Below are 55429 nucleotides of genomic sequence, written 5' to 3'. Positions count from 1 at the left end.
TGGTGCCGGTGGTCGACCCGACCGCCTATGTGCACCCGACAGCGGTGCTGATCGGTGACGTCCACGTCGGCCCCGGCTGCTACGTGGGACCCTTCGCCAGCCTTCGGGGAGACTTCGGCCGCATCGTCATGGCCGCCGGCGCCAACCTCCAGGATCACTGTACGTTCCACACCTTCCCCGGCACCGAAGCCGTCCTGGAGCGGGACGGGCACGTCGGGCACGGGGCGGTGCTGCACGGCTGCCGCGTCGGCGCCGGTGCGCTGATCGGGATGAACGCGGTGGTCATGGACGGTGCGGTCATCGGCGAGGCGGCCTTCGTCGGTGCGCACAGCTTCGTCCGGGCAGGCTTCGTCGTGCCGCCGCGTACCCTCGCCACCGGCAGCCCGGCCACGGTCCGCCGGGAACTGACCGCCGACGAGTTGGCGTGGAAGGCGAACGGCACCCGGACCTACCAGCGCCTGACCGAGCGCTGCCGCACCACCCTGCGGCCGGTCACGCCGCTGCCGGTGGCCGAGCCGAACCGGCCGAGCCTCACCACCGACGCCCGCGTGGCGGTCCCGCTCGACGAGTACCGGCGGGCCCACCGGGGAGCGCCGGAGTGAGCCGGTACGACGGTCGGGGCCGGAACGTGCGGGCGGTCGCCAACGGCCGTCCTGGTCGGGCGGCGGCGTGCTTCGCCGCCCGCGTCAACATGCGAATGGACGGGGCAGGTGTCTGAGTTCTCCGAAACCACGATCAGTCGCTACTACGCCGACGGTGACTGGGACGCCGACACGATCGCCGACCTGGTCGCCCGGAACGCCGCCGAGGCGCCGGACGCGGTCGCGTTCCACGCCACCGACGCGACCCTGACCTGGCGCGAGTACGACCGGCTCGCCACCCGGCTGGCCGGGGCGTACGCCCTCGCCGGCCGGCAACCGGGCGAGCTGCTCGCGGTCCTGCTCACCGGCGGGGCGCTCACCCACGTGGCCTACCTCGCGGCGCAGAAGGCCGGCCTGGTGACCGTGGGGCTGCCGCCCCGGGCCGGGGACGCCGAGGTCGCGTACCTGCTGGGGCACACCGGCGCGGGCGCGCTGGCGACCCGTGCGGCGCACCGTGGCCGGCCGGGCCGGGAGGTCGCCCGGGCGGCCGGCGCCCGCCGGCACCTGGTGTTGGACCTGGTCGGTCCGAAGCTGACCGTGGCATGCGACGGCGAGCCGGTGCCGGTGCCGTCCTGGGAGGACGCCGCCGCGGCCGTGAAGGGGCGCGGGCTCGGACCCGACGACCTCTTCTTCCTCAACTCGACGTCGGGCACCACCGGCCGGCCCAAGTGCGTGCGGCAGACCATGAACACCCGCAAGTACTTCGGTCCGCTCGCCGCGGCGGCGGCCGGGTTCGGTCCCGATGAGGTCGTCCTCAGCGCGCTGCCCGCACCGTACGGCTTCGGGCTGTGGAGCGCCCATGTCGTTCCCGCCCGGTACCGCTTCCCGACCGTGCTGACCGCCGAATTCGACCCGGCCGAGACGCTGCGGCTGATCGAGCAGCACCGGGTCACCGTGCTCGCAGCCGTGACCAGCCAGTTCATCATGATGTTGAACGCGCCCGAATTCGCCGAGCACGACCTGAGTTCGCTGCGGGTGCTCTTCACCGGGGGAGAACGGGTGCCGTACCACCGGGCGGTGGAGTTCGAGGAGCGCACCGGGTGCACGGTGCTGCAGTTCTACGGCTCGAACGAGGCGGGCCCGATCTCGGTGACCCGGGTCGACGACGACCGCGAGAAGCGGCTGCGCACGGCGGGGCGGCCCATCCCGGCGATGCGGGTGCGTTTCTTCGACCGGAACGGGAGCCCGGTCGAGGACGGGCCGGGCCAGGTGGCCGTGCACGGGCCGGGCTGCGCCCCGGGCTACTTCCGCGACGAGGCGGCCGACCGGATCCTGTTGCGCCCGGACGGCTGGCTGCTCACCGGGGACATCGGCGAGGTCGACGCTGACGGCTACCTGTCGGTGACCGGGCGGACGGCCGACTTCATCATCCGGGGCGGGCACAACATCAGCGCGCCCGTGGTCGAGGAGGCGGTCGGCGGCCACCCGCGGGTGGCCCAGGTGGCGGTGGTCGGTTACCCGGACGAGGTGCTGGGGGAGCGGGTCTGCGCGTTCGTGGTCACCCGCGACGGCGCCGAACTGGACCTCGATGACCTGCGGACGCACCTGGCCGCGGGCGGCGTCTCCAAGCTCAACTGGCCGGAGCGGGTGGTGCGGTTGCCGTCCCTGCCGTTGGGGGCCGGCGGCAAGGTGGACAAGGTGGCGCTGCGCGCGCGGGAGTGAATGCGGCACCCGACCGGCTCAGCCGCGCTGCGCGCGGGTGGGGACCGCGGCACCCCCCCCGGCCGGGCTCAGCCACGGACGCTGCGGATCAGCGTCTGGCTGACCTGCCCGTCGCCGATCGTCCGGCCGGCGACCTGCGCGGAGACGTCGAAGGTGACGTGCCGGCCCTGCACGGCGGCCACCGTCGCGCGCACGTCGACGCGCTGCCCGGCGAGGGCCGGCGCGCGGTGCCGCACCCCGATCCAGGTGCCGACCGAGGCGGCGCCCGGCGCGAGCCGCCGACGCAGGATGTCGGCGGCGGTGTCCTCCAGGAGCGCGATCAGCGCCGGGGTGGAGAGCACCGACGGGGCGCCGGGCACGTGCCCGGTGAGCATCTCAGCCGTCACCTCGAACGAGCGCTCCGACCGTTCGCCCTCGCGTACCGGGCTGGTCACCAGCTCGTCCCCGGCCGACGTCTCCCAGATCCGCATCCCGCCTCCTTGACAGGCTCACTGTGCCGGAAACAGAATGCCACAACCAAGCGCTTGTTAGGTAGGGGTGGAATTGTCGTACAGCGAGGTGACCGCGCTCTTCCCGACCGGCACAGCCCCGGTCCCCGGCAGCGCGCACGAGCGATACGTGGCGGACCGACTGGCCGAGGTCGGCCGGTGGGGCACGGAGACGCTCGCGGAACGGGTGCGCCGACACGCGGCGGAGATCCCGCAGCGGCCCGCCTTCATCGCCGGTGACGACCGGATCGGCTGGCGCGCGTACGACGAGGTGTCCGACCGGCTCGCGGCGCTGATGGTGCGCTCCGGACTCGCCCGCGGCGAGCGGGTCGGCGTGCTGCTCCCGGACGGCGTCGCGGTGCACGTCGCCTACCTGGCCGCGCTGAAGGCCGGTGTCGTGGTGGTCGGCATCGGCCCGCGCGCCGGCCGCCTCGAACTCCGGCACCTGCTCACCGTCGCCGGCGCCACGGCGCTCATCAGCCACGCGGAGCACCGGGACACCCCGATCGCCGAACTGGTCGACGGGCTGCCGCTGCGGCTACGGCTGGAGCTGCCGCACCGGCTCGCCGAAGTGGACTGGCCGGAGCCGACCCCGGAGGAACGGGCCCTGCTCGCCGAGCGCGTCCTCGGCCTCGGCGAGATCCACCTGCTCAACGGCACCTCGGGCACCACCGGCATGCCGAAGTGCGTGGTGCACAACCAGAACCGGTGGCTGTACTACCACCAGCTCGCGCTGGAGTCGGGGGCGTTCACCCCCGACGATGTCTTCCTCACCCTCATCCCGGCCCCGTACGGCTTCGCCCAGTGGACCGCGAACTTCACGCCCACGCTGCTCGGCTCGCCCACCGTGGTGATGCCACGGTTCAGCGCCGCCGGCGCGCTGGAGCTGATCGAGCGGGAACGGGTGACCGTGGTGTGCTGTGTGAGCACGCAGTTCATCATGATGCTCAACGCGGAGCCCGACCGCTACGACCTGAGCTCGCTGCGCTGCATGTTCACCGGTGGTGAGGCGGTGCCGTACGAGCGCGCCGCCGAGTTCGAGCGCCGCACCGGGGCACAGGTGCTGCAGTTCTTCGGCTCCAACGAGACCGGCGCGCTGTCGCGCACCGGGACCACGGACACCGTGGCGCGACGGCTGCGCACCGCCGGCCGGATCATCGACGAGATGCACGTACGGCTCTTCGGCGACGACGGCGCGGACGTCACCGCCACCGGCGGGCCGGGGCAGGCCGCCTGCGCCGGGCCCGCCACCTGCCTCGGCTACTTCGACGACCCGGAGGCGAACGAGCGGCTCTTCACCCGGGACGGCTGGATGCTCACCGGCGACATCTGCACCCTCGACGAGGACGGCTACCTGCGGGTGGTGGACCGCAAGTCGGACTTCATCATCCGCGGCGGCAAGAACGTAAGCGCCGCCGCGGTCGAGGAGCAGGTCGGCACCCACCCCGCCGTCGCCATGGTGGCCGCGGTCGCGGTCCCCGACCCGACGTACGGCGAGCGGGTCTGCGCCGTGGTGGTGCTCCGGCCCGGCGCCGCTCTCGACCTGGACGACCTGCGCGCGCACCTCGCCGCGCGCGGCGTCTCACCCGAGAACTGGCCCGAGCGAATCGAGATCGTCGACGAGTTGCCCCGCGGCTCCGGCGGCAAGGTGGCCAAGGCGGAACTTCGTGCCCGGCTGCGCGCCGGCTAGCGTGCCGCTTCGAGTAGGGCGGCCCTGATCCGGGAGCGCTGGATCTGACCGGTTGCCGGGGTGCGCGGGATCTCCGACACCACCGCGACCCGGCGCGGCTGCTTGAAGGCGGCCAACTGGTTGGCGACGTGCCCGCGGAGGGTGGCAACCTCCGGTGCCGCCGCCCCCGGCGCCAGCACCAGCACCGCACACACCACCTCGCCCCACCGTTCGTCCGGCAGGCCGACCACCGCCACATCGTGGATCCCGGGCAGGTCGCGCAGGGCCTGCTCCACCTCGAACGGCGACACCGACTCCCCGCCGGTGCGGATGACCTCGCGCTGACGGCCGGTGAGGTGGAGATACCCCTCGCCGTCGAGGTAGCCCAGGTCCCCCGAGCGGTAGACGCCGTCGCGCAGCGCCGCCCCGGTCTCCTCGGGAAGGTCGTGGTAGCCGGACATCAGCCCTGGCCCGCTGACGCAGACCTCGCCCACCTCGCCGGCCGGCGCGTCCACCCACAGCGCGTTCGGAAAGGCCGGGAGCCCGACGCTGCCGGACTTGTCGAAGACGTCGGCGTCCGGCAGCGCCGCCATCCGGCCCGCCTCGGTCGACCCGTACAGGACGGTGGTGGTGGTCCCCGGCAGCCGCTCCTTGATCCGCCGGAGCAGCTCGACGGAGATCCCCGAGGTGCCGGTGTCCGCGTGCCGCAGCGATGACAGGTCGGCGTGCCGGTGCTCGGGGTCGAGCAGCCGCTCCCACACGGCGGGGATGCAGTAGATCGCCGATGGACGCTCTTGCCGCACCGAGTCGATCATCTGCGCGGCGTCGGCCCGACGTACGAGGTGCACCGCGGTCCGGTTCTGCCACGCCTCCAGCACGTAGTGCCAGCCGCCGTAGTGGTACAGCGGAAAGCTGCACAGGACGCCGCCCCGGCCGCGTAGCCCGGAGGTGAAGGTGCCGCCGCCGGGCGCCGCGCGCAGCCAGCTCGCGCGGTGGCTGACCAGCGCCCCCTTCGGCCGGCCGGTGCTGCCGCTGGTCAGGTAGACGATGTGCGGGTCGGTGTCGGCGAGGCGGTCGTGCCCGTCGGGCAGCGCGGCGCAGGCGGCGGCGGCGAGGGCGTCGAGGTCCGCGCCGGGGCCTGGCGCGGAGCCCACGCGGGCGAGCGGCACGTCCTGGGGCGCGTCGGGACGATCGGTGACCAGGAGCCGCGGGTCCAGATAGGACAGGACCGCCGCCAGTTCGCCGGGGGAGAGCGTCGGGTTGATCGGGGCGAACGCCGCGCCGAGCCGGGCGCAGCCCAGGAAGCCGTCCAGGGTGCCCAGCGTCGGCGCGGCCCACCAGGCCACCCGGTCGCCGCGCCGCACGCCCAGGCCGGCCAGCGCGTTGGCGGCGCGATTCGCCCGCTCGTCGAGGTCGCGGAAGGTGACCCGCTCCCCGGCCAGGGTGGCCGCGGTCGCCGCCGGCGCCATCCGGGCCGCCTGGCGGACGATGTCGCCGATCAGCAGTTCCACGCGCGCTCCTCTCCGGCGGTCAGGACGACCTGCGCCGGGTTGATCGCGCCGTGCGCGGTCTTGTCCCGGGTGATCTCCAACGCCTTCGGCACCTCCGTCACCCCGGAGAGCCGATGGGTGACCAGCGATTCGACGTCGACGTCGCCGCGGGCCACCAGCCGCAGCGCGTGGTCGAAGACCCCGCCGCCGGGGGAGTAGCCGCCGGCGCCGGAGCGGGGGTGCAGCAGCGCTATGCTGCGCTCCCGCAGCAGGCCGAGCGGTGCCGGCGCCCGGTCGGGCAGCACCGAGACCACCACCACGCGACCGCCCCGGCGGGCGCAGCGCGCGGCCAACTCGAGGGTCTCCGTGCCGGCGAGCCCGACCTCGGGGGCGCCGCCGGCGGTCTCGATCACGACGTCGACGCCGATCCCGCCGGTCGCCTCCCGTGTTGCCGCGAGCACCGTTTCCGGTCCGCCGCTCGCGTCGATCACCAGGTCGGCGCCGAACCGGTTGGCGAGGGCGAGCTTCGCCGGGCTCCGTCCGCTGATCGCGATCAGGCCGGCGTTGCCGTGCCGGGCCACCTGCAGGGCGAGCAGCCCCATCACGCCGGCGCCGATGACCAGCACGGTCTCGCCGGGCTGCACGGCGGCGAGTGCGTGCGCGTGCAGGGCGCCGGCCAGTGGCTGGACAGCCGCCGCCGCGGAGGCCGTCACACCGGGCGGCACCGGCACCACGCATGTGGCGGGGACCAGCACCTGCTCGGCGAGGGCGCCGGGGCGGGTGAACCCGATGAACTCGGGTGCGAGGCAGGCGTCCGACCGGCCGCGCCGGCAGGCGGGACACTGTCCACACACGACGGTCTCGACGGCGGTCACCCGGGCGCCGACCGCGATGCCCCGCACCGCCGGCCCGACCGAGCGGACCACGCCGCAGAACTCGTGCCCGCCGAAGCGGACCGGGCCGGCGGCCAGGGCGTCGGCGAGGTGGGTGTGCAGCGCCACCGGCTCTCCGGCGATCAGCATGCACTCGGTGACGCTCGGCTGTACGCAGGCTACGTCGAGGACGACGTCACCGGGGCCGGGCCGGGGGTCGGGAACCTCCTCGATCCGCAGATCGCCGAAGCCGTGCAGCACCGCCGCGCGCATCGCGCCCCCCACCTCGTGGTCCCCGATGACTTGACCGTGGATTTAGATTTTGTATTCAATATCTAAGTCGAGTCAACCCTGGATCAGGAGGCCGGATGGAACGGGAACTCGTGGTCACCGGCGTCGGAGGTCAGGGCATCCAACTGCTCGCCAAGACCCTCGCCCTCGCGGCCACCAGAGAGGGGCGACACGCCATGCTCAGCGCCGACTACGGCGGCGAGATGCGGGGTGGTCCATCCAAGGCGAGCGTGGTCATCGGCGACCGTCCGTTGCGGGCCCTCCCAGTGCTCGCCTCGGCCTGGTCGGCGATCGTCGTCCACCACCGGTTCAGCGAGCCGGCACTCGCGCGGCTGCGCCCCGGCGGGCCGGCGATCCTCAATCTGCCGCTGGTCGACCCCGCGTCGCTGCCGGCGATGACCACGTACGGCGTGGACGCGGGCACCGTCGCCAAGTCGGTCGAGGCACCCCAGGCGATCGGCTTCGTACTGCTCGGCGCCTACAACGCGGTGACCCGGCTCGTCGACCCGGCGGCCCTGGTGGCCGCCATGCAGGAGTTGCTCCCGCCGTACCGGAAGCAGCACGCCGCGGCCAACGCGCGGGCGCTCACGGCCGGCGCGACCGCGCTGGACGGACCGGGCGCCGATCTGACGGAGGTTTCCCCATGACCCTCGAACTGCTCGAAGGCAGCGAGGCGATCGCCACCTCGGCGATCGCCGCCGGCTGCCGCTTCTTCGCCGGCTACCCGATGTCGCCGTTCACCGGCCTGCTGGAGAACATGTCGCGCCAGCTTCCCGCGGCCGGTGGCGTGTGCCTCAACGCGGAGAGCGAGATCGAGGGCGTCAACATGACCCTCGGCGCCGCCGCGGCCGGCGCCCGCGCGGCCACCGGTTCCTGCGGGCAGGGCATCGCGTTGATGCAGGAGGCGATCGCCGAAGCGGCGCTGAACGAGACGCCGTTCGTGGTCTTCAACATGGCCCGCAACCAGCAGGACTACTTCCAAGCCACCAGGGGCGGCGGCTGGGGCGACTACCGAACCATCACGCTGGCGCCGAAGGACGTCCCCGAGGCGGTCGAGCACGCCCAACTGGCGTTCTACCTCGCCGACAAGCACCGGGCACCGGTGATCTTCTACGGGGACCCGCTGCTGGCACAGACCCGGATCGGCGTATCGGTCCGGCCGCTCGACTTCGGCCCGCTGCCGCCGAAGGACTGGGCGCTCGACGGGACCGGCGGCGGCACCGGCAGATCCCGGCAGGTCTGGACCTGGGCGATGGGCAAGGCCACCGACCCCGGCCCCGGCCCCGACCGGCACTGGCGTGCCATCGCGGAGAAGTTCGCCGCCATCGACGCGATCGAGACGCGGTTCGAGCAGGCCCACGTCGAAGACGCGGAGACGTTGGTGGTGGCCTTCGGGTCCGCCGCCAAGTTCGTCGAGTACGTGGTCGAGGAGCTGCGGGCAGACGGACACCGGATCGGGTGGTTCCGACCGGTGACACTCTGGCCGTTCCCCGGCGAAGCGCTCGCCGCGGCCACCGCCGGCATGCGGCGCGTGCTGGTCTTCGAACTCAACGCCGGGCAGATGCTCGACGACGTACGCATCCACACCGCCGATCGCTCCGCGGTGCGCTTCATCGGTGGGGTGAGCATCGCGGAGTCCGGCCTCGCGTACGGCGACCTGATGGACGCCCCGGTCATCCGGGACCGGATCCTCACCGCTTGTTCGGAAGGTGGACCCTCATGACCGTCATCGACACCTCCCAGCCGCCCTCGGAGCCGGCCCGCAAGGTGGCCGACTTCCGCCCGTCGCTGCTGCTCGGCGAACACTCGCTCTGCCCCGGCTGCGGCGAGCCGGTGGCGCTGCGGGTGCTGCTGGAGGTGTTGCAGGAGCTCGACATCGTCCAGCGCACCATCGGGGTCGTCGGCCACGGCTGCTACGGCAGCTTTGTCCGGATCATGGACGTGGACGTGCTGCAATGCCTGCACGGCCGGGCACCGGCCTGTGCCACCGGCATCAAGCGGGTACGCCCCGACTGCGCGGTCTTCACCATGCAGGGCGACGGTGACATGGCCAACGAGGGGCTGCAGGAGGTGCTGCACGCCGCGGCCCGGGGCGAGAAGATCACCTGCGTGCTGCTGAACAACGGCGTGTTCGGCGACACCGGCGGGCAGTTGACCGCGGCCACGGTGCTCGGGCAGCGCACGAAGACCAGCCTCGAGGGGCGCGACGCGGAGACGCACGGCTACCCGATCCCGGTCGCCGACCTGGTCGCCGGGCTGCACGGCACCGCGTACGTCGCGCGGGGAGCGGTCTCCACCGCCGGCGCCGTGGCGCAGACGAAGCGCATGCTGCGGCGCGCCTTCGAGACCCAGCTCGCCGGCGCCGGCTTCAGCCTGGTGGAGATCCTCACCATGTGCCCAACCGGCTGGTTCGTGCCGGCACCCGAGGGCCCGGGTTACCTTGGCGACTCGATGGAGCAGGCCTATCCACTCGGGGAGCTGACGACATGGCGGCACTGACGCGGGCGAAGACGGGCGTGGCGGTGGCCGAGTACATCCTCGGCCTGCTCTTCGACGGCACGCTGCGCAGCGGCGACCGGCTCGACCTCGACGGCATCGCCGCGACGCTCGGGGTCAGCCGGGCCCCGGTACGCGAGGCGCTGCTCCAGCTGGAGCGCGACGGTCTGGTGGAGATGCCGCACTACCGTGGCGCGTTCGTCGCCGCCTTCGACGCGGGGACGATCCGCGAGGCGTTCGAGCTGTACGGCATGTTGAGCGCGTTGACCAGCAGCCGGGCGGCGACTAACGGGGACGGGGACCTGCGGGAGACGCTCGGCAAGCTCGTCGAGGCGCTGGCCGGCTGCGACCGGGTCGACGAGTTCGAACGGATCGCCCGCGAGTTCCGCAAGGTGGTCAACCTGGCGACCGCCGGCCCGCACCTGCGGGCCCTGCTGCGCAGCTTCAACGGGCTGGTGCCGGCCGCCGCCCGGTTCTCCATCGAGGACGCGATGGACGAGGAGCGGGCCGCACTGCACCGAGAATACGAGGCCCTGGCGGCCGGGGACGCGGAGGCGGCCTCCGCGGCGGCGCTCGACCACGTCCTGATGACGGCCGAGAACGCTGTTCGGGCACTGGGGCGGCGAGGGATCTTCCCGACCGACGCGTCGCCGGCGGATCCCGCCGACCGGCCGCAGCGGACGGACCGCTCTCAGGTGCTGGGAATCGTCCGCACGACGGCCGGAGGCGACAAATGAGCGAGCACGAAGGCGGCGCGCGGCGCAGCAGCCGGGGGACGCTGGTCATCGCCGAGGATCGGTGCAAGGGCTGCGAGCTCTGCATCGACGCCTGCCCACCCCGGGTACTGGTGATGTCGAGCGAGCTGAACGAGATGGGCTACCGGTATCCGGAACTCACCCCGGGCTGCACCGGCTGCACCGCCTGCCAGATGGTCTGCCCCGACTTCGTCTTCTCGGTCTACCAGCTCACCGCCGCGACCGCGCCGGGGGACCGGCGTGGGTGAGGCGAGAGTGTCGGTGGTCACCGGCGCCGCAGCCGGGATCGGCCGCGCCACCGTGCACAAACTCGCCGGCCGTGGGGACTTCGTGCTGGGCGTGGACCGCGACGCCGCCGGACTCGACGCGCTGCGCGAGGAGGTCGGTGCGGACGAGCGAATCGCGACGCTCCCAGCCGACCTGGCGGAGCCGGAGGCGGCCGAGGCCGTGGTGCTGCACTGCGTACAGCGCTGGGGCCGAATGGACCTGCTCGCCCTGGTCGCCGGGATCGGGCAGTTCGGTGCCACGGCCGAGGTGAGCCTCGCCGAGTGGGACCGGGTGCTGAACGTGAACCTGCGCGCCCCGTTCCTGCTCGCGCAGGCCGCGATGCCGTACCTGATCCGCAGTCGCGGGTGCGTCGTCGCGGTGTCGTCGATCGCCGGCCTCCAAGGCTGGCCGTACAGCGCGGTGTACTCGGCGTCCAAGGGTGGGCTGGTGACGCTCATGCGCTCCCTGGCTATCGAGTACGGGCCCGCGGGCGTGCGGGTCAACGTGGTGTGCCCGGGCGGGGTGGAGACCGCGCTCTCGGCGGACTTCCACAGCGGCGGGGTGGCCTACGACGAGAGCTTGCGCAAACGATCCACCGGCCTGCAGGGGCGCAAGGCCGACCCGGCGGAAGTCGCGGCGACGATCGCCTTTCTCGGTGCTCCCGAGGCGTCCTTCGTCTCGGGAGCCGTGCTGCGCGTCGACGGTGGCGCATTCGCGTAGTGCGGTGTCCACTAATGTTCACCGGGTTTCCGGTGGTTGTTGTGGATTCTCGCCTTCCGGGCGAGCGACTCCCCACCGGGTGGTGGTGGGGCGGGCCTCCGCGGGCCAACTGATCCTCGCGCCGCTGTGGTTGGGCGGCGGGGGTCACGCCGGGACTGGCCGGCACCGGGGAGGTGTCGGCCGGCTCGACGGTGCGTGACCACCTTGGGCAGCACAACGGCTGCTGTGGGGGTGGTGGGTCCGCCGCCCGGGGTGCGGGTGGCGATGATGGCGGCCGCGATCAGGTCGCGGTGCCCAGAAAATGCGCAGTGCGGGCAGGTCAGGGTCCGGCCACGGGGTTTCGGTACCCGCCGGAGGCAGGCGGGGCAGGTGGAGGAGGTGCCGCGTTCGTTGACGGGGTGGACGGTGATGCCGGCCTGGGTGGCTTTGTCTTCCAGGACCTGCATGAGGCGGCCGATCTGCCATTGCCGTAGCCGCAGGTTGTGCCGCCGCCCCGCATCGATGTCCAACACACCGCGGGGGTCGCCGACGTGCAGCACCCCGACCCGCTGCTGCACGGCCCAGGAGACGACCTGGCGGGCGGCTTCGTGTTGGGCTTGGCGGACCCGCCGCTTGTGCCGGCTCTCCACCAACCGTGCCCGGCGCCGGTATTTCCGCCACCGCCGTGACCCTTTCTGGCCCGGCTTCGGCGCCCGCTGCGAAACGGAGCGGCGGCGGGTTTTCGTGTCGGCCAGGTGCATGCGGTGCTCGGCGCGGATCGCCCGCCCCGACACCAACAAGCCCTCCCCGTCACGGCTGGCCACCGCGTACGGGTGGATGATGCCCAGATCGACTCCGGCCACCTTGGCCGGGTCCGGTCCCTCACCCGGCGGATACGTCGCCACCGGCACTTCGGCGGTCACGTCCAGGAACAGGCGGCCGCCCTCGCACAGCAGGGTGACCGACCGGACCTGCTCGACCGGGTACGGCACCTCCCGCGCCAACCGGACCGACAACGGCGCAGCACCCTGGGCCGTTGGGATCCGCACCCGCCGCCCGTCCAGGGTGAAGGTGCCGTGATGCCAGCGCACCGGCATCAGCGCCCGCCGACGGCGCGGGAACCGCGCCGACACGTCCCCATCCTTACGGGCTTTCGCCGCCGCGAACCAGGCATCCGAAACCGGCGCAACACCGAGCGGGCACCCACCGAGTCCAGCTCACCGAACGTGCCCGGACCGGAAGAAGCCAGTTCCCGGCACAACGCCTGATAACCGGTCAACGGCACGTCCCGGCGGCGGCGCCGCCATCCGTTGATCTCCAACACACACGCCCACACGTCACCGGCTGAACGCAGCAGGCTGAAACACCGCCGCCGCTGCCCAGCAGTCACCCGCAGAGCAACGCGAGCGGTCCGATAGACCACCCGCGGCGCGGCAGGATCCCGACGGCGAGGCACAACCACACCCAACCCGACGGGTACGACAATCTCTCGGGGTGGCCTACCCGGCGAACGTTAGTGGTCAGCGCACTAGCAGGCGCTGGGTGCACGCAACGACGGGGTGGAGACACCGGATCGAGGGCTTTCGCGTCGGGTCCGACATCGCCTATGCTCCAAGCAAGCGCTTGGTCAATCAGCGCCGGTGCTGACCCGCTCCGGACGCGACGAGACACCGGAGGCTGCGTGAAGTACGCGATACAGGCACCCGTAGCGGCCGGCACCACGGCGGATCCCGCCTGGATCGGCGAGTTCGCCGTGCACGCCGAGGCGTGCGGGTTCGAATCGATCGCCGTCGTGGAGCACGCGATCGTGGCGAGCGGCTATTCCAGCAGGTACCCGTACGACGCGTCGGGCCGGATGGGACTGGCCGACGACTGCCCCATCCCCGACCCGTTGGATCTGCTGGCCTTCCTCGCCGGGCGGACCACGCGGATCGGCCTGGCCACCGCCGTCCTGGTCCTGCCGAACCACCACCCGGTCGTGCTGGCCAAGCGGGCCGCCACCGTTGACGCGCTCTCCGGCGGCCGGTTGCGTCTGTGCGTCGGCACGGGGTGGATGCGCGAGGAGGTCGAGGCCTGCGGCGCGGACTTCGCCAGCCGTGGCCGCCGCGCGGACGAGTCCATCGACGTGCTCCGCGCCCTGTGGGCCGACACCGGGCCCCAGGGCGCGACGCACCACGGGGAGTTCTTCCGGTTCGAGGGGGCGATGAGCTACCCGAAGCCGGTCAATCCGCTGGGGGTGCCGATCCATGTCGGCGGCCACAGCGTGGCCGCCGCACGCCGGGCCGGGCGGCGCGGCGACGGGCTGCAACCGCTCGGCGTCGTCGGTGACGAACTGCGCAAGCTTGTGGACATCATGCGTGCCGAGGCCGAGCGCTCGGGCCGCGATCCGGACCGGTTGGAGTTGAGCCTGGGGCACTCGGTGGCCAAGGTGACCCCGGAACGGGTCGAGCGGTTGGCCGCGCTGGGCGCCGATCGTCTCGTCCTCGCCGTGACCCCGACCGCCGACCTCGCGGCGGCCAAGGACGAGCTGTCCGCCTGCGCCGAGCGACTCGGGCTCGTCGGGTCGTGATCACCGCGGCCGACCGCGCGGAGATCGGCGAGCTGGTCCACCGGTACGCGCACCTCGTGGACAACCGGGAGATCCAGGCGGTCGCCGAGCTGTTCCTGGACGCCGCGGTTCTCGTGCTCCCCGACCCGCCCACCGAGCTGGGCCCGGTCCGGCGGCACGCGGGCCGGGCGCAGATCGTCCGGGCGCTGCGGTCGCTGAGCGAGATCCCGGTGACCCTGCACGCGGTCCTCGGCCTGGTCGTGGATCCGGACGGCGCGGGTGGGGCGGTCGGCTCGGTGACCGGCGTCGCCCATCACGTCAGCGATCGTCCGGACGGCACGACGGCTGACCTGGTGTGGTACCTGCGCTACGCCGACACCTACCAACGTGACGGCGGCCGGTGGCGCATCGCCCGTCGGGCGCTTCAGATCGAATGGATGGAAACCCGGCGGGTGCGCCAGCGGCGCGGGTCGGTGGGGGGAGTGCCATGACGCAGCGGTTGGCCGGCAGGATCGCCGTGGTGACCGGCGGGGCGCTGGGCATCGGCGGCGGCATCTCCCGGCGTCTCGCCGCCGCCGGTGCCACGGTGGTGTTGAACGACATCGACGAGGCGGCGGCCGCGGCGGCGGCGGGCGAGATCACGGCCCTGGGTGGCAGGTGCGGCACCCTCGTCGGTGACATCCGGGATCCGGCGGTGGTCGAGGCGCTGCGCGACCGCGCCCTGGCGGTCGGCGGGGGCCGGGTCGACATCCTGGTCAACAACGTCGGCGACTTCCGCCCGGCCGCGCGGACGTTCCTGCACGGCACTGAGGCGCAGTGGCAGGCGCTGTACGAGTTGAACCTGCTGCACGTGTTGCGGGTGACCCACGCGCTGCTACCGGTAATGGTCGAGCAGCGGTCCGGCGCGGTGATCAACAACTCGACGGTGGAGGCCTTCCGGGGCATTCCCGGGCATGCCGTCTACTCCGCCTACAACGCCGGGGTCTCCGCGTTCACCAGGAGCCTCGCGGTGGAGGTCGGACAGTACGGGGTACGCGTGAACGCCATCGCACCCGATCTGGCCGACACGCCGCAGACCCCGGCCGCCGCGATGCTCCGCGGGCGCGACCCGGCCCTGCTGCGCACCTGGCTGCCGCTCGGGCGCTTCGGAGCGCCCGACGACTACGCCGCCGTCGTCGAGTTCCTCGCCTCCGACGACTCCCGATTCGTCACCGGCCACACCATCCCGGTTGACGGCGGCACGCTGGCCGCCTCGGGCTGGTACGGCCGGGCGGACCGCAAGGGATGGACCAACCTGCCCAACGAGGCGTGAGCCGGGCCCGGCCGGGGTCATCATCGCCGGTTCGGCGCCGGTGCAGACGGCTTCAGTCGGACGGTTCGTCCACCGCGGCCCGGAGCAGTTCCCGTGCCTCGACGCTGCCGTCGAGTTGCCGGTTGATCCGGTGGGTGACCTGCCAGCCGTGCGCGGTGCGGATGAACTCCCAGCGGTTGACGCCGGTGCGCCAGATCCGGTAGCTGTCGTTCGCCTCGTCGCGCAGGACCAGCTGCGAGTAGGCGGTGGCGACCGCGCGGTCGCCGTGTACCTCGATGTGCGGGAGGCCCTGCAGATGGGCGGCGCCGGAGTGGATCAGCTGCTGGTGCAGCTCGCCGGTCACCATGCTGGCGATGGCCGCCCGGCCGTGCAGGACCGCCGGGTAGGTGTCGTAGAGCCCGTCGTCGGTCCACAACCGGGCGGTGGGCGCGGGCGATCCGCTGTCCACGGCCGGACCGTAGGTGGCGAGGATCTGCAGCAGCGCCAGCCGGTCCTCCAGCTCCCGTACCCGGCGCTGCAGCTCGGCGATCAGCTGATCGTGGTCTGGCACCGGCGCTCCTCGTCGCAGATCATGTGGTGGGTGGCATCAACACCCGAGTCACTCTAGCAAGCGCTTGGTTGGCCCGCTAGGATCGTGCCGACGACCCGGCCCCGAGGCATGGAGGCGTGCGTGGCGACCGCGGATCAAGCTGACCTGACGACGATTCCCGCGTGTCTGCGGGCGGCGGCGGCCGACGCCGCCTCCGTCGAGGCCGTCGTCGACGGCGACGTACGGCTGACCTACGCCCAGCTCGACGCCGAGGCCACCCGCTTCGCGCGGGCCGCGGTGGCGCACGGCCTGCAACCGGGCGACCGGGCCGTCGTCTGGGCGCCGAACTCCAGCCGCTGGATCATCGCCGCCCTGGGCATCCTGGCGGCCGGCGGGATCCTGGTGCCGGTGAACACCCGGTTCAAGGGCGAGGAGGCCCGGTACGCGATCGGCCGGGTCCGGGCCGACCTGCTGATCCTCGACGACGACTTCCTCGGCAACAACTACCTCGCCGCGGTGCGCGGCGACGACCCGCGCCCGCCGGCCGACGGGCTACCCGTCCCGGCGCTGCCGCACCTGCGTACCGTCGTCACGATGGCCGCCACCGACGACGCGGTGGCCGTCTCCTTCGACGACTTTCTGGCCAGCGCCGAGGAGACTCCGGCAGCCGAGATCGACCGGCGGATCGCCGAGCTGCGCGCGGACGACGTCGCGGACATCCTCTTCACCTCGGGCACCACCGGCTACCCCAAGGGCGCCATGGTCACGCACGGCTCCAACCTGCGGGTGGACGAGGCCTGGTCGGACATGGTCGGCCTGCGGCGCGAGGACCGGTACCTGCTCGTCAATCCGTTCTTCCACAGCTTCGGCTACCGGGCCGGGCTGCTCGCCTGCCTGATCCGCCGGGCGACGATGGTGCCGATGGCCGTGTTCGACGTGGACCACGCCCTGGACCTCATCCAGCGCGAGCGGATCACCGTCTTCCCGGGCGCACCGACCGTCTACACCTCGATCCTGGAGTCGCCCCGGTTCGGCGAGTACGACCTGAGCTCGGTGCGGCTGGCGGTCACGGGCGCCACCGTGGTGCCGGTGCCGCTGCTCGAGCGGATGCGCCGGGACCTCGGCTTCGAGACCGTGATCACCGCGTACGGGCTGACCGAGTGCTGCGGCACGGCGACCGTCTGCCCGCCGGACACCGACCAGCATCGCCTCTCGACCAGCTGCGGGAAGGCGATCCCCGGCACCGAGGTCGCCGTCATGGACCCGCTCGGCCGGCTGCTGGCCCCCGGTGAGTCCGGCGAGGTCGTGGTGCGCGGCTACAACGTGATGATCGGCTACTTCGAGGACCCGGCCGCGACCGCGGAGGCGATCGACCGCGACGGCTGGCTGCACACCGGCGACGTCGGCTGGCTCGACGAGGACGGCTATCTGCGGGTGACCGACCGGATCAAGGACATGTTCGTGGTCGGCGGTTTCAACGTCTACCCGGCGGAGGTGGAGCGGCTGATCGCCGAGCATCCGGCGGTCGCGGACGTGGCCGTGGTCGGCATGCCGGACGCCCGGATGGGCGAGGTGGGCCACGCGTACGTGCTGCCCAAGCGGGGCAGCACCCTCACGCAGGCGGAGTTGATCGCGTTCTGCCGGAACAAGATGGCCAACTACAAGGTGCCGCGCCGGGTGTCGATCGTCGACGAGTTCCCCAGGACGCCGAGCGGGAAGATCCAGAAGTTCCGGCTGGCCGCACCGGCCTGACCTGAGGCACTGCGGGCTGATCCGGGACCGCCCGCCCGGGGTGGTCTTCGGGGGCGCGGGCAAGCCTGGCCTGCCCGCGCGGCCCGGGTGCGGGTTCAGACGGTGTAGCCGCCGTCGACGTCGAGCTGCTGGCCGGTGATGAAGCCGGCCCGGTCGCTGGCCAGGAAGCAGACCGCCTCGGCGATGTCGTCGGCGGTGCCGAAGCGGCGCAGCGGGATGTTGCCGCGGGTGACCGCCAGCGCCCGCTCGTCGAGGTCGCCTGAGGCGATCAGCCGGGCGGCCATGCCGTCGGTCAGCATCCCGGGGCCCACGCAGTTGGCGCGGACGCCGTACCTCCCCTCCTCCGCGGCCACGCCCCGGACCAGCGCCTCGACCGCGCCCTTCGGGCCCGCGGAGAGGCCGTCGCGGATGGGGTAGCGCCGGGTGGCGGCGGTGGTGACGGCGATCAGGCTGCCACGGCTGTCCCGCAGGTGCGGCAGCGCGGCGTGCATCAGGTGGAAGAAGCCGACGGTGTCCTGTTCCAGTTGGGCGCGGAAGGTCGCCGGGTCGACCCGGCTGAGGTGGACCATGGGTACGTGCGGCCCAGCGGCGTAGACCACCGTGTGCAGTCCCCCGAAGTGCCCGGCGGCCTCGGCGAGCACCGCCGCGCAGGCGTGCGCGTCGGTGAGGTCGAGCGGCCAGACGCCGGCGCGTGCGAGTTCGTCGGCGAGTTCGCCCGCCGCGGTGGCGTTCCGGCGGTACGTGAGGGCGACCGCGCTGCCGCGCGCGGCGAGCATCCGGGCGACGGCGCGTCCGATGCCGCCGGTCGCGCCGACCACCAGGGCGGCGCCGGGACGTTTCGAGAAGTCATCGATCACCGGGCTAGGCTACCAAGCAAGCACTTGGTAGGCTAGCGCGGCGGAATCGAGCCGCCCCGGTTCACGGAAGACAACGACCCCGTGGTACGCCGTCGACGGCGGACGGGCGGCCCGGGCAGTGCAGGGGCCGGCGGGATCTCACAGGAGGGTGGCGATGAGCGGATCGGGACGGGTGGTCGTGGTGACCGGCGCCGGGCAGGGGCTCGGGCGGGCGCACGCCCTGGCGTTCGCTGCCGAGGGCGCCCGCGTAGTGGTCAACGACGTCGGCCCGGCGGCCGCCGACGTGGTCCGCGAGATCAGGGCCGCGGGCGGAACCGCCGTGGCGAGCACCGGCGACGTCGCCGACTGGGACTACGCCCGGTCGCTGATCGCGCTCGCCGTGGAGACCTACGGCCGACTGGACGCGCTGGTCAACAACGCCGGCCTGGTGCGCGACCGGATGCTGGTCAACCTCTCCGAGGCGGAGTGGGACGAGGTGCTGCGGGTCGATCTCAAGGGGCATTTCGCGCCGTTGCGGCACGCCGCGGCGTACTGGCGGGACCGCGCCAAGGCTGGCCAGCCGGTCGCCGCGCGGGTGGTCAACACAAGCTCCGGCGCCGGCCTGATGGGCAGCGTCGGGCAGAGCAACTACGCGGCGGCCAAGGCCGGCGTCGCGGCGCTCACCGTCGTCGCGGCGGCGGAGCTGGCGCGTTACGGCATCACCGTCAACGCGATCGCCCCGTCCGCCCGGACCGCGATGACCGAGGCCGTCTTCGCCGACGCCATGCGCACGCCGGGCGAGGGCTTCGACGCGATGGCGGCGGAGAACGTCTCGCCGCTCGTGGTCTGGCTGGCCGGCGAGGAGTCCGGGGACGTCAGCGGCCGGGTCTTCGAGGTCGCGGGCGGGGCGGTCAGCGTCGCCGACGGCTGGCAGCACGGCGAGGCGATCGATGCCGGCCGGCGGTGGCGCCCCGACGAGCTGGGTCCGCTCATCCGCGACCTGATCCGCAAGGCCCCGGTCCCGGCCCCGGTCTACGGAGCCTGAGATGCCGGCGGTCGACGACATCCCCAACCTGCCGGACGCCGAGTTCCGCCGGCGCGTCCGGGAGTGGCTCGCCGCAAACCTGGCCGGGGAGTTCGCCGCGCTGGTCGGCTCCGGCGGTCCTGGTCGGGAGCACGAGAACATCGAGCTGCGTACGCGCTGGGAGCACGAGCTCGGCGCGGCCGGCTGGATCGGGCTGGGCTGGCCCGAGGCCCACGGTGGGCGCGGCGCGACGATCGCCCAGCAGGTGATCTTCTTCGAGGAGTACGCCCGGGCCGGTGGCCCCGGGCGGTTGAGCCACATGGGCGAGTACCTGCTCGCCCCCACGCTGATCGCGTTCGGCACCGAGGAACAGCAGCGGCGGTTCCTGCCGTCGATCGCCGCTGCCACCGAGTTCTGGTGCCAGGGCTACTCGGAACCGAACGCCGGCTCCGACCTGGCCTCGGTGCAGACCCGGGCGGTCCGCGACGGCGACGTCTGGCGGGTCACCGGACAGAAGGTGTGGACGTCGCTGGCGCACGTCGCCGACTGGTGCTTCGTGCTGGCCCGCACCGACCCGGACGCGCCCAAGCGCCGCGGGCTGTCGTACCTGCTGGTGCCGATGGACCAGCCGGGCATCGAGGTCCGGCCGATCACGCAGATCACCGGAACGTCGGAGTTCAACGAGGTCTTCTTCGACGGCGCGGTGACCGCGGCGGAGAACATCGTCGGCGCGCCGGGCGACGGTTGGCGCGTGGCTACCGGGACGCTCGCGTTCGAACGGGGCGTGGCCACGCTCGGTCAGCAGCTCGGTTTCGCCCGCGAGTTGGACGAGGTGTTCGCCGCTGCCCGGGCCAGTGGGGCGTACGACGACCCGGTGTGGCGGGACGCGGCCGTGGACGCGTGGGTGGGCCTGCAGACCCTGCGCCACCAGGCGCTGCGCACCCTCGGTACGCCGGCGGGGGACCTGCCCGGGGTGGAGCCGTCGGTCTCCAAGCTGCTCTGGGCGCCGTGGCACCAGCGCCTCGGCGAACTGGCGATGACCGCGGTCGGGCCGACGGCCACGCTCGCCGATGGCGGCCTCAGCGACGCCCAGCGGCTGTTCCTCTACACCCGGGCCGACACCATCTACGGCGGATCCAACGAGATCCAGCGCAACATCATCGCCGACCGGCTGCTCGGCCGGGTGCCGCGGAGCTAGGGGGAGCGGGTGGAATTCGGATTCACCGCCGAGCAGACGGACCTGCGCGACACGGTGCGGGCCTTCCTGACCCGGCACGCCACCTCCGCGCGGGTGCGGGCCGCGGACGGCTTCGACGCCGAGCTCTGGCGGCGCCTCGCCGGCGAGCTGGGGGTCACCGCGCTGGCGATCGACGAGAAACACGGCGGGTTCGGCGCCTCCGAGGTGGAGCTCGGCATCGTCCTCGAGGAGGCCGGACGGGTGTTGCTGCCCGCGCCGTACCTCTCCACGGTCACGGCCGCGGCAGCCGTCGACCCGGCGCTGGCCGCCGATCTGCTGCCCAGGCTGGCTGACGGCAGCGTCATCGCCACGCTGGCGCTGGCCGAACCCGGCGCGGGCTGGACGCCGGATCGCTGGGCCTGCACCGCCCGGCGCAGCGGCGACGGCTACGTCCTCGACGGGGTCAAGGAGCACGTCCTCGACGGCGCGATCGCCGACGTGGTCGTCGTCGCCGCGGTCTGCGACGGCGAGCCGGGCCTGTACGCCGTCCGCGCCGCGGACCTCCGGCGCACGCCGCACGACACGCTGGACCCGACGCGGCGGCAGGCCCGGCTGGAGTTCGAGGCGGTCCCGGCGTCGCTGGTCGGGCGCGACGTGCGGCGGGCCGTGGAGCTGCTGTGGGCGGCGCTCGCCGTCGAGTCGGTCGGCGTCGCCCGGGCCAGCCTGGAGCTGACGGTCGACTATCTGAAGACGCGGCAGCAGTTCGGTGTGCCGCTGGCGCACTTCCAGGCGCTGCGGCACCGGGTCGCCGAGCTGGCCGTGGCCGTGGAGGCGGCGACCTCCAGCGCCTGGTACGCGCTGCGGGTGGCCGGCACCGAGGAGTTCGCGATCGCCGCGCCGCTGGCGAAGCTGGTTGCCACCCGGGCCGCCTACGCGGTGACTGCGGAGAGCATCCAGCTGCACGGTGCCATCGGCTTCACCTGGGAGCACGACGCCCACCTGTATTTCAAGCGGGCGACCGCGAACCGGCTGCTGCTCGGGGACGAGGTGGCGCTGCGACGGGTGATCGCCGCGCGGGCCGGGCTGTGACGCCGGACGCGTTGACTCCCAAACCAAGCGCTTGTTAGGTTAAGGACAGGAGCCGATCCGCCCGACCGGAGGCCGCCCGATCCCCGCCCACTTCGGCGACGGGCGCCACCACGGCGACTGATCGGCCGACGAGTAGGGGGCATCTGTGCCAGAAGCCGTGATCGTGGCCGCGGCCCGTTCGCCGATCGGGCGGGCGTACAAGGGGTCATTGACCGAGATGCGGGCCGATGATCTCGCCGCCGCCATGATGCGGGCGGCGTTGTCGCAGGTGCCCGCGTTGGATCCGCACGACCTCGATGACGTGGTGGTCGGCTGCGCGCAGCCGGCCGGCGAGCAGGGGTACAACCTCGGCCGGATGGTCGCGCTCCAGCTCGGACTCGACGACGTGCCCGGGACCGTGGTGCAGCGCTACTGCGCCTCCTCCCTGCAGGCCACCCGGATGGCCTTCCACGCGATCAGGGCGGGCGAGGGACACGCCTTCGTGGTGGCCGGGGTGGAGGTCGTCTCCCGCTACGACCGGGGCAAGTCCGACGGCGCGCCGGGGACCCACAACAGCCGGTACGCCGCCGCCGAGGAGCGAACCGCCCGACGCGCCCGCGGCGGCGCCGAGGTTTGGCGCGACCCGCGCGAGACCGGCGAGGAGCCCGACGTCTACATCGCCATGGGGCAGACCGCGGAGAACGTCGCCCAGCGGTACGACGTCAGCCGCCGCGAGCAGGACGAGTTCGGCGTGCGCAGCCAGAACCTGGCCGAGCAGGCGGCGGCCGCCGGCTTCTGGGAGATCGACATCACGCCGGTGGCGCTGCCCGACGGCACCGTGGTGAGCCGGGACGACTCGCCACGCGCCGGGGTGACGCTGGAGAAGGTGAGCGCCCTGCAGCCGGCGTTCCGTCCCGACGGGACGGTCACCGCGGCCAACTGCTGCCCGCTCAACGACGGTGCCGCCGCGCTGGTGGTGATGAGCGACGTCTGGGCGCGCCAGCTCGGGATCACCCCGCTGGCGCGGATCGTGGCCACCGGCGTCTCCGCGGTCAGCCCGGAGATCATGGGCCTGGGGCCGGTGGAGGCGAGCCGGCGAGCGTTGGCGAACGCGGGGATGTCCATCCGGGACATCGACCTCGTCGAGATCAACGAGGCGTTCGCGGCGCAGGTCATCCCGTCCTGCCGGATGCTCGGCGTCGACCTGGAGCGGGTCAACGTGCACGGCGGAGCGATCGCGCTCGGTCACCCGTTCGGCATGACCGGAGCCCGGATCGCCACCACTCTGATCAACGGGCTGCGCTTCCGTGACAAGCAGTTCGGCCTGGAGACCATGTGCACCGCGGGCGGCCAGGGGATGGCGATGGTGCTGGAGCGGCTCTCCTGAACGGGGCGGGCGGCCCCGGTGCTCCCGGCGCCGCCCGCGCTCATTCGCCCTTTGCGGTGAGGCCGTCCAGGAAGAGCGAGGTGGCGTCCTCGGCCAGCTTGGCGATCGGGTACCCCTTGCTCGGCTTGAACCAGCGCACCGACAGCCACACCGCGTCCCGCATCAGCCGGTAGAGGATCTTCGCGTCCAGGTCGCCGCGGAACACGCCTTCGGCGACGCCGGCCTCGATCACCTTGAGCCAGGTGTCCTGCACCTGTCGGCCGGCGTTGCGCAGGTAGCTGAAGCGTTCGATCCCCAGCAGGTAGTTGACGTCGTTCTGGTAGATCTCGGCGGCGTGCGGGTGCGCCTCGACCACCTCCAACGACGCCACGATCAGGTCGTGCAGCCGGACGCGCGCGTCGGCCTCCTGGGCCAGCACCTTCGCGTACCGATCCTTGAGGTCCCGCAGGAACGACGAGATGATCTCGTCGACCATGGCCTCCTTCGAATCGAAGTGGTGGTAAAGGCTGCCGGAGAGGATGCCGACCTCGTCGGCGATCTGGCGGACGGTGGTCGCCGCCACCCCCTTGCGGGCGAACAGGGCGGCAGCGGTGTCGAGGATCGCCTCGCGCCGGTCCCCAGGCTCTCGCACCAATGTTTCCTCGCAGACAACTAGACGGGATGGATCGTGTTCGGCCCGAGGCATGCGGCCACTGCCGCCGGCGGCGTTCGGGGCACCTAGCCTACCAAGCGCTTGTTACGATGGTGTGCCCGGCGCGCCGTTCCGCCGGGCCGACCGTCTTCGACCGGCGCCCCACCCGGCCGTCACGTGCGGTGCCCCGTGTCGTGCGCGGCCCCGGGCGGGTGGGCGAGGGTCGATCCCCGGCGGAATCGGCGTCGATTGCTCCCGCAGGATGCCACGACACGGCGCGAGGTCGCTAGGTCTCGGCTCTGCTTCGACGGCGGAGGTCGGACCGACGGACGTCACCGCGGCGCGACCAGTCGCGCCGCTGCTCGGCGAGCCTGCGCGGCCAGCGCCGCGGCCTGCTCGGCGAAGGACTCGGGGGAGCGGTCGGTGACGCCCATGGCGCCCCGGCGCATCCGGGCGTAGACGTCCTCGACGATGCAGGCCGTCTTCCACCAGCTGAAGGCGAGGTGGTAATCCAGCGCGGCCGGGTCCTCGCCCGTCGCGGCGCAGTACCGCTCGGCCAGCTCGGCACGGGTGGAGAAGCCGGGGACCACGGTCGGCGGCGCGTACAGCGCGGTGCGACGGTCGGCCGGCTCCGCCCAGTAGACGAGGAACTGCCCCAGGTCGACCAGCGGGTCGCCGACCGTGGTCAGCTCCCAGTCGAGGATGCCCCGTACGGCCATCGACGGGTCCAGGATGCAGTTGTCCAGCCGGTAGTCGCCATGGACGATGCCGGTGCGGCGCTGCTCGGGCACGAGCTCGGCCAGGCGCGCGTGCGCCGCCTCGAGATCGGGCAGCTCGCGGGTGCCGCCGCGCCGCCAGTTCCCGTACCACCGGCGCAGTTGCCGTGCCACGTGGTCGCGGCGCGCCGTCAGGGCGCCGAGCCCGACCCGCGCCGGGTCCACCCGGTGCAGCCGCACCATCGCGTCGATCAGCGCCGGGCCCACCAACCGCCGCTGCGCCACGCTGAGCGATGCCTCGACGCCGGCCGGGTCGCGCAGCACCAGGCCGTCCAGGTGCTCCATCACCACGAAGGGTGCGTCGGTGACCGAATCGTCCGCGCAGACGGCGAGGACGGCGGGCACCGGCACCTCGCCCGCGAGGCCGTCCAGTAGGCGCGCCTCGCGGAGCACGTCGTGCGCCGTCGCCGCGTGCGAGCCGAGCGGTGGCCGGCGGAGCACCCGGTGTACGCCTGCGGCGTCGGTGACCAGGTACGTGAGGTTCGAGCGCCCGCCAGGCAAGCGGGTGAACCCGAGCGGCGGTCGCAGCCCCGGAACGTGCTTGGCCAGCCAATCGGGGACCGCGGGGGAGATCCCGAGCGGCAGGGGTGGCGCGGCGCTCATCGGCGACTCCCCGGAATCGGCTGCGGCGACTTCCCGACGACAGTAGCAAGCGCTTGGTTGGCTCGCTATAGTTCCTCAATCGGCGTGACCGCCGCCACGGCGACCGAGAGGAGGTGCGGTGACACCGATCTGGTCCGGCCTGTCGATCGGGGCCGTCTACGCCCTGATCGCGATCGGCTACAACGTCGTCTTCATCGCATACACGACGTTCAACTTCGCACACGCGCAACTCATGATGTTCGCGATCTTCGTGACGTACTGGGGCCTGGTCGTCGCCAAGCTCCCGGTCGTGCTGATCTTCGCCATCGCGGCGGTCGGCATCGGGCTCATCGCTCTGCTCGAGGAGTTCGTGGCCATCCGACCGGTCAAGGGGGCGCACGCCCACCTGGTGACCACCCTGGGCATGGCCACCCTCCTCGACGGCACCACCCGGCTGATCTGGGGCGACCAGGTGCTGAAGGTGCCGGCCGTCGGCTCGGACGCCACCTTCACGCTGCTCGGCGGCCGGATCAGCGTCCCCGAGGTGGTGCTGATCGTCAGCGTCGTCGCGATTGCGGTGGCGATGATCGTCTACAGCCGTCGGTCGCTGACCGGGCTGGCCCTGCTGGCCATGGCCGAGGACCGGGACGCGGCGCTGCTGCGGGGAGTCAACGTCAAGCGGCTCGCCCTGGGGGCGTTCGTCTTCACCGGGGTGCTGGCCGGCCTGACCGGCCCGCTGGTCGGCCCGAAGACGTTCGCGGTCTCCACACTGGCCGCGGCACTGGCGCTCAAGGGCTTCGTGGCATTGGCCATCGGTGGCTTCGGCAGCCTGCCCGGGGCGCTGCTCGGCGGCTTTCTCGTGGGGCTCGTCGAATCGCTGACCGGGCGCTGGCTGGGCAGCCAGTTGCCCACGATCATGGTGTTCGTCGTCCTGCTGCTGATCCTGATGCTCAAACCCACCGGGCTGTTCGGCACGACGCGGGAACGGATGGTGTGACCATGGCCCTGCCGCGTCAGCTCCGTGCCCTGCCGTCCTGGACGATCCCCCTGGTGCTGGCGGTGCTGCTGGTCGCGGCGCCCTGGCTCGGCATCAGCTCCGGCACTCGGCGGCTGCTGCTGCTCACCTGCATCCTGGCCCTGCTCTCCAGCGGGCTGAACCTGAGCTTCGGGTACACCGGCGAGTTGGCCCTCGGGCAGGCCGCCATGTACGCCACCGGCGCGTACCTGACCGGCTACCTCGCCATGCACTGGATCAACGACCTGGCGCTGCTCGTGCTCGTCGCGGCCGCTGCGGCGCTGCTGGTCGGGCTGGTCTCCGGGGTGCCCGGGCTGCGTCTCGGTGGCTGGTCGCTGGCCATGACGTCGTTCTTCCTGGTGTTGCTGGTCCCGCAGTTACTCGACCTGCTCGAGCACTACACCGGCGGGGCGGTGGGCATGGTCGGCATCCCCCGGCCCCGGCTCTTCGGCGCGGAGCTGAGCAGCCTCGACATGTACGTCGTGGTCGCAGTGATCACCGTGTGCTGGTTCGCGGTGATGCGCAACCTGATCACGTCCCGGCACGGGGTCGCCTTCCAGGTTCTGCGGGAGAGCCCGATTCTGGCCTCGTCGCTCGGCATCTCGGTCTACCGGATGAAGCTGACCGCGTACGCGATCGGCGCGATCCCGGCCGGTATCGCCGGGGCCCTCTTCGCCTATGTGGACAAGTACCTCGCGCCGCACTCGTTCGGCTTCACGCTCGCCGTGACCGTGCTGGCCGCCTCGATCCTGGGCGGCGCCAAGAGCATCTACGGACCCTTCGTCGGCGCCCTGGTGATGCAGTACGGTCCGCTGCGCTCCACCGAGTTCGAGCAGTACACCCAGATCGTCTACGGAATCTTCCTCATCCTCGCCGGCACGCTGGTGGCCAACGGCCTGGCCGGGCTCGCCAACCGGGCCGTCGCCCGGCTGGCGACGCGCTGGCGACCCACGCCGGATGCGGCCGCCACCGGCGAGGCGGCGCCGGGCGGCCCGACACCCGACGGTCCCGCGCTGCCGCCGCTGACCGGTGCCAGGCTTGCGGTGACCGACGTACGTAAGCGCTTCGGCGGCCTGCAGGCGTTGGGCGGGGTCACGCTGACCGCCGTGCCCGGGCAGATCACCGCCCTGATCGGTCCGAACGGTTCCGGCAAGACCACGCTGCTCAACGTCATCTGCGGCTACTACCGGATCGACTCCGGGTCGATCCACCTCGGGGACGCGGAGATCACCGGCCGTAGCACCCACGACGTCGCTCGGGCGGGGGTCGCCCGGACCTTCCAGACGCCGCTGTTCCCCGAGCACATCACCGTACGCGAGGCGGTCGCCGCCGGGGCGTACTCGCCGCGCCACGTCGGGATGCCGGCCGCGATCCTCCGGCTGCCTCATTACCGGCGGGCGGCGGCCGCCGATCGGGCCGAGGTCGACGACGTGCTGCGCCTGGTCGGCGCCGCGAGGTTGGCAGACGTGGAGGCCGCGTCCCTGCCGCTGGGCACCCGGCGGCTGCTCGAGGTGGCGCGGGCGCTGGTGGCCCGGCCCAAGGTGCTCCTGCTCGACGAGGTCGCCTCCGGCCTCGACGAGGACGAGATCGAACGGCTCGCCGGGCTGATCCGCGCGATTCGTGCCGCGGGCACCACGGTGATCCTGGTCGAGCACAACTTCCGGCTGGTGCTCGACCTGGCCGACGCCATCCATGTGCTGGCGCAGGGCGAGCTGATCGCCTCCGGTACGCCCAACGAGATCGAGAACCACCCCCGGGTGCTCTCCGAGTACCTCGGCGTGCGGCAGGAGGTCCATCCGTGAGCAGTTCGGCCACTGTGGAGAACCCGCTGCTGGAGGTCCGCGGCCTGGCCAGCGGGTACGGCGACATCCGCGCGGTCTGGGACGCCTCGTTGCAGGTCCGCGCCGGTGAGATCACCGTGCTGCTCGGGCGCAACGGCGCCGGCAAGACCACCACACTCCGGGCGGTCGCCGGACTGAACCGGGCGGACGCCGGCTCAGTCGTGCTGCGCGGCCGGGACATCACCGGCGCGCCGCCGCACCAGCGGGTGCGGGCCGGCATCGGACTCGTGCAGGAGGGCAAGCGGATCTTCCGCCGCCGGACCATCGAGGAGAACCTGCTGCTCGGTGGCTACACGCGCGGTCTGAACAAGCGGAAGCTGCTGGTCGAGCTGGACCCGATCTACGAGATGTTCCCGGCCTTGGCGCAGCGTCGGCACGTCACCTCGGGTCAGTTGTCCGGCGGGCAGCAGCAGATGCTCGCCATCGGGCAGGCCCTGATGGCCCAGCCGTCGCTGCTCATGCTCGACGAACCGTCGGGTGGCCTGGCGCCGTCGGTGGTCGCCGAGGTGATGGCCACGGTCGCCGCACTCAAGGCCACCGGGATCGGCATCCTGCTGGTCGAGCAGGCCGTGACGGCCGCGCTCGAGGTCGCCGACCGGGTCACCGTGCTCGACGTGGGCCGGGTGATCCTGGACCGGCCGGCGGCGGACGTCGCCGGATCCGACGCACTCGCCGACGCGTACTTCGGCCGGCTCCAGTAGAAGCGGCGCCCGGCCTGCCCGCGCCCTCGCCCGAGGTCGTCGGGGCCACCCGACTGCCGGCAGCAGCCGGACCTTCGGTTGGCGCCCGACGACCCGTCGGCGGGGGAGAACCGTGCGTGGCGGGCCGGTGCCGGGACGGGCGGATCACGCGATGGGCGCCACCGTCTGCACGACCGGGTCGGAGCGCAGGGAGACCTGCACCTCGATCCGGCTCGCACACGAGGGACAGTGCAGGCGCCGAATGACGAACCGCTCCGAGCCGGGGTAACGCGCGGGAAGTGGCGCCACCTCGTGCACCAGGCCCTCCACGACAGCCATGGCCAGGTAGGGGTTGCCGTCGACCGGGCTGAGCGGGGCGGCGCACCGCGCGCACGCTATGTGCCGCCCGCCGGTTCCGTCGACCAGATCCAGCGCGTTGGTCAGTCGGCGGCCGGGCCGCTGCGCCACCGGGGCCGCCGGTTCCCGGCCGCCGATCCGGTCCGAGCGCATGAGCCGGCGCCGGGCCGTCGTCGCCTCCCGGTCCACCGTCCACGACGTCGCGCCGGCCCGCACGAGCACGACGCCGTAATCCCGGTCGGCCCCGGCCACGCTCACCAGCCCGTCCTCGACGTCGCTCAGCACCGCCGCGCGGTCGCGCTCCAGCGGGTCGCCGTACCCGCCCCCGCCCTGCGTCACCGCCAGATGCACGGCGTCGCCGGTGAGCCGGGCTGCCGCGTCGGGCAACGGCAGCGCGTGCTCGACCCGCCCGCCGGCCAACAGGTCGTCCACGACCTCGACGCCGCCGGCGTAGAACATGCTCTGTCGTCCAGGGTCACCCCCGTCGAGACCGACCGCGGCCGGATGCTGCAGTCCCTGCGCGAACGAGACGACCCGGATCGGCTCGTCGGTACCGTGCGGCCGAAGCGCGATGACGCACCCCACCCCGCCCCGCTGCCGCCCCGGACCGGCAGAATCGGCGAGTTCGGCCCGCCGTAGATACAGCACCGGCAGGTAGCTCTCGTTGACCTCCACGTTGGCGCAGGACGCCCCGGGTGAGGTGGTGGAGCCCGACGAATCGACGCCGTCGAGCAGCAGCGTCGCCCCGCCGCCACCGGTCAGCTCGTCCAACGTCATCGAGCCGAACGGCTCGCCGGAGCGCGAGACACCGGAGAGCACCCCGCCGCCCGCTCCGGACGACTGGCAACTGGCCATCGCCAGCCGGGCGAGCTCCGCCGAACCCTCCAGCATCCGCGACAGGCACGCGTTGACGCTGACCCGGATGGCCTGGCAGGAGGTGGCCGTGCTCATCGCCACCCCGGCGGGCCAGGCGGCATGCACCACCGTCCCCTCCTCGCTGATGATCTTCACCACCCGGGCGACGGCACCCGGCACCCACAGCAGGTCCGCGCAGAGGTAGACGAGCACCGACGCCACCGCGAAGTTGACCAGGGCCGGGTAGGCGGCGTTGATCGCCCCCGGGGCCTGTGGCGAGCTGCCGCTGAAGTCCAGGACCAGCTCGTCGCCCCGCTTGGTCGCGACCAGCCGCACCGCGTACACATCCGAGTTGTCCGGGGCCGGTGCGCCATGTTCGAGATAGGACACGTGCCGCCACCGGCCGTCCGGCAGCTCCCGTAGCCGCGCGCGAAGTTGCTGCTCCGCGACGTCGACGAGATGGTCCATCGCCGCGATCACGGTCTCCGTCCCGTAGCGGCGGCACAGCTGCTGGATCGCCGCCACGGCGGCGCGGTTGGCCGCGATCTGGCCCGCCAGGTCCAGCGCGTTCAGGCGTGGGGTGCGGGACCGGATGAGGTAGCCGCGCTCGATGTCGCGGCGGATCCGGTCATGTTCCACGATCCGCACCGGGGGGACCGGCAGTGGCTCATCGAAGATCGACCCGGCGTCCAGCGCCAGCCCGCCGGTGGCCGGACCACCCACATCCGGCTGGTGCACGGTCGAGCCGCACCACGCCACCAGCGTGCCCTCGTGGAACACCGGTGCCACGACGACGACATCCGGCTGGTGCAGCGTGCCGACGTACGGATCGTTGGTCATGAACTGGTCACCGGGGCGGATTCCCGGGTCGGTGGCGTAGTTCCGGATGATGTCGGAGGTGACCAGATCGAGCGAGGCGACCTGACACAGCACGTAGTCCCCACAGGCGACGACGGTGCCGTCGGCCGTGGTGATGGCGGTGTTCAGATCGTTGGCCTCGACGGCGATCTGCGATCCCGAGACCTGCCGGAGCATGATCGCCGCTTCGTCGTTGATCCCGGCCAGCCGGTGCCGGATGATCTCCAGCGTGATCGGGTCGGGCGCGGTCGCGCTCATGGGGTCTCCTCAAGTACGAGGCGGAGGTCTCCACCGGGGAGTGCCTGCAGGGCCTGGCCCGGATAGACCACGACGGTCGTCTGGTCCGACTCGACCAGGCACGGGCCGGTGATGCGCTGACCGCCGCCGAGGGCCTCCCACCGGTACACCGGCCAGTCGTCTGCCCGGCCTGCGAACCAGGTGGGGGTGGTTCGCACTGGTTGCGCCCGCCGGCGCGGGCGCGGCGAGGGTTCGGGTACGACGATCGGGCGTACCGCCGCCACCCCGACGGCCACCACCTCGACGGGCGTGTCCGGAGGCGCGCTTCCCGGCCCGACGACCAGCTCGTAGGCCTTGTGGAACCGTGCCAGCAAGTCCTCGATCACGTCCGCGTCGACCGGGCCGGCCGGGACCGGCAGGTCGATGCGCTGCAGCTGCCGGTAGAACCGCAGCCCGACACTGCGACGGACGGTCAGGTGGCCGCCCCCGAGTTGCGCCACCACCTCGGGCTCGAGTTCGGCCAGCGCCGCACCGATCGGTGGGCCCGCCTCGACGAGCGGGACCGGCCGCAGGTCGCGCTCCTCGGCGACGCGCAGGTCGGCCGAGATCGCACCGTAGGCGGAGAACTCGGGGGCGAGGGCGGGAATGATCACCTCGGACACGCCGAGATCCTCTGCGTACCGGCCGACGTACTGCGGACCGGCGCCGCCGTACGCGACGAGGACGAAGTCGGACGGATCGTGTCCGCGCTGGATGGTGGTACGGCGGACCAGGTCGCGCATCTGCGCGCACGCCACCTGGACGATGCCCTCGGCCGCCTCGATGACCCCGACACCCAGCGGGCGTGCCACGTGCTCGTCGATCGCCCGGCTCGCCGCGTCCCGGTCCAGGGTCAGTGTTGCGCCAAGTCGGGTCACGTACCCGAGGACGACGACGGCGTCGGTCAGCGTCGGTCGGGTGCCACCCAGCCCGTAGCAGGCCGGCCCGGGCCGGGCGGCCGCGCTCTGCGGCCCGACGCGCAGGGTGCCGAGCGCCGGGTCGTACCAGGCGATGCTGCCTCCGCCGGTGCCGATCGACGGGATGTCCACCGCGGGCACCGCCAGCGGTATCCGGTCGATCGTGGGCAGCCGGGCCGAATAGGGCTCACCGTCGATCACCAGGCCGACGTCGAAGCTGGTGCCACCGACGTCCGTGGCGATCAGGTTGGCGTGACCCAGCCGGGCGCCCAGCGCCCGGGTGGCGGACACCCCGCCGGCCGGCCCGGAGCGCAGGGTCTGCACCGCCTGTCGACGCGCCACCGGGGCCGGCTGCACGCCGCCGCCCATCCGCATGACCACGAAGTCCCCGACGAATCCGTGGTCGCGCAGTCGGGTTTCGAGCCGGTGCAGGTACGAGGCGACCAGCGGCGCGGTGTACGCGTCGACGACCGTCGTGCAGGTGCGCTCGTACTCGCCGATCCGGGCGGCCACGTCGCTGGAAAGTGTCACGTGCAGGTCCGGTGCGATCTCGCGAACCAACTCGCGGATGCGGTGCTCGTGGCGGGGGTTCACCGGCGCCCACAGCAGGCAGACGGCGATCGATTCCACGCCGGCGGCGACCAGTCGCGCGATGGCGGCTCGGGCGGCCGCCTCGTCGAGCGGGACGATGATCTCTCCGGTCAGGTCGACCCGCTCTGGCACTCCGGCGACGTCGCCGCGGCGTAGCGGCAGGTCCGGCTTGCGCCACCGGCTCGGCGCACGGAGGTCCTCCTCGGGCAGGTGATGCAGTTTCGTCGCCTTGGCGATGGCCGGTGTCGACTCGAATCCGGCGGTGGTCAGCAGGCCGACCCGGGCGCCGGAGCGGGTCAGCAGCGCGTTGAGGCCGACGGTGGTGCCGTGGGCCAGTACGTCCGTGGCGGACAGCAGGTCGCGGAGGGTGAGTCCGAGACTGTCCGCGACCGTGCCGACGGCGGCGAGGACGCCGTCGTCGACCCGCCCCGGGGTCGACAGGGCCTTGCCCACCGTCGTCCGGCCGCCGTGGTCGAGCACGACGGCGTCGGTGAAGGTTCCCCCGGTGTCGATGCCGATCAACTGCATCAGCTCGCTCCTCCGTGCACAGGGACGGTCACTCCGGTGAGGTAGGACGCCTGGTCCGAGCAGAGGAACTCGATCACGGCGGCGGTTTCGTCGGCCGCCTGGGAGCGTCCGAGCGGGACGTCCCGGCTGAGCCACCGGTCGAGTGAACCGGCTTCCCGTTCCGCCAGCGCGACCAGGCCGGGGTTGGGGTGGAGGCGGCTCGGGCCGACGGCCAGTGGGCTCACCGCGTTGCACCGGATGCCGTACGGCGCGACCTCCTTGGCCAGGACCGCCACCAGGTGTTCGACGGCGGCCCGGGCGGCACCCAGCGCCCCGATGTTCGGGGTGGGGCGACGCGCCGCGTGCGACGACAGGGCCACGAGCGCGCCGGGCCGGCCGAGCTGGATCATTGCTCGCGCGGCGGCGCTGAGCAGCCGCAGGCTCCACGTCACGTTGACGTCGAAGCATCGTTCGAAGGACTCGGGCGCGAGGTCGAGCAACGGTCCGTCCCCGGCCTGGGCCCCGGTGGCGCCGTTGAGGGCGCAGCAGATGTCGAGGTGCCCGAACTCGGTCACTACCTCGTGGACCAGATCCGGCCAGTCCCTTCGGTGCGGGTACGGCACACCGAGCGTGCGGCCGGGGCCGGCCGCGTCGACTTCCGCGACGATCTCCTCGAACAGCGCCGGTGGCACCTGCGCGGTGTCTCGCGGTCCCTGCTCGTCGGCGAGATCGTCGACGCAGATCACGTGCGCGCCGCCGGCGGCCAGTCGCAGCGCGGTGGCCCGGCCGATTCCCGGGGGCCGGCCCACGCCGAGAATGAGCGCCACCCGGTCCTGAAAACGCCCTGCCTCGCTCATGCCGCCACCACGCTTCGCTCGGCGTCGACATGAGGCACCACGACGCTGCACGGATGATTCGCTCGCTGACGCTCGCTCATGCGCCCACCAGAGGCGGGTGCTGCAGGGGCGTGCCGGTGCGGGTGTTCGGGTGGCGCAGCCCGTCGACGAGGACGGCGCAGAGGGCGGAGACCGTGCGTACCGTGGGGTCACCGAGGACGTCCGACCGGTAGCCCTGATCGACCAGGCCGGTGATCGCGGTGAAGATGAGCCAGGTCGCCGCGGCGGGGACCACGTCGTCGCGTACCACCCCGTCGCGCTGCCCGGCGGCAAGGACCCGGTGCCAGAGCGCGATGCAGGCGAGCCCCGACTCGACCAGTGGGGCGAGGGCGGGGGTCCGCCGGATCAGCCGCATCTCGCCGACCAGGGCCTGGTGCTCGTACCGGTGGGTCTGCCCGACCTCGGTGGCGGCGGTGATCAGTGCGAGCAGCCGGTCGAGTGGGCCACCGGGATGGTCGCTGGCGGCCCGCAGCGCCGGCCACATGGCGGCGAAGTAGCGGTGCCCCACCGCCAGCAGGATGTCCTCCTTGCCGGGGAAGTGGTTGTAGAGCGAGGCCGGCCGGATGTCGGCTGCCGCGGCGATGTCGCGCATCGACGTGCCGTGGTAGCCGTGCTCGGCGAAGAGTTGCGACGCGGCCAGCACGATCCGGTCACGCGTCGGTTCCGTCTGCGGGTGATCCATCCACGCACCCCTGATCACGGTGTTGACACAAACGAACGTTTGTTAGTAGAGCTATACCTACCAAACGCTTGCTTCATTTGGAAGGGGTGACGGATGAAACCAGCCTCACCGCCGGTGCCGGTCCGGGACGCGGCGGAAGCGGGCGTCCCGCCCGATCCGGAGCTCGACCTGCTGTTCCATCCCCGTACCGTCGCCGTCATCGGCGCCTCCGACACTCCGGGCCGGCCGACCACCCTCAACTGGCGTCGCGTTCGGGACTGGGCCGTCCGGACCGGTGCGACGGCGGTGCCGGTCAATCCCCGGCGGGCGGAGGTCGACGGGACACCCACCTACCCGTCGGTCAAAGAGGTTCCCGGGGACGTGGATGTCGCCGTGGTCCTCGTCAGCGACGTGGACCGGGTGGTGCAGGACGCCGTCGACAAGGGCGTGCGATTTCTCGTGGTCTTCGCCGCCGGATTCGCCGAGACCGGGGCGGACGGGGCCCGACGGCAGGCCGACCTGGTCCGTCGCCTCGCCGCCGGCGGTGTCCGGATGCTCGGGCCGAACACGAACATGAATCTCTTCGAAGCCTTTCGCGACGACCTGCCCGGCCGGGCGATCGCGCTGATCACCCAGAGCGGGCATCAGGGCCGACCCGTCTTCCAGGGGCAGGAGCTCGGCATCCGGTTCAGCCACTGGGCACCGACCGGCAACGAGGGGGATCTGGACGCGGCCGACTTCATCGACTACTTCGCCCGGTTACCGGAGACCGGCGCGATCGCCGCATACCTCGAGGGCTTCCACGACGGGCCGGCGTTCCAGCGCGCGGCGGCTCGGGCCGCTCAGCTCGGCGTGCCGATCGTCGTGGTGAAGGTGGGCCGCACGGCGGTCGGACGGTCCTGGGCACAGTCACACACCGGACACCTGGCCGGCGCCGACCACGTTGTCTCGGCGCTGCTGCGCCAGTACGGGATAGCCCGGGTCGACGGGCTGGACGAGCTGCTCGACACGGCCGCCCTGTTCGCCCGGGCCAAGCGCCCGCCGGCCCCGGGCGTCTGCGTGTACTCGATTTCCGGCGGGACCAGCGCGCACATGGCCGACCTGCTCACCGCCGCCGGCATCGATCTGCCCGAACTCACCCCGCAGACGCGTGAGCGGTTACGGGAGTGGATTCCGGACTACCTGCGGATCGACAACCCGGTGGACAACGGCGGACACCCGGTGGGCGACTGGCGGGGACGGAAGATTCTCGACACCATCCTCGCCGACCCCGGCGTGGGCATCCTGGTCGTACCGATCACCGGGGCCTTCCCGCCGATGAGCGACGCCTTCGTGGCCGACCTGGTCGCGGTGTCGGCCACCACCGACAAGCCGGTGTGTGTGGTGTGGGGCTCGCCGTCGGGCACCGAGGACGCCTACCGGGTCGGGCTGCTGGGATCGCAGCTGCCCGTGTTCCGTACCTTCGGCAACTGCGTCACCGCCATCCGGGCCTTCCTCGATTTCCACGCGTTCCAGGACGACCTGTCCGAGCTGGTGCCGCCCGAACCGCGCGCGAACCCCGCGCCTACCGCCACCCCCGGGCGGACCTGGACCGAGGTGGAGTCCAAGGAGCTGCTCACCCGGTACGGGATCGCGGTGACGCGGGACGTGCTGTGCCCGGACGCGACAGCGGCCGCCGTCGCGGCGGCGTCGTTCGACGGACCGGTGGTGCTCAAGGCGGTCGCGGCGGGCATCGCGCACAAGTCCGACCTGGGCCTGGTCCGCCTCGGCGTACGCGGTCCGAACGAGGTGGCGTCCGTGGTGGCCGAGTTCGAGCAAGTGGTCGCGGCGCAGGCGGGCGCGAGCTGGCAGGGCGTCCTGGTCAGCGAGCAGCTCGGTGGCGGGGTGGAGATGGTGGTCGGCATCGCCCCTGACCCGGTGTTCGGGCCGGTCGTCATGGCCGGCATCGGCGGCGTCGCCGTGGAGGTGTACCGGGACGTGGCGTTCCGGATCCCACCGTTCGGCCGGCGCGAGGCGCATCGGATGCTCCGCGAGCTGCGTGGCTTCCCGCTGCTGGCCGGGCACCGGGGCGCGCCGCCGGCGGACCTGGCGGCCCTGGTCGATGTGATCATGGCGGTCCAGGACATCGCCCTCGACGGAGTGGTGACCGAGCTCGATGTCAACCCGCTGCTCGCCCTGCCGGACCGGGCGGTGGCGCTCGACGCCCTGGCGACGGGAGCGGATCATGGCTGAACGCGGACTGCTGGCCGGCGTACGAGTGCTCGAGAGTTCGCTGCTGGAGCCGGGTGCCCTCGGCATGACCCTGGCCGAGCTGGGCGCCGATGTGATCAAGGTCGAGCCCCCGGGCGGCGACTACGTCCGCACCATGGCCTGGCCGATCATCGAGGGCGTGTCGTTGCTGCACTGGCATGTCAACCGGGGCAAGCGCAGCGTCGGCATCGACCTGCGGACCTCGGCCGGCGTGGAGCTCTACCTGGACCTGGCCGAGCGGTCCGAGGTGGTCATCGAGGCGATGCGTCCCGGTGCCCTCGCGCGTCGGGGCATCACCGTGGAGCGGCTGCGGGAACGCAACCCGGCGCTGGTGGTGTGCAGCGTGTCGGGCTGGGGGATGACCGGCCCCTACCGGGACATCCCCGCGCACGGCATCGGTTTCGACGCATGGGCCGGCCTCGCCGTGCCGGCCGTGGACGACGAGGGCTTCGTCAACCTGCCGCCGCACACCACGGTCGGGGTGCGGGTCACGCCGGTCTGGGGTGCGTTGGCGGTGTGCGCCGCGCTGCTGCGGGCCCGGGCGACCGGGGTCGGCGCCCATATCGACCTCGCCCAGAGTGATGTCGCCGCGGCCACCAACTGGTATGCCATCGAGGGCACCCGGGCCTATGAGCGGCCGGCGACGGAGGTGACCGGGAATCCGTCGGACGGCGGCGCCCGGCGGGCGCCGGGGGTGGCCGGGATGGCGGGATCCGTCCGCTACCAGTACTACCGGTCGCTGGATGGTCATGTCCTGCTGATGGCCTCCGAGCGGGAGTTCTGGCGGAACTTCTGCCTCGCGGTCGGCCGGTCCGACCTGTTCGAGGCGAACCCGGGCGAGCGGTACGCCGATCACGCTCGCGGCAATCAGACGCTGCGGCGGGAGCTGCAGGCGATCTTCGAGACGCGCACCACGGCGGCGTGGGTACGTCTCGGCGCCGAGGCGAACTGTCCTATCGCGGCGGTCAACGACGCCGCCTCGATCGCCACCGATCCGCAGTTCCGTGCGCGGTTGCCGTGGTCGCCGGCGGAGGAGAGCGGCGCCGAGCTGATGCCCGGCCCGATCCGCCTGGTGGACGAGGAGCGGGTTCCCCTGTGCGCGGCGCCGGGCGCGGGGGAGCACACCGACGAGGTGCTCCGGTCGGTGCTGGGCATGACCGGCGCGCAGATCGCCGACCTGCGAGCGGCCGGGATCGTCGATGGCCCCGTACCTCGCGAGGAGCCGGGGGCAGGGGCTTGACGCAGATCACACCCGAACCTACAGTGCCAACCAAGCGCTTGCTACATCCGTGGCCGGCATCGGAACCTAAGGAGAGCCTTCGTGCGGAAGCGACTCGGTGTAGTTCTCGTGGCCGCCGCACTGGCGGCGACCGCTTGCAGCCCCGACCCTGACGCGGATTCTGCTGACGCCAGCGGGGGAGATCAGCCTTATCGGATCGTCCAACTTGTGGGTCTGAGCCAGCCCGGACCGTCCGCGCTGAACGCGCAGGCCGCGTCCCAGGGGGTCAAGGCCGCCGTTGCCGTGCTGAACAGCAAGGGCGGGATCCTCGGCCGCAAGGTCGAGTTGGAAATCATCGACGAGGGTGGAAACCCGACCACCGCCGTGACCAAGCTCCAGGAGCGGCTCGCCAAGGGCCCGAAGCCGAACCTGGTGCTGCCGGGCAACACCAGCGCCGAAGCGCTGCCCATGGCCCCGATCCTCACCGAGGCGGAGATCTTCTCCGTCCAGCAGGCCAGCGCCTCCGCGCTCGACGACCCGGCCAAGTTCCCGTACCTGTTCAAGACCCCACCCGTCCCCGAGACCTGGGCGAAGTCGCTGGCCGACTATGCCAAGTCGAAGGGCGCTACCAAGATCGCGATGATCGCCGGCAAGGACGCCTTCGCGCAGGCGACCGCTGAGGCGACGCGCAAGGCGATCGCCGACGCCGGCCTGACCCTCTCCGGAGACGAGACCTACACCGCGGAGGACCTCGACGTCACCGCCCAGCTCGAGCGACTGCGGGCGACGAAGCCGGACCTGCTGTTCATGCAGGGGGCCGGTGCCTCGGTCGGCTACGTACTGCAGAGCCGGCTGAAGATCGGCTGGACCGACATCCCGCTGGTGGCCGACTCCACCTCGGCGACCACGTCGTTGCTCAACCACGGGGCACCCGACGGCCTCGTCGGGACACCCGCCGCGCAGAACGTCAGCGTCCAGATCGTGTCCGCGGCCGTCAAGGGGCACCAGGGAGCCAACCCGGGCAGCCTGGACACCATGATCACGGCGCTGAAGAAGGAGGGCGAGATCAAGCTGCCGCTCAACGTCTACTACGCCTACGACGCGGTCATGCTGGCCGCCAAGGCGGCGGAGAAGGCCGGCACGATCACCGACGCCAAGGCTGAGGCCAAGGCCCTGGAGACGTTCACGCCGCAGGAGACCGGCCTGTGGGCGCTGGGCAAGTACACCTTCACCGCCACCTCGCACGGGCCCGCCGTCGACGTCTCGTCGGTGGCCATCATCCCGGCGGCGGTCCTCACCGAGGGGCAGTACGCGACCGCCTCCTGACGATCCGACGCGGCCCCGGCCCGACCCGCCCGTGCGGGACGGCCGGGGCCGCGGCCCATCAGCGATCCCCGGACCCGAGACGAGGTGGCGACGATGACAGCCGGGCAACGCATCTCCGTCAACGGGGTTGCCGCCCTGGGCCGGCCCCTCGCCGACGAGCTGGCGATCTACCGGGAAGCCGGCGCCGAGCTCATCGGGCTGCCCGCGGGCAAGCTGAAGCAGATCGGCTGGGCCACCGCGCTGGACGAGGTCAGGGCCAGCGGCCTGACCGTGGCGTACCTCTTCATGCCGCTCACCTGCCACCCGACGGACGGCGCGGGTTGGGCTGCGCAGGCGCGCACGCTCGCGGCGGCGCTGGACGCGGCGGCGGCGCTCGGCGCCGGCACCCTCTACCTCACCAGCGGCCCGTCCGGTGCCCTGAGCTGGGAAGAGGCGGCTGACTCGCTCGCCGAGCGGCTGGCCCCGGCGATCGGGCGGGCCGCGCGGCTCGGCGTCGCGCTCGCGGTGGAGAACACCATGTCCATCCGCGGCGACCTGAGCTTCACGCACAGCCTCCAGGACGCGGCGGCGCTGGCCCGGCGGCTCGACATCGGGCTCTGCGTGGACTTCTACTGCTGCTGGCAGGAGCGGGGGCTGGTCGACACGCTGCGCGCCGAACTCGACCGGGTACGGCTGGTCCAGGTCAGCGACTTCCGGTTGGGCACGCTGAGCCTGCCCAACCGCTGGGTGCCCGGCGACGGGGACATCCCGCTGGAGCGCCTGCTGCGGCAGCTCACCGGGCTCGGCTACCGCGGTCTGCTGGACCTGGAGCTGCTCGGCCCGGCGATCGAAGGGGAAGGGACGCCGCAGGCGCTGGCCCGCGGCGTCCGATGGCTCGCCTCCCGGATCGGCCGCTGACGCCGGCGCGCCTCAGCCCTGCTTCATCGAGCGCGCGGTCTGCCCGGCCAGCGAATCCCCCCCGACCTCGGCGTTGTGCGCGTGCGCGGCGTGGTGCAGGCCGAAGACCGAGTCCATGCCGGCCCGCAACCCCATCAGATCCTCCGCCTGGTTGACCGCCTTCTTGGTCAGCGCGAGCCCCAGCCGCGGCATCTTCGCGATCCGCCCGGCCAGCGCGAACGTCTCGTCCTCCAGCGCCGCCCGGGGCACCACCCGGTTGACCATGCCCAGGGCCAGCGCCCGCTCGGCGCCGATGCGGTCCCCGGTGAACAGGAACTCCTTGGCGAACCGCGGGCCCATCACCCACGGGTGGGCGAAGTACTCCACGCCGGGGATGCCCATCCGCACCACGGGGTCGGCGAAGAACGCGTCGTCGGCGGCGACGATCAGATCACAGCACCAGGCCAGCATCAGGCCGCCGGCCACACAGGCGCCCTGCACCATCGCGATCGTCGGCTTGGGCAACTCACGCCAGCGTCGGCACATCCCGAGGTACACCTCGGACTCGCGGGCGTACCGGCTCTCCACGCCCTGCTTGCCGACGTGGTCCCACCAGAGGCCAGCCCGCCGCTCGAACGACGTGTCGACGTCCCGGCCGGGGGTGCCGATGTCGTGCCCCGCCGAGAAGTGCTCGCCCGCCCCGGCCAGCACGACCACCTTCACGCCGTCGTCCCCGGCGGCCCGGTAGAACGCGTCGTCCAGCGCGTACGTCATCGCCGAGTTCTGGGCGTTGCGGTACCGCGGCCGGTTCATGGTCACCACCGCGACCTCGCCCCGCTGGTCGTAGGTGACGACGTCGCTCTCGGTCTCGGTCTCGGTCACGGTGTGCTCCTTGTCGAAGTCAGCGGACGGGAACGGTGCCGGTACGGGCCAAGCCCAGGTGCTCCGCGATCCGGGCCCGGTGCCAGGCCGCCGAACCCCAGTCCGCGGCGAGCGCCCACGCGCGCTTGGCGTACAGGTGCAGGTCGTACTCGGTGGTGTAGCCGATGGCGCCGTGGCACTGCATCGCGGTGCGGGCCACCAGCTGGGCGGCCTCCGAGGCCAGCGCCTTGGCCAGCGACACGTCGCGCGCCCGGTCCGGGTCGCCGGCGGCCACGGAGAATCCGGCGCGGGCCACCGCCGGGGCGGCGAACTCCACCTGCAACAACGCCGAAGCGAGGTGGTGCTTGACCGCCTGGAAGCTGCCGACCGGCACCCCGAACTGGGTACGCGAGCCGGCGTACTCGACGGTCAGCTCCAGCATCCGCCGGGACAGCCCGATCAACTGGGCCGCGGCACCGAGCACCCCGCGCTGCCAGGCCCGCTCGACCACCACCGGGTCGTCGACCGTGCCGAGCACGGTGCCCCCGCCGATCCGGCACAGGTTCGCGGCCGGGTCCACCGCCGGCACCGGCTCCAGGCGCGCGTCGGACAGGCCGACGAGCTCGACCGGTCCGCTGCCGCCCCAGCCACCGCAGACCAGCAGGGTGGCCCGGTCGGCGAACCGGACCGGACCGGCGCCGGTCGAGTCGGCGGCGCAGGCCATCCCGCCGGCGAGCAGCCGGTCGGCCAGGCCGGCGGCCTCGAACAGGGCCGGCGCGACGCCGACCGTCTCCAGCACCGGCAGCGGGGCCGCGGCCCACCCGGTCTCGGTCAGCAGCGGGACCAGGTAGTTTTCGTCCAGGCCCAGGCCGCCGGAGCGCTCCGACAGCAGCAGCCCGGGCGCGCCGAGCTCGACCAGCCCGCGGTCCAGTGCGTCGATCGCCGGGGCGTCCGGCGTGGACCGGACCACCGCGGGCGGGCACAACCGTTCCATCAGCTCGTGCACGACCTCGCGCAGGTCCTGCTGTTCGGCCGTCAACGCGAACCGCATGCGATCACTTCCTGGGCAGGCCGAGCACCCGCTCGGCGACGATGTTGCGTTGGATCTCGTTGGTCCCGGCGTAGATCGGTCCGGCCAGCGAGAACAGGAATCCGCGGCTCCACGGGTTGTCCGTCTGCCCCTCAGGGCCGAGCAGCTCCAGCGCCGCCTCGTGCAGCCGGATGTCCAGTTCGGACCAGTAGAGCTTGTTCAGGCTGGACCGCGCCCCCGGGGAGCGCCCCTCGACGAGGTCGGTGACCTGCGCCAGCGTGAACAGCTGGTACGCCTGAGCCTGCATCCACACCGCGGTGACCTGGTCGACGAGCGGATCGGTGGCGGCCTCCGGGCGCGCGGCGGCGAGCTCCACCAGGCGGTCCGCGGCCCGCAGGAACCGGCCGGGCGAGCGCAGGGTCAGCCCCCGCTCGGATCCGGTGGTCGCCATCGCCACCTGCCAGCCCTGGTTCACCGCGCCGAGCACCGCGCTGTCCGGCACGAAGGCGTCGTCGAAGAACACCTCGGCGAACCCCTCGTCGCCGTCGAGCCGCTCGAAGCCACGGACCGTCACGCCCGGGGTGTCCAGCGGCACGAGGAAGTACGTCAGGCCGCGGTGCCGCTGCGCCGCCGGGTCGGTGCGGAACAGACCGAACAGGTGGGTGCAGAACGCGCCCCGGGTGGTCCAGGTCTTCTGCCCGGTCAGCCGCCAGCCGCCGGCCTCGTCGTCGCGCTCGGCCCGGCTGCGGATGCCGGCCAGGTCGCTGCCGGCCCCGGGTTCCGACCAGCCCTGGCACCACAGGTCCTGCGCGGCCGCCATCCGCGGCAGCAGGGTGTCGCGCTGCTCCGTCGTGCCGAACTCGAACAGCGTGGGCGCCAGCAGGAAGATGCCGTTCTGGGTCACCCGCTGCGGCGCGCCGGCCCGGTAGTACTCCTCCTCGAAGATGAGCCACTCCCAGAGTGAGGCGTCGCGTCCGCCGTACTCCTTCGGCCACGAGACCACCGACCAGCCGGCGGCGTACAGCTCCCGCTCCCATTCCAGGTGCCGGGCGAAGCCGTCGCGGGTGTCGCCGGAGGGCAACGGCTCGGCCGGCACGTGGGCGGCCAGCCACTCCCGCGCCTCCGCCCGGAATGCCTCCTCGGATTCGCTCCAGGTCAGGTCCATCGCAATCTCCGTCGTCTCGCCGTCAGCGATACCGGCGTAGCTCCTGGCGAGCCACCGTCCGGATGTGCACCTCGTCCGGCCCGTCGGCGATCGCCAGGATCCGCGCGCTGGCCCACATCCGGGCGATCGGGAAGTCCTCGGTCACCCCGCCGCCGCCGTGCGCCTGAATGGCCCGGTCGAGCACCGCGCGGGCCACCCGGGGCGCCACCACCTTGATCGCCGCGATCTCGGTGGCCGCACCCTTCGCGCCCACCCGGTCGATCAGCCATGCGGTCTTGAGCACCAGCAGTCGGGCCTGCTCGATCTCCATCCGGGACTCGGCGATCCAGGTCCGCACCACGCCCTGGTCGGACAGCGGCCCGCCGAACGCCACCCGCGACATGGTCCGGCGCACCAGCAGCTCCAGGCCGCGCTCGGCCATGCCCAACGTCCGCATCGCGTGGTGCACCCGGCCCGGCCCCAGCCGGGCCTGCGCGATGGCGAAGCCGTCGCCCTCGCCGCCGAGCAGGTTCGTCACCGGGACCCGTACGTCCGTGAACCGGATCTCGCAGTGCCCGTGCTGGTCGTGGTAACCGAAGATGGGCAACGAGCGGACGATCTCGACGCCCGGCGTGTCGACCGGGACGAGCACCATCGACTGCTGCCGGTGCGGCGCGGCACTGGGATCCGTCTTGCCCATCACCACCAGCAGCTCGCACCGCGGGTCCGCCGCGCCGGTGGTCCACCACTTGTGTCCGTTGATCACGTACTCGTCGCCGTCACGCATGATCGAGGTGCTGATGTTGCGGGCGTCGGAGGAGGCGACCCCGGGTTCGGTCATCGAGAAGCCCGACCGGATCCGCCCGTCCAGCAGCGGCGCCAGCCAGCGGGCCTGCTGCTCCGGCGTGCCGAACAGGTGCAGCAGTTCCATGTTGCCGGTGTCCGGGGCCGCGCAGTTCAACGCCTCCGGCGCGAGGTACGGCGATCGTCCGGTCAGCTCGGCCAGGTAGGCGTACTCCAGGTTGGACAGCCCGGACAGGTCCGGCAGGAAGAGGTTCCACAGGCCCCGGCGGCGCGCCTCGGCCTTCAGCTCCTCGACCACTGGGGGGAGGGTGTGGCTGCGCGGGCCGGCCTGCTCCAGCTGCGCGGCGTACACCGGCTCGGCGGGGTAGACCCGCTCGGCCATGAACTCCTCGAGCGCCGCCAGCAGCTCGCGGGCCCGCTCGCTCGGGCCCAGATCCATTCCCGCGTACGCCGTCCCGGTGGTCACGGCCGCTCCCCGATGGTCAGGACGATCTTTCCCAGTGCGCCACGGTTCATCACGGTGGCCAGCGCGGCGGCGGCCTCGGCCAGCGGGAAGCGCCGGTCCACGTGCGGCCGCAGCAGGCCCGCCGAGTACCACTCCAGCAGCCGGGACATGTTCTCCGCGTTGGCCCCGGGATGCCGGCCGGCCCAGGCGCCCCACAGCACGCCCAGCAGTTCGCCCTCCGTCAGCAACAGCCGGTTCATCCCGACCCGCGGGATGTCACCCGAGGCGTATCCGACGGTCAGGTAGCGGCCGCCCCAGGCCAGCGCCCGCACCGCGGCCTGCGCCGCCGAGCCGCCGACCGGGTCGTAGACCACGTCCACCCCGGCGCCGCCGGTCACCTCGTTCAGCCGCGCGGCCAGGTCCTGCTCGCGGTAGTCGATCAGCTCGTCGGCCCCGTGCGCGGCGCAGAGCCGCAGCTTCTCCGGGCTGGACGCGGCCGCGACCACCCGGGCGCCGAGCACCTTGCCGATCTGCACGGCGGTCAGCCCGACCCCGCCGGCGGCGCCGAGCACCAACAGCGTCTCGCCGGCCCGCAGCCGCGCCCGGTCCACCAGACCGTGGAACGACGTGCCGTAGACGACGGGGAAGGCCGCCGCGTGGCCCAGGTCCATCCCGTCCGGGAGCCGGTGCACCCGCTCGGCCGGTACCGCGACCTGCTCGGCGTAGCCGCCGATGCCGCAGAAGGCGGCGACCCGGTCACCGGGGGCGAGTCCGGTCACCCCGTCGCCGACCGCCCGCACGGTGCCGGCCACCTCGCACCCCGGGCTGAACGGCAGCGCGGGCTTCGTCTGGTACGTGCCGGCGACCATCAGACCGTCCGGGAAGTTCACCCCGGCGGAGCGGACGTCCACCACGACCTGGCCCGGGCCGGCGACCGGGTCCGGCACCTCGGCCTCGACCAGGTTCTCCGGCCCACCCAGGGCGCGACACAGCATGGCCTTCATCCGTGTCTCCTCACGCCGTGGATCCGGAGGACCCGCCGAACTGGTCGCGGATCCGGTCGGCGACCCCGGCCAGGTTGAGCTCGAAGGTGAAGCTCTGCTCGAACCGGTAGCTGCGGTTGACGTCCCACAGGTCGATGCCGTTGAGCGACGCCTTCGCCGCACGGATCACCGTCGGGTCCTTCGCCGCGATCTGCCGGGCCAGCTCCAGGGCGGCGTCCCGCAGCCGCGCCGTCGGCACCACCGCGTGCACCGACCCGTAGGCGTGCAGTTCGGCGGCGGTCGCGGTGGCCGCGGTGTAGACCATCGCCCGCATCCGGTGCTGCGGCACCAGCCGGGCCAGGTGCGTCGCCGCGCCGAGCGCGCCCCGGTCCACCTCTGGCAGGCCAAAGGTGGCGTCCTCGGCCGCGATGATCATGTCGGCGTTGCCGACCAGGCCGATCCCGCCACCGAGACAGAAGCCGTTGACCGCGGCGATGACCGGCACCGGGCACTCGTAGACCGCCTTGAAAGCCGCGTAGCAGCCGCGGTTGGCGCCGAGCAGCGCGGTGAAGCCCTCGGTGCGCTGCATCTCCTTGATGTCCACGCCGGCGTTGAAGCCGCGCCCCTCGGCGCGCAGCACCACCACGCGTACGGCCTCGTCGGCGCCGGCGGCGTTGAGCGCGTCGGCGACGGCGAACCAGCCGGCCACCGGCAGCGCGTTGACCGGTGGGTTGTCCATGACGATCTCGGCGATGCCGTCGGCGTCGACGGTCAGGGTGACGATCCGGCGATCGGCCGCCGGGGACTGTTCACGCGACATCGGTCGCCTCCTGCTCGCGTTGCGCCGCGTCCGACACCACGAATGTCGACCACACCGTGACCGCCGCGCCGCCGGTCTGGCGGCGGCAGGTCAGCTCCACGTCCACCCGGCGCTCGCCGTCCTGCTCGTACTCGCGCACCACCTTGCCGTGGCAGGTCAGCGTGTCGCCCGGCCAGACCTGCTCGAGGAACCGGATGCGGAAGCCGCGCACGTTCTCCGCGCCGAGCCAGTCCGTGGCGTACGTGCCGAGCAGGCCGGCCTGCCACATTCCGACGGAGAACGGGGTGGGGAAGCCGGCCGCCCGGGCGAACTCCTCGTCGTGGTGGATCGGGTTCATGTCGCCGGACGCGCCCTGGTAACGCACGAAGTCGGTGCGGGTCACCGGCCCGACCGTCCAGGGGGCGGGCGCCGCTGGAACGCTCATGCCATCGCCTCGTCTGCTCGTGGCTGCTCCGCCGGGGGGCGTGCGGTCTCGACGCCGGTCAACCGGCCCTGGGCCACCAGTCGGCCGGTCTCGTCCCGGAACTCGGTGACCATGACGGCGAAGGTCAGCTCGCCGCCGCGGCGGCCCTGCTTGGTGTAGATCTCGCTGATGTGCGATTGGCAGGTCAGCCGGGTACCGGCGCGTGGCGGCGGGCCGAAGAAGGTGTACTCCTGCTCGGCGTGCAGGCCGCGCCGCTGGTCCAGCTCGACGGCCGGCCAGGGGTCCGCGTCGCCGGACTGCCAGAAGAACGTGGTGGTCAGGAACGTCGGCGGGACGACGGGCCGCTCGGCGTCCAGGTATGCGGGACTCGTCGAGCGGGTGGCCCGCGCGAACTCGCGGATCTTGCCGCGTTCCACATCCATCTGGAACGGGGCGCCCCGGGTGCCGACGGCGTCGGGATTGGCCATCTGATGCTCCTCCGGCTCAGGGGTGCTGGCTGCTGACCGAGACGATCTCGCCCGTCATGTACGACGAGTAGTCGCTGGCCAGGAAGACGAATACGTTGGCGACCTCCCACGGCTCCGCCGCCCGGCCGAAGGCCTCCCGGGACGCCAGTTCGGCGAGCAGGTCGTCGCTGGTGGCCCGGGCCAGGTGGGGGTGGACCGCGATGCTCGGCGCCACGGCGTTGACCCGGATGCCGTACTCGGCGACGTCCATGGCCGAGCACCGGGTCAGCGCCATCACGCCGGCCTTCGCGGCCGCGTAGTGGGCCTGCTCGGCCTGGGCGCGCCAGCCGAGCACCGACGCGTTGTTGATGATCACGCCGCGGCGGCGGGGCACCATGTGCCGCAGCACCGCCCGGCTCATCTTGAAGGCGGAGGTCAGCGTGACGGCCAGCACGGTGTCCCACTGCTCGTCGGTCATCTCCACCACGCTGGCCATGCCGCCCAGGCCCGCGTTGTTGACCAGTACGTCGATGCTGCCGTATTCGGCGGCGACGGTGTCCACCAGCTGGTCGATCTGCTGCTGGTTCGTCACGTCGCAAGGCACCGCGAGCGGCCGGACGCCGGTCAGCTCGGCCAGCCGGTCGGCTGCCTCGGCGAGGCGCCGCTCGTGCCGGTCGCTGATCGCGACCCGGGCGCCCTCCTCGGCGCAGCGGCGGGCGGTGGCGTACCCGATGCCGGTGCCGGCGGCGGCGGTGACCAGCACGGTCCGGCCGGCCAGCAGGTTGTGGGCGGGGCCGGCCCAGCCGGCCGTGGTGGGTTCAGACACGCGCGCGCAACTCCTTGTCGATCTCGGCCACGGTCCAGCGGGTGCCCCGGTCGACGCTCCAGCCGTAGCTCCAGCCCACAAACTGCCTGATCTCGCCGCCCTTGGCGTAGTAGACCGCGCCGTTGGCCGGGCAGTCCGCGGTGAGCAGCCAGGCCACCAGCGGGGAGACATTGCCGGGGTGGTAGACGTCGAAAGCCGCCGGGTCGGCCGGCGCGGCCACCATCTCGCCGATGCCGGGCAGGTCCTGGGTCATCCGGGTACGGGCGACCGGCGTGACCGCGTTGACCCGCACGCCGTACCTGGCCAGTTCCTGGGCCAGGATCACGGTCAGCGCGGCGATACCGGCCTTGGCCGCGCCGTAGTTGGTCTGGCCGACCGCGCCGATCAGGCCGGAGGTCGAGGGGACGTTGACCACCGCGGCGTTCGGCTGACGGCCCGCCTTCGACTCGTTGCGCCAGTGCTCGCTGAAGACCCGGGCGGGCGCGAAGGTGGCACGCAGCTGCCCCCGGATCACCGCGTCCCAGTCCTCCTCGGACATGTTCACGAACATCCGGTCGCGGAGGATGCCGGCGTTGTTGACCAGTCCGTGCACCGCGCCGAACTCGCCGAGCGCCAGCTCCAACAGTTCCCGGGCGCCGGCGATGGTGGCGGCGTCCGCCGAGCTGGCGACCGCCTGCCCGCCCGCCGCCCTGATCTCGTCGGCGACGGCCCGGGCGACCGCCGGATCGGCGTTGCGGCCGTCGGCGTCGGCGCCCACGTCGTTCACCACGACCCGGGCCCCCTCCGCGGCGGCGAGCAGGGCGTGCTCCCGGCCCAGGCCCCGGCCCGCGCCGGTGATCACCACAACGCGGTCGTGCAGTGCGGACATGGGCAATCCTCCTAGCAAGCGCTTGTTTGGTTAGGCTAGTGGCCGCCGCACCCGCCGTCAATGCCGGCGTCCCACTCGTGGATCGGCACGGTCGGCAGGCAACGCGGCGACGGCGGGTAGGAGGCCGACGCGGCGAACCGGGAAGTGACGTGTCGAGGCGGCGCCGCGGGGTCACCCGCCGGGGTGCTGCCGGGAGGTCACGCCCCGAGGCGGCCCAGCACCTCCGCCGCCTCGGCCATGATCCGGTCGATCAGCTCCTGGCAGCTCGGCAGGTCGTCGATCAGGCCCACCACCTGGCCGGTCGCCATGATGCCGAGGTCGGTCCGGCCTTCCAGGAGCGCGGCTCGGTAGAGCATCGGAGCGTTGGCGGCCATCACCACCTGGCTCCAGGTCAGCTCGTGGCCCCGCTTCATGGCCAGGCCCTCACGGACCATGTCCGACCACCGGCTGCCGGACAGCTTCCGGAAGGCGACCGCGTTGCGGGCCGCCCGGATCAGCCGTCCGGCACCGGACGTCTTCTCGATCTTGTCGATGGTGCCGGCCCGCAGCACCCGTTGCGGCACCCCGTCGACCTCCCGGGTGAGCACGGTGTCGGTCACGGTCTTCGAGAGGTAGACCTCCTTGACGGCGGGCGCGACCGGGGAGTCGGTGGTCAGCAGGAATCGGGTGCCCATGGCGATGCCGGCCGCGCCGTACGCGAGCGCGGCGACCAGGCCGCGGCCGTCGAAGAAACCGCCGGCCCCGATCACGGGAATGTCCACCGCGTCGACCACCTGCGGCAGCAGGAGGCTGGTCGGCACGCCACCGGTGTGACCGCCGCCCTCACCGCCCTGCACGATCACCGCGTCCACGCCCCAGGCCGCGACCTTCTCGGCGTGGCGGCGGGCCCCGATCGACGGCACCACCACGAGCCCGGCGTCCTTGCATTTGCCGATCAGGTCCTGCCGAGGCGCCAGCGCGAACGAGGCGACCCGCACCCCGGCCGAGATCAGCAGGTCGATCCGGCGCTCCACGTCGGGCTGGTCGGCGCGGAGGTTGACCCCGAACGGTCGGTCCGTCCGGGCCTGCACCGCGTCGATCGCGGCGGCGAGCTCCTCGTACGACAGCAGGCCGGCGGAGAGGATGCCGAGGCCGCCCGCGTTGGCGGTGGCGGCGGTCAGGCGAGGGTCGGAGACGTAGCCCATCCCGGTCTGCACGATCGGGTAGCGCACCCCGAACAGCTCACAGGCCCGGGTGTGCAGCGCCGACGGGATCGGACCGTCCTGGGGCACGGTCGTGCCATCTGCCGCAGGCCGGGTCATCCGGCCACCTCGCGGTCGCGCAAACCGCGCGGGTCGAGCACCTCGCGGATCAGCCGCAGCTCCGCCGCGGAGGGCTGCCTGGTCTGCGGCACCTCGTCGCCGGCCTCCAGCGGAAAGCCGGTGGCGTCCTGCACCTGCGCCACGGTGACGCCCGGGTGGACCGAGGCGAGGCGGAGCGTGCCGTGTTCGGGGTGGTAGTCGAAGACGGCCAGGTCGGTGACGACCCGGCGCAGGTCGTGGTAGCGGCTCGCGCCCGGCCCGGCCTGTGCGGCCCGGTCGTTGCCCACCCCGGAGACCATGTCGACCCGCGGCACGAACACCCGCGTGCTGTGTCGGGGAACCCAGTAGCTCGTCGGGTGGCAGACGGTGTTGCCCGGGGCGCCCCGCACGCCGAGGAGTTGCACCTTCGGCCGCCGGTAGTCGCCGACCGCCGAGATGTTCGTGTTGCCGTACCGGTCCACCTGGCTCGGGATCATCATCACGTGCCGCTTGCCGTGCCACACCAGATCGAAGATGGTGCGGAACGGGGCCCACGCCTCGACCTCGCCGGTCGCCGGCGTGCCGACCGGCCAGGTCCCGCGCACCAGGTACGACTCGCCGTCAGAGATCAGCAGGTCGGGGGAGAAGGTCTCCCGGGCCAGCCGTACGCCGATGGCGGGGATGGTGCCGAAGGCGCTGGCCAGCATCTCCCCGCTGTCCCGGAAGGCGTCGGCGCAGGCGACCACGCACACCTCGGCCCGGCTGGCGACGGCGTCGGTCGCCTCGGCCCGCGAGTCCATCACGTTCGTCATGCCGCCACCTCCTGACGGCGGGCCGCCACGGCCGCCTGGTAGTCCGCCTCCGAGCCGGCCAGGTAGCGGTCCCGGAACGCCTGCCAGGCGTCCGGTCCGGCCGCCGAACCGGCGTACTCCCGCTGGAAGTCCTCGTCCCGCTCGTAGTCCGGAGTGCACGAGGTGAAGTGGGCGCCGTTGGGGGCCTCGACCACACCGGTCACCAGCAGCCGGTTGATCCGGAGGGTGGCCGGGTGCGCCACCGCGGTCAGCTCGGCGGTCGGCACGATCTTCTCGCAGGACATGTACGCCTGCTCGGCGGCCATGCAGTACAGGTCGTCGAAGTACGGGTCCGGCCCGAGGAACTGACCGTTGCCGTGGATGTCGGCCCGGTTCATGTGGATCAGCGCGGCGTCCAGGTGCAGCGGCGGCATCGCCACCACCTCGTCACCCCCGTACGGGTCGGCGACGGTGCGCAACTGCGGGTTGTGGGTCAGCACGTCCGAGCCGAGGCCGGCGCGGGTGGGCAGGAACGGCAGCTTCAGGCCCGCCGCGTACAGCCCCCACTGCAGCATGCCCTCGTCGTACTCGACGACCTCGATCGCGCCCGCCTGCCGCGCGGCCCGGAAGTGCGGGTCCAGGGCGATCGAGTCCAGCGAGACGAAACCGAAGACGAGCTTGCGGATCTTGCCGGCCGCGCAGAGCAGCCCGATGTCCGGGCCGCCGTAGGAGACCACGGTGAGGTCCCGCAGGTCGGACCGGAGGATCTCCCGGACCAGGGCCATCGGTTTGCGCCGGGACCCCCATCCGCCGATCCCGATGGTCATCCCCGAGGTGAGCCGGCTGACCACATCCTGCGCGGTCATCCGTTTGTCCGCCATCTGCAGCTCCCGATTCTCTCCCGCGCCGTAGCAAGCGCTTGGTTGGCACCATAGCAGTCGCGGCCCGCCCGTCAACATCTGTCGCGGTGGGCGTCCCGCTGATACGGTGCTGCCAACCAAATGCTTGCTTGAGAGTCGGCCCCCGTGGCCGCGTCGTCCAGGAGGGCCCGGTGACTGATCTCGCCGCCCGCATCGACCGGCTGGAGTCGGTCGAGCAGATCCGCCAACTGGTGTCGCGCTACGCGCTCGCGCTGGACAGCCGGGATGTCACCGCCCTCGCCGCGCTCTTCGCCAGCGACGTACGGGTGGGCGACGGCCGGGTCGGCCGGGCTGCCCTGGCCGAGTGGTTCGACGGCATCCTGCGGCCTTACCGCATCACGTTCCACATCGTCGGCAACCACGTCATCGACCTCACCGGCCCGGACTCCGCCGACGGGCTCGTGTACTGCCGACCCGAGCACGAGGTGGGCGACCAGTGGATCGTGATGCCGGTGATCTATCACGACCGCTATGTCCGCGAGGCGGACGGCAGATGGTACTTCCGCAGCCGCAAGCCCAAGCCCTTCTACGCCGCGGACATCCGGGAGAGCCCGCTGCGGGTGCCGGGACGGTTCCACTTCCCGGACAACCCGTACCTCACCGGGTCCAGTCTGCCGGAGAGCTGGCCGAGCTGGCGGCGGTTCTGGGGCGAGAGCGACCCGCCGGCGGTGGGCTGACCGGCGCTGCCCGGCTCATGACGCAAGCCGGGCGAGCAGCGCGTACAACGGGTCGCGGCGGTCACGGAAGCCGGTCGGGCCGGGCGCCTCGCGCGGTGCCCACCGGCCGGCCTCCGACCGGGTCCACTCCCGTACCGCCCAGCGCTCCGCGATGGCCCACCGGCCGGCCCGACGGGTCATCAGATCCACGTAGCGGAAGCCGCTGGTGAAGTTGAACCTCGGGTCGTCGGCCGGCTCCCCCCAGTGCACGGCGGTCCCGTACGTCTCGACCACCGCCCGGTCGCCGTGCAGCTCGGCCAGGTGGTTGCCGACGATGTGCATCGTGCCGGTGAGCCGGCGCAGCAGCGGCTCCACCCACGCCAGGAACTCGTCGACCGGGCCGTCGAAGCCGGTGTGGTGGTCGATCCCGTCGGGGTGGTACGCCGACCTGACCAGATCGAGGTCGAGCCGGTCGACACCGCGGCAGTACCGCAGGACGACCTCATGGATGCGCTGCCGGTCGGCCAGCTCCGTGGCCTGGGTGCCGGACATCCGGCGACTCCTCTCCCGCCCGACTGCGGCGCGGTTACTGGGTGACGGTCCAGCCGCCGTCGACCGGCAGGAAGACCCCGTTCACATAGCTGGCCAGTGGGGACAGCAGGAACAACACGGCGTACGCGATGTCATCCGGCGTGGCCATCCGATGCAGCGGAATCCGGCCCAGCACCCGCTGCCCGACCTCGCTCTCGGCGAAGCCGGCGAGTCGCGGGGTGTCGGTCATCCCCGGCGCGACCGCGTTGCTGCGCACCTCGTCGCTGCGGTACGCCGCGAGGTGGCGGGTGTAGCCCATGATCGCTGCCTTCGCCGCGCAGTACCAGTCGGAGGCGGTGCCGACCAGATTGCCGGCGACGGACGCGATGTTGACCAGCGCCGCGCCCTCCGGCGCCCCGCCGGTCAGCCAGGTGTCGGTCACCCGCCGGACGCTGCCCATGGCGATCCGTAGCGCCTCGTCGAACTCCAGCTCCACCGCGGAGGACGGGCCGGCGTTGTTCACCAGGTAGCGGATCACGCCGAGCTCCCGGGCGCGAGCGAACGCCGCCGCGACGGCTGCGGGGTCGCTGACGTCGGCGGTGATCGCCACCGCTCGGCCGCCCGACCGCTCGATCCGCTCCACCGTGGCCCCCGCGCCCGCCGGGTCGAGGTCGACAGCGGCGACGGCCAGTCCCATCTCGGCGGCCCGGGTCGCGATCGCCCGGCCGATGCCGCTGCCGGCGCCGGTGACCAGCACGACGTCGCCTGGGGTGAAGCCGAACTGCGGCACGCTCATCGGGTCTCCTTCGGCGTCCTATCAAGCGCTTGCTCGGACGGTAGGCCGGTTGCCGGCACCCGTCAAGCCCGAATGCGGCGGGCGCCCAGCGCGAGGGCCAGACCGGCGAGGCCGGCGACCGCCCCGTAACCAGCGAACGCCCAACCGGCGCCGACCAGCCGGACCAGACCGCCAAGGCCCAGGCCGCCGAAGGGGAGCAACCCGCCCCAGCAGACGAAGTACAAGCTCATCACCCGCCCGCGCTGCGCGTCGTCGACCAGATGCTGAAGGATCGAATTGATCGAGGTCATGATCGACAACGTGAGCCCACCACCGAGGATCATCAGCACGGTCAGCAGCGGGAACGACGGCACCACGCCGAACAGCGCCATCACCACTCCGAGCACCACGAGCTGGACCGCCGCCGGGACGGGGCTCAGCCCCCGGCCCCGCCAGGCCACCGAGAGCACCCCGATGAGCGAGCCGACGCCGCCGAGGGTCACCAGGGTCGGGAAGGCGGACTCGCTGTCGCCGCCGACCCGGGCCGCGATCAGCGGGAGCTGCGCCAGATAAGCCGAACCGAAGACGGAGGTCGCCGCGACGATACCCAGCGCCGGGAGGGCCGGGTGCCGCTCACGTACATGATGGAACGCGGCGGCGAGCCGGCGCCCTGCCGACTCACCAGGCGCCGCCCGCGCCGCCCGCGCCGCCGGTCCGCCCGCACCGAGCCGGCCAGCCAGCGCCGCGGCGCCCAGCGACAGCACCGCGTAGACGCCGAACGCGCTGGCCGGGCCGCCGATCAGCAGCACCGGACCGACCAGCGCGGGGCCGGTGATCCGGGCAAGGTTCAACCCGGCCGACTGGAGCGGCACGGCGCTGGCCAGGTCCTCGTCCGGCACCACGGCGGCGATCAGAGCCTGGCTGGCCGGAGACACGATCGTGATGACACAGCCGGCCAGGAAGCTGAGCACCATCACCGCCGGCGTCGACATGACCGCCAGCGTGGCGAGCAGGGTGGCCGCCACCGCCAACAGCGACGCGGCCGCCTGGACGGAAACCATCAGACTGTGCGAATCCCAGTGGCCGGGTTGCCGGAACCGATCACTCGTCGCTGATCTCACAGGCGGATCCGGACAGGCTGAAATTCTGCTGTGCGGTGGCGTCATGTCCATTGCGGACTCAACGGCCGGCGGGCTCGGCTGCGGGTGGCTGACGTCGTCTTCTCCGACACCCGCCGGCCGCAAGAGGTTGCCTGTGGTTCCGACCGCCATCGGCGGGGCCGAAACGCATGGGCAACTGTGGAGATGCGCCGGGGTAAAGCGGCCGGGCAGGCTGGTCAGCGAGTCGCCCGTCGTGGCGCGGGGACCATGAGGGCCATTTGGCTGGTCGGGTCGTGCTAATCGGAATGAGGTTGCCATGACTAATCCGTTCGAGGACGCTGACGCCCTGTACCTAGTCCTGATGAATGACGAAGGGCAGTACAGTTTGTGGCCGGCTGGCATTGCCGTCCCGGATGGCTGGGTTACGGCGCATGACACGGATTCCCGCTCGAATTGCCTTCAGTATGTCGAAGAGCACTGGACTGACATGCGTCCTAACAGCCTTGTCCAGGCTGAGCGGGCGTGAGTGACATGGAGTTGCTGACGGAGGCGGAGCGGGAACTGGTCGTCTCGCAGTGGAATGACACGGCGCGGGATGTGCCGGAAGTGGTGCTGCCGGAGTTGTTCGTGGCGCAGGCGGCGCGCACA

General features: G+C 72.5%; 54 protein-coding genes (1 of these 54 cut by a window edge). 26 read left to right on the top strand and 28 right to left on the bottom strand.

Going from position 1 to position 55429, the window contains the following annotated elements; all coding sequences use genetic code 11:
- Positions 1 to 602, top strand: partial view of a hypothetical protein gene (locus ACY34I_RS26970; protein ID WP_462757819.1) — the 3' portion only. It extends 25 nt beyond the left edge of the window; only the last 602 of its 627 coding nucleotides appear in the window; its start codon lies off the left edge, out of view; the stop codon is at positions 600 to 602.
- A gap of 108 nt (positions 603 to 710) precedes the next feature.
- Positions 711 to 2303, top strand: a complete 1593-nt coding sequence (locus ACY34I_RS26965; RefSeq protein WP_462757817.1) for a class I adenylate-forming enzyme family protein — start codon at positions 711 to 713, stop codon at positions 2301 to 2303.
- A 68-nt stretch (positions 2304 to 2371) separates the two neighbouring features.
- Here the strand turns inward: ACY34I_RS26965 and ACY34I_RS26960 are convergent, their stop codons facing one another.
- Positions 2372 to 2773 (bottom strand): thioesterase family protein, encoded by a 402-nt coding sequence (locus tag ACY34I_RS26960; RefSeq protein WP_148802989.1) that lies wholly within the window; start codon positions 2771 to 2773, stop codon positions 2372 to 2374.
- Between the two features lie 67 nt (positions 2774 to 2840).
- On the opposite strand from ACY34I_RS26960, the gene ACY34I_RS26955 reads away from it, so the two are divergent.
- Positions 2841 to 4481: a class I adenylate-forming enzyme family protein gene (locus ACY34I_RS26955; RefSeq protein ID WP_462757816.1), complete on the top strand. Its 1641-nt coding sequence runs from the start codon at positions 2841 to 2843 to the stop codon at positions 4479 to 4481.
- Here the strand turns inward: ACY34I_RS26955 and ACY34I_RS26950 are convergent.
- Positions 4478 to 5971: a class I adenylate-forming enzyme family protein gene (locus tag ACY34I_RS26950; RefSeq protein WP_462757815.1), complete on the bottom strand. Its 1494-nt coding sequence runs from the start codon at positions 5969 to 5971 to the stop codon at positions 4478 to 4480. The two genes, ACY34I_RS26955 and ACY34I_RS26950, sit on opposite strands and share 4 nt — an antisense overlap.
- Positions 5959 to 7095, bottom strand: coding sequence for a zinc-dependent alcohol dehydrogenase (locus ACY34I_RS26945; protein WP_462757814.1), 1137 nt, complete (start codon positions 7093 to 7095; stop codon positions 5959 to 5961). The genes ACY34I_RS26950 and ACY34I_RS26945 overlap by 13 nt, the downstream gene beginning before the upstream one ends.
- A 95-nt stretch (positions 7096 to 7190) precedes the next feature.
- Here ACY34I_RS26945 and ACY34I_RS26940 point away from each other — a divergent pair, with 95 nt between their 5' ends.
- From ACY34I_RS26940 to ACY34I_RS26915, 6 genes are read left to right on the top strand one after another with little or no spacing between them, the layout of a single operon-like run.
- Positions 7191 to 7760, top strand: coding sequence for a 2-oxoacid:acceptor oxidoreductase family protein (locus ACY34I_RS26940; RefSeq protein WP_462757813.1), 570 nt, complete (start codon positions 7191 to 7193; stop codon positions 7758 to 7760).
- On the top strand, positions 7757 to 8836 hold the full coding sequence (locus ACY34I_RS26935) for a hypothetical protein (RefSeq protein ID WP_462757812.1): 1080 nt from the start codon (positions 7757 to 7759) through the stop codon (positions 8834 to 8836). The genes ACY34I_RS26940 and ACY34I_RS26935 overlap by 4 nt, the downstream gene beginning before the upstream one ends.
- Positions 8833 to 9612 (top strand): thiamine pyrophosphate-dependent enzyme, encoded by a 780-nt coding sequence (locus tag ACY34I_RS26930; RefSeq protein ID WP_462757811.1) that lies wholly within the window; start codon positions 8833 to 8835, stop codon positions 9610 to 9612. The genes ACY34I_RS26935 and ACY34I_RS26930 overlap by 4 nt, the downstream gene beginning before the upstream one ends.
- A complete protein-coding gene (locus ACY34I_RS26925) occupies positions 9600 to 10346 on the top strand; it encodes a GntR family transcriptional regulator (protein ID WP_462757810.1) in 747 nt (248 codons plus the stop codon). Before ACY34I_RS26930 ends, ACY34I_RS26925 begins: the two co-directional genes overlap by 13 nt.
- Positions 10343 to 10612: a 4Fe-4S dicluster domain-containing protein gene (locus tag ACY34I_RS26920; protein WP_462757808.1), complete on the top strand. Its 270-nt coding sequence runs from the start codon at positions 10343 to 10345 to the stop codon at positions 10610 to 10612. Before ACY34I_RS26925 ends, ACY34I_RS26920 begins: the two co-directional genes overlap by 4 nt.
- The gene (locus ACY34I_RS26915) at positions 10605 to 11351 is read left to right on the top strand and encodes an SDR family NAD(P)-dependent oxidoreductase (protein WP_462757806.1); all 747 of its coding nucleotides are present in this window, start codon (positions 10605 to 10607) and stop codon (positions 11349 to 11351) included. The genes ACY34I_RS26920 and ACY34I_RS26915 overlap by 8 nt, the downstream gene beginning before the upstream one ends.
- Positions 11352 to 11362: 11 nt before the next feature.
- On the opposite strand, the gene ACY34I_RS26910 is transcribed toward ACY34I_RS26915, so the two are convergent.
- Entirely contained in the window at positions 11363 to 12463 is a 1101-nt protein-coding gene (locus tag ACY34I_RS26910) for an RNA-guided endonuclease InsQ/TnpB family protein (RefSeq protein ID WP_462757804.1), read from the bottom strand.
- A 548-nt stretch (positions 12464 to 13011) separates the two neighbouring features.
- Here ACY34I_RS26910 and ACY34I_RS26905 point away from each other — a divergent pair.
- The 3 genes from ACY34I_RS26905 to ACY34I_RS26895 are packed head-to-tail and all read left to right on the top strand — an operon-like array spanning position 13012 to position 15190.
- Positions 13012 to 13899: an LLM class F420-dependent oxidoreductase gene (locus ACY34I_RS26905; protein WP_462757802.1), complete on the top strand. Its 888-nt coding sequence runs from the start codon at positions 13012 to 13014 to the stop codon at positions 13897 to 13899.
- Positions 13896 to 14369: a nuclear transport factor 2 family protein gene (locus ACY34I_RS26900; RefSeq protein WP_462757801.1), complete on the top strand. Its 474-nt coding sequence runs from the start codon at positions 13896 to 13898 to the stop codon at positions 14367 to 14369. Before ACY34I_RS26905 ends, ACY34I_RS26900 begins: the two co-directional genes overlap by 4 nt.
- Positions 14366 to 15190, top strand: a complete 825-nt coding sequence (locus tag ACY34I_RS26895; protein ID WP_462757800.1) for an SDR family NAD(P)-dependent oxidoreductase — start codon at positions 14366 to 14368, stop codon at positions 15188 to 15190. Before ACY34I_RS26900 ends, ACY34I_RS26895 begins: the two co-directional genes overlap by 4 nt.
- 52 nt (positions 15191 to 15242) lie before the next feature.
- On the opposite strand, the gene ACY34I_RS26890 is transcribed toward ACY34I_RS26895, so the two are convergent.
- Positions 15243 to 15740 (bottom strand): nuclear transport factor 2 family protein, encoded by a 498-nt coding sequence (locus ACY34I_RS26890; protein WP_462757798.1) that lies wholly within the window; start codon positions 15738 to 15740, stop codon positions 15243 to 15245.
- Between the two features lie 120 nt (positions 15741 to 15860).
- On the opposite strand from ACY34I_RS26890, the gene ACY34I_RS26885 reads away from it, so the two are divergent.
- The gene (locus tag ACY34I_RS26885) at positions 15861 to 17471 is read left to right on the top strand and encodes a FadD3 family acyl-CoA ligase (RefSeq protein WP_462757796.1); all 1611 of its coding nucleotides are present in this window, start codon (positions 15861 to 15863) and stop codon (positions 17469 to 17471) included.
- A 95-nt stretch (positions 17472 to 17566) separates the two neighbouring features.
- Here the strand turns inward: ACY34I_RS26885 and ACY34I_RS26880 are convergent, their stop codons facing one another.
- Positions 17567 to 18328 (bottom strand): SDR family NAD(P)-dependent oxidoreductase, encoded by a 762-nt coding sequence (locus ACY34I_RS26880; protein ID WP_462757794.1) that lies wholly within the window; start codon positions 18326 to 18328, stop codon positions 17567 to 17569.
- Positions 18329 to 18482: 154 nt separating this feature from the next.
- Here ACY34I_RS26880 and ACY34I_RS26875 point away from each other — a divergent pair, with 154 nt between their 5' ends.
- The 4 genes from ACY34I_RS26875 (at position 18483) to ACY34I_RS26860 (ending at position 22963) form a co-directional block, all read left to right on the top strand.
- Positions 18483 to 19352, top strand: coding sequence for an SDR family oxidoreductase (locus ACY34I_RS26875; RefSeq protein ID WP_462757792.1), 870 nt, complete (start codon positions 18483 to 18485; stop codon positions 19350 to 19352).
- 28 nt (positions 19353 to 19380) lie between these two features.
- Positions 19381 to 20529, top strand: coding sequence for an acyl-CoA dehydrogenase family protein (locus tag ACY34I_RS26870; RefSeq protein ID WP_462757829.1), 1149 nt, complete (start codon positions 19381 to 19383; stop codon positions 20527 to 20529).
- 9 nt (positions 20530 to 20538) lie between these two features.
- Positions 20539 to 21597 (top strand): acyl-CoA dehydrogenase family protein, encoded by a 1059-nt coding sequence (locus ACY34I_RS26865; protein WP_462757791.1) that lies wholly within the window; start codon positions 20539 to 20541, stop codon positions 21595 to 21597.
- Between the two features lie 145 nt (positions 21598 to 21742).
- Entirely contained in the window at positions 21743 to 22963 is a 1221-nt protein-coding gene (locus ACY34I_RS26860) for an acetyl-CoA C-acetyltransferase (protein ID WP_462757790.1), read from the top strand.
- 40 nt (positions 22964 to 23003) lie between these two features.
- Here ACY34I_RS26860 and ACY34I_RS26855 read toward each other — a convergent pair whose 3' ends face one another.
- Positions 23004 to 23594, bottom strand: a complete 591-nt coding sequence (locus tag ACY34I_RS26855) for a TetR/AcrR family transcriptional regulator (RefSeq protein WP_462757789.1) — start codon at positions 23592 to 23594, stop codon at positions 23004 to 23006.
- 332 nt (positions 23595 to 23926) lie between these two features.
- Entirely contained in the window at positions 23927 to 24973 is a 1047-nt protein-coding gene (locus tag ACY34I_RS26850) for a phosphotransferase family protein (RefSeq protein ID WP_462757788.1), read from the bottom strand.
- Between the two features lie 118 nt (positions 24974 to 25091).
- Here ACY34I_RS26850 and ACY34I_RS26845 point away from each other — a divergent pair, with 118 nt between their 5' ends.
- Genes ACY34I_RS26845 through ACY34I_RS26835 form a run of 3 tightly spaced genes read left to right on the top strand, consistent with a single transcriptional unit; the run spans position 25092 to position 28509 of the window.
- Complete coding sequence (locus ACY34I_RS26845) at positions 25092 to 25949, top strand: branched-chain amino acid ABC transporter permease (RefSeq protein ID WP_462757787.1); 858 nt, start codon at positions 25092 to 25094, stop codon at positions 25947 to 25949.
- Between the two features lie 2 nt (positions 25950 to 25951).
- Positions 25952 to 27769, top strand: a complete 1818-nt coding sequence (locus ACY34I_RS26840; protein ID WP_462757786.1) for a branched-chain amino acid ABC transporter ATP-binding protein/permease — start codon at positions 25952 to 25954, stop codon at positions 27767 to 27769.
- The gene (locus ACY34I_RS26835) at positions 27766 to 28509 is read left to right on the top strand and encodes an ABC transporter ATP-binding protein (protein WP_462757785.1); all 744 of its coding nucleotides are present in this window, start codon (positions 27766 to 27768) and stop codon (positions 28507 to 28509) included. Before ACY34I_RS26840 ends, ACY34I_RS26835 begins: the two co-directional genes overlap by 4 nt.
- A gap of 144 nt (positions 28510 to 28653) precedes the next feature.
- Here the strand turns inward: ACY34I_RS26835 and ACY34I_RS26830 are convergent, their stop codons facing one another.
- The 4 genes from ACY34I_RS26830 to ACY34I_RS26815 form a co-directional block, all read right to left on the bottom strand.
- Positions 28654 to 30816 (bottom strand): hydantoinase B/oxoprolinase family protein, encoded by a 2163-nt coding sequence (locus tag ACY34I_RS26830; protein WP_462757784.1) that lies wholly within the window; start codon positions 30814 to 30816, stop codon positions 28654 to 28656.
- Positions 30813 to 32870 (bottom strand): hydantoinase/oxoprolinase family protein, encoded by a 2058-nt coding sequence (locus ACY34I_RS26825; protein ID WP_462757783.1) that lies wholly within the window; start codon positions 32868 to 32870, stop codon positions 30813 to 30815. The genes ACY34I_RS26830 and ACY34I_RS26825 overlap by 4 nt, the downstream gene beginning before the upstream one ends.
- Complete coding sequence (locus ACY34I_RS26820; RefSeq protein ID WP_462757782.1) at positions 32870 to 33706, bottom strand: SDR family NAD(P)-dependent oxidoreductase; 837 nt, start codon at positions 33704 to 33706, stop codon at positions 32870 to 32872. The genes ACY34I_RS26825 and ACY34I_RS26820 overlap by 1 nt, the downstream gene beginning before the upstream one ends.
- A gap of 76 nt (positions 33707 to 33782) precedes the next feature.
- A complete protein-coding gene (locus ACY34I_RS26815; RefSeq protein WP_462757781.1) occupies positions 33783 to 34427 on the bottom strand; it encodes a TetR/AcrR family transcriptional regulator in 645 nt (214 codons plus the stop codon).
- Between the two features lie 93 nt (positions 34428 to 34520).
- On the opposite strand from ACY34I_RS26815, the gene ACY34I_RS26810 reads away from it, so the two are divergent.
- The 4 genes from ACY34I_RS26810 to ACY34I_RS26795 all read left to right on the top strand — a co-directional run bounded on the left by ACY34I_RS26810 (position 34521) and on the right by ACY34I_RS26795 (position 40098).
- On the top strand, positions 34521 to 36638 hold the full coding sequence (locus ACY34I_RS26810) for an acetate--CoA ligase family protein (protein WP_462757780.1): 2118 nt from the start codon (positions 34521 to 34523) through the stop codon (positions 36636 to 36638).
- Positions 36631 to 37896 carry a CaiB/BaiF CoA transferase family protein gene (locus tag ACY34I_RS26805; protein ID WP_462757779.1) on the top strand — a complete coding sequence of 422 codons (1266 nt, stop codon included), beginning with the start codon at positions 36631 to 36633 and terminating at the stop codon, positions 37894 to 37896. Before ACY34I_RS26810 ends, ACY34I_RS26805 begins: the two co-directional genes overlap by 8 nt.
- A 207-nt stretch (positions 37897 to 38103) precedes the next feature.
- Positions 38104 to 39201: an ABC transporter substrate-binding protein gene (locus ACY34I_RS26800; protein WP_462757778.1), complete on the top strand. Its 1098-nt coding sequence runs from the start codon at positions 38104 to 38106 to the stop codon at positions 39199 to 39201.
- A 93-nt stretch (positions 39202 to 39294) separates the two neighbouring features.
- On the top strand, positions 39295 to 40098 hold the full coding sequence (locus tag ACY34I_RS26795) for a sugar phosphate isomerase/epimerase family protein (protein WP_462757777.1): 804 nt from the start codon (positions 39295 to 39297) through the stop codon (positions 40096 to 40098).
- A gap of 12 nt (positions 40099 to 40110) precedes the next feature.
- Here ACY34I_RS26795 and ACY34I_RS26790 read toward each other — a convergent pair whose 3' ends face one another.
- The 13 genes from ACY34I_RS26790 to ACY34I_RS26730 form a co-directional block, all read right to left on the bottom strand.
- A complete protein-coding gene (locus ACY34I_RS26790) occupies positions 40111 to 40959 on the bottom strand; it encodes an enoyl-CoA hydratase (protein WP_462757776.1) in 849 nt (282 codons plus the stop codon).
- Positions 40960 to 40978: 19 nt separating this feature from the next.
- Positions 40979 to 41989, bottom strand: coding sequence for an acyl-CoA dehydrogenase family protein (locus ACY34I_RS26785; RefSeq protein ID WP_462757775.1), 1011 nt, complete (start codon positions 41987 to 41989; stop codon positions 40979 to 40981).
- Between the two features lie 4 nt (positions 41990 to 41993).
- Positions 41994 to 43133 carry an acyl-CoA dehydrogenase family protein gene (locus tag ACY34I_RS26780; protein WP_462757774.1) on the bottom strand — a complete coding sequence of 380 codons (1140 nt, stop codon included), beginning with the start codon at positions 43131 to 43133 and terminating at the stop codon, positions 41994 to 41996.
- Between the two features lie 22 nt (positions 43134 to 43155).
- Positions 43156 to 44355: an acyl-CoA dehydrogenase family protein gene (locus ACY34I_RS26775; protein ID WP_462757828.1), complete on the bottom strand. Its 1200-nt coding sequence runs from the start codon at positions 44353 to 44355 to the stop codon at positions 43156 to 43158.
- A 23-nt stretch (positions 44356 to 44378) separates the two neighbouring features.
- Positions 44379 to 45365: an NADPH:quinone oxidoreductase family protein gene (locus ACY34I_RS26770; protein WP_462757773.1), complete on the bottom strand. Its 987-nt coding sequence runs from the start codon at positions 45363 to 45365 to the stop codon at positions 44379 to 44381.
- 10 nt (positions 45366 to 45375) lie between these two features.
- A complete protein-coding gene (locus ACY34I_RS26765; protein WP_462757772.1) occupies positions 45376 to 46164 on the bottom strand; it encodes an enoyl-CoA hydratase family protein in 789 nt (262 codons plus the stop codon).
- A complete protein-coding gene (locus tag ACY34I_RS26760) occupies positions 46154 to 46588 on the bottom strand; it encodes a MaoC/PaaZ C-terminal domain-containing protein (protein WP_462757771.1) in 435 nt (144 codons plus the stop codon). The genes ACY34I_RS26765 and ACY34I_RS26760 overlap by 11 nt, the downstream gene beginning before the upstream one ends.
- Entirely contained in the window at positions 46585 to 47055 is a 471-nt protein-coding gene (locus ACY34I_RS26755; protein WP_462757770.1) for an FAS1-like dehydratase domain-containing protein, read from the bottom strand. The genes ACY34I_RS26760 and ACY34I_RS26755 overlap by 4 nt, the downstream gene beginning before the upstream one ends.
- Positions 47056 to 47071: 16 nt before the next feature.
- Positions 47072 to 47860: an SDR family oxidoreductase gene (locus ACY34I_RS26750; RefSeq protein ID WP_462757769.1), complete on the bottom strand. Its 789-nt coding sequence runs from the start codon at positions 47858 to 47860 to the stop codon at positions 47072 to 47074.
- Positions 47853 to 48728, bottom strand: a complete 876-nt coding sequence (locus ACY34I_RS26745; RefSeq protein ID WP_462757768.1) for an SDR family NAD(P)-dependent oxidoreductase — start codon at positions 48726 to 48728, stop codon at positions 47853 to 47855. The genes ACY34I_RS26750 and ACY34I_RS26745 overlap by 8 nt, the downstream gene beginning before the upstream one ends.
- Before the next feature lie 197 nt (positions 48729 to 48925).
- Positions 48926 to 49981, bottom strand: coding sequence for an NAD(P)H-dependent flavin oxidoreductase (locus ACY34I_RS26740; protein ID WP_462757827.1), 1056 nt, complete (start codon positions 49979 to 49981; stop codon positions 48926 to 48928).
- Positions 49982 to 50025: 44 nt separating this feature from the next.
- Positions 50026 to 50820, bottom strand: coding sequence for a CoA-transferase subunit beta (locus ACY34I_RS26735; RefSeq protein WP_462757767.1), 795 nt, complete (start codon positions 50818 to 50820; stop codon positions 50026 to 50028).
- Positions 50817 to 51680: a CoA transferase subunit A gene (locus ACY34I_RS26730; protein WP_462757766.1), complete on the bottom strand. Its 864-nt coding sequence runs from the start codon at positions 51678 to 51680 to the stop codon at positions 50817 to 50819. The genes ACY34I_RS26735 and ACY34I_RS26730 overlap by 4 nt, the downstream gene beginning before the upstream one ends.
- 170 nt (positions 51681 to 51850) lie before the next feature.
- Between ACY34I_RS26730 and ACY34I_RS26725 the strand changes: the two genes are divergently transcribed.
- Positions 51851 to 52396 carry a nuclear transport factor 2 family protein gene (locus ACY34I_RS26725; protein WP_462757765.1) on the top strand — a complete coding sequence of 182 codons (546 nt, stop codon included), beginning with the start codon at positions 51851 to 51853 and terminating at the stop codon, positions 52394 to 52396.
- 15 nt (positions 52397 to 52411) lie between these two features.
- Here the strand turns inward: ACY34I_RS26725 and ACY34I_RS26720 are convergent, their stop codons facing one another.
- From ACY34I_RS26720 to ACY34I_RS26710, 3 genes are all read right to left on the bottom strand, one after another.
- Positions 52412 to 52927, bottom strand: a complete 516-nt coding sequence (locus tag ACY34I_RS26720) for a nuclear transport factor 2 family protein (RefSeq protein ID WP_462757764.1) — start codon at positions 52925 to 52927, stop codon at positions 52412 to 52414.
- 34 nt (positions 52928 to 52961) lie between these two features.
- Positions 52962 to 53702: an SDR family NAD(P)-dependent oxidoreductase gene (locus ACY34I_RS26715; RefSeq protein ID WP_462757763.1), complete on the bottom strand. Its 741-nt coding sequence runs from the start codon at positions 53700 to 53702 to the stop codon at positions 52962 to 52964.
- A 62-nt stretch (positions 53703 to 53764) separates the two neighbouring features.
- Positions 53765 to 54847: an MFS transporter gene (locus ACY34I_RS26710; protein ID WP_462757826.1), complete on the bottom strand. Its 1083-nt coding sequence runs from the start codon at positions 54845 to 54847 to the stop codon at positions 53765 to 53767.
- 250 nt (positions 54848 to 55097) lie between these two features.
- Here ACY34I_RS26710 and ACY34I_RS26705 point away from each other — a divergent pair, with 250 nt between their 5' ends.
- Entirely contained in the window at positions 55098 to 55307 is a 210-nt protein-coding gene (locus tag ACY34I_RS26705) for an MbtH family protein (RefSeq protein WP_462757762.1), read from the top strand.
- Positions 55308 to 55429: the final 122 nt, after the last annotated feature.

This window comes from Micromonospora sp. RTBAU3-60, assembly GCF_054963695.1.
Note: the sequence above shows the minus strand (reverse complement) of the source record. Positions and strands in the feature narration are given on the sequence as shown.

Excerpts from the sequence above, each read along its gene's own strand:
- ACY34I_RS26785 (WP_462757775.1), bottom strand. The coding sequence starts at position 41,989 with ATGCGGTTCGCGTTGACGGCCGAACAGCAGGACCTGCGCGAGGTCGTG.
- ACY34I_RS26930 (WP_462757811.1), top strand. The coding sequence starts at position 8,833 with ATGACCGTCATCGACACCTCCCAGCCGCCCTCGGAGCCGGCCCGCAAG.
- ACY34I_RS26960 (WP_148802989.1), bottom strand. The coding sequence starts at position 2,773 with ATGCGGATCTGGGAGACGTCGGCCGGGGACGAGCTGGTGACCAGCCCG.
- ACY34I_RS26730 (WP_462757766.1), bottom strand. The coding sequence starts at position 51,680 with ATGGCGGACAAACGGATGACCGCGCAGGATGTGGTCAGCCGGCTCACC.
- ACY34I_RS26830 (WP_462757784.1), bottom strand. The coding sequence starts at position 30,816 with ATGAGCGCGACCGCGCCCGACCCGATCACGCTGGAGATCATCCGGCAC.
- ACY34I_RS26710 (WP_462757826.1), bottom strand. The coding sequence starts at position 54,847 with ATGACGCCACCGCACAGCAGAATTTCAGCCTGTCCGGATCCGCCTGTG.
- ACY34I_RS26760 (WP_462757771.1), bottom strand. The coding sequence starts at position 46,588 with ATGAGCGTTCCAGCGGCGCCCGCCCCCTGGACGGTCGGGCCGGTGACC.
- ACY34I_RS26840 (WP_462757786.1), top strand. The coding sequence starts at position 25,952 with ATGGCCCTGCCGCGTCAGCTCCGTGCCCTGCCGTCCTGGACGATCCCC.
- ACY34I_RS26715 (WP_462757763.1), bottom strand. The coding sequence starts at position 53,702 with ATGAGCGTGCCGCAGTTCGGCTTCACCCCAGGCGACGTCGTGCTGGTC.
- ACY34I_RS26805 (WP_462757779.1), top strand. The coding sequence starts at position 36,631 with ATGGCTGAACGCGGACTGCTGGCCGGCGTACGAGTGCTCGAGAGTTCG.
- ACY34I_RS26850 (WP_462757788.1), bottom strand. The coding sequence starts at position 24,973 with ATGAGCGCCGCGCCACCCCTGCCGCTCGGGATCTCCCCCGCGGTCCCC.
- ACY34I_RS26945 (WP_462757814.1), bottom strand. The coding sequence starts at position 7,095 with ATGCGCGCGGCGGTGCTGCACGGCTTCGGCGATCTGCGGATCGAGGAG.
- ACY34I_RS26925 (WP_462757810.1), top strand. The coding sequence starts at position 9,600 with ATGGCGGCACTGACGCGGGCGAAGACGGGCGTGGCGGTGGCCGAGTAC.
- ACY34I_RS26875 (WP_462757792.1), top strand. The coding sequence starts at position 18,483 with ATGAGCGGATCGGGACGGGTGGTCGTGGTGACCGGCGCCGGGCAGGGG.
- ACY34I_RS26775 (WP_462757828.1), bottom strand. The coding sequence starts at position 44,355 with ATGGATCTGGGCCCGAGCGAGCGGGCCCGCGAGCTGCTGGCGGCGCTC.
- ACY34I_RS26770 (WP_462757773.1), bottom strand. The coding sequence starts at position 45,365 with ATGAAGGCCATGCTGTGTCGCGCCCTGGGTGGGCCGGAGAACCTGGTC.
- ACY34I_RS26810 (WP_462757780.1), top strand. The coding sequence starts at position 34,521 with ATGAAACCAGCCTCACCGCCGGTGCCGGTCCGGGACGCGGCGGAAGCG.
- ACY34I_RS26940 (WP_462757813.1), top strand. The coding sequence starts at position 7,191 with ATGGAACGGGAACTCGTGGTCACCGGCGTCGGAGGTCAGGGCATCCAA.
- ACY34I_RS26795 (WP_462757777.1), top strand. The coding sequence starts at position 39,295 with ATGACAGCCGGGCAACGCATCTCCGTCAACGGGGTTGCCGCCCTGGGC.
- ACY34I_RS26765 (WP_462757772.1), bottom strand. The coding sequence starts at position 46,164 with ATGTCGCGTGAACAGTCCCCGGCGGCCGATCGCCGGATCGTCACCCTG.
- ACY34I_RS26820 (WP_462757782.1), bottom strand. The coding sequence starts at position 33,706 with ATGAGCGAGGCAGGGCGTTTTCAGGACCGGGTGGCGCTCATTCTCGGC.
- ACY34I_RS26935 (WP_462757812.1), top strand. The coding sequence starts at position 7,757 with ATGACCCTCGAACTGCTCGAAGGCAGCGAGGCGATCGCCACCTCGGCG.
- ACY34I_RS26825 (WP_462757783.1), bottom strand. The coding sequence starts at position 32,870 with ATGCAGTTGATCGGCATCGACACCGGGGGAACCTTCACCGACGCCGTC.
- ACY34I_RS26815 (WP_462757781.1), bottom strand. The coding sequence starts at position 34,427 with ATGGATCACCCGCAGACGGAACCGACGCGTGACCGGATCGTGCTGGCC.
- ACY34I_RS26735 (WP_462757767.1), bottom strand. The coding sequence starts at position 50,820 with ATGACGAACGTGATGGACTCGCGGGCCGAGGCGACCGACGCCGTCGCC.
- ACY34I_RS26720 (WP_462757764.1), bottom strand. The coding sequence starts at position 52,927 with ATGTCCGGCACCCAGGCCACGGAGCTGGCCGACCGGCAGCGCATCCAT.
- ACY34I_RS26895 (WP_462757800.1), top strand. The coding sequence starts at position 14,366 with ATGACGCAGCGGTTGGCCGGCAGGATCGCCGTGGTGACCGGCGGGGCG.
- ACY34I_RS26705 (WP_462757762.1), top strand. The coding sequence starts at position 55,098 with ATGACTAATCCGTTCGAGGACGCTGACGCCCTGTACCTAGTCCTGATG.
- ACY34I_RS26780 (WP_462757774.1), bottom strand. The coding sequence starts at position 43,133 with ATGGACCTGACCTGGAGCGAATCCGAGGAGGCATTCCGGGCGGAGGCG.
- ACY34I_RS26920 (WP_462757808.1), top strand. The coding sequence starts at position 10,343 with ATGAGCGAGCACGAAGGCGGCGCGCGGCGCAGCAGCCGGGGGACGCTG.
- ACY34I_RS26755 (WP_462757770.1), bottom strand. The coding sequence starts at position 47,055 with ATGGCCAATCCCGACGCCGTCGGCACCCGGGGCGCCCCGTTCCAGATG.
- ACY34I_RS26745 (WP_462757768.1), bottom strand. The coding sequence starts at position 48,728 with ATGTCCGCACTGCACGACCGCGTTGTGGTGATCACCGGCGCGGGCCGG.